The sequence below is a fragment of the Micromonospora sp. NPDC049282 genome (genome assembly GCF_043197045.1).
Classification (GTDB): Bacteria; Actinomycetota; Actinomycetes; order Mycobacteriales; family Micromonosporaceae; genus Micromonospora.
In genome coordinates, this window is the sequence record NZ_JBICSL010000013.1 from 95,202 (window position 1) to 151,356 (window position 56,155).

The 56,155-nt window shown below is 74.6% G+C and carries 50 protein-coding genes and 2 pseudogenes (1 of these 52 running past the window's edge); 27 read left to right on the forward strand and 25 right to left on the reverse strand.

Annotated elements, in window-relative coordinates; genetic code table 11:
- Positions 1–130 precede the first annotated feature (130 nt).
- Both ACGFI2_RS21055 and ACGFI2_RS21060 read right to left on the reverse strand, forming a co-directional pair.
- Positions 131–1,450, reverse strand: coding sequence for an ABC transporter substrate-binding protein (locus tag ACGFI2_RS21055; RefSeq protein WP_393519550.1), 1,320 nt, complete (start codon positions 1,448–1,450; stop codon positions 131–133).
- A gap of 207 nt (positions 1,451–1,657) precedes the next feature.
- On the reverse strand, positions 1,658–2,203 hold the full coding sequence (locus ACGFI2_RS21060) for a plasmid pRiA4b ORF-3 family protein (protein WP_393519863.1): 546 nt from the start codon (positions 2,201–2,203) through the stop codon (positions 1,658–1,660).
- A gap of 150 nt (positions 2,204–2,353) precedes the next feature.
- Between ACGFI2_RS21060 and ACGFI2_RS21065 the strand changes: the two genes are divergently transcribed.
- A complete protein-coding gene (locus ACGFI2_RS21065; protein ID WP_393519553.1) occupies positions 2,354–3,139 on the forward strand; it encodes a pyrimidine reductase family protein in 786 nt (261 codons plus the stop codon).
- Positions 3,140–3,452: 313 nt separating this feature from the next.
- Positions 3,453–3,854, forward strand: coding sequence for a hypothetical protein (locus ACGFI2_RS21070; protein WP_393519556.1), 402 nt, complete (start codon positions 3,453–3,455; stop codon positions 3,852–3,854).
- On the opposite strand, the gene ACGFI2_RS21075 is transcribed toward ACGFI2_RS21070, so the two are convergent.
- Positions 3,855–5,489, reverse strand: coding sequence for an alpha/beta hydrolase (locus ACGFI2_RS21075; protein WP_393519559.1), 1,635 nt, complete (start codon positions 5,487–5,489; stop codon positions 3,855–3,857). It lies immediately after the preceding gene.
- A gap of 220 nt (positions 5,490–5,709) precedes the next feature.
- On the opposite strand from ACGFI2_RS21075, the gene ACGFI2_RS21080 reads away from it, so the two are divergent.
- The 10 genes and pseudogenes from ACGFI2_RS21080 to ACGFI2_RS21125 form a co-directional block, all read left to right on the forward strand.
- Positions 5,710–7,458: an ATP-binding protein gene (locus ACGFI2_RS21080; protein WP_393519562.1), complete on the forward strand. Its 1,749-nt coding sequence runs from the start codon at positions 5,710–5,712 to the stop codon at positions 7,456–7,458.
- 12 nt (positions 7,459–7,470) lie between these two features.
- Positions 7,471–8,619 carry an exonuclease SbcCD subunit D gene (locus ACGFI2_RS21085; protein ID WP_393519564.1) on the forward strand — a complete coding sequence of 383 codons (1,149 nt, stop codon included), beginning with the start codon at positions 7,471–7,473 and terminating at the stop codon, positions 8,617–8,619.
- Entirely contained in the window at positions 8,619–11,093 is a 2,475-nt protein-coding gene (locus ACGFI2_RS21090; protein WP_393519567.1) for an AAA family ATPase, read from the forward strand. Before ACGFI2_RS21085 ends, ACGFI2_RS21090 begins: the two co-directional genes overlap by 1 nt.
- A 134-nt stretch (positions 11,094–11,227) precedes the next feature.
- Complete coding sequence (locus tag ACGFI2_RS21095) at positions 11,228–12,199, forward strand: hypothetical protein (RefSeq protein WP_393519570.1); 972 nt, start codon at positions 11,228–11,230, stop codon at positions 12,197–12,199.
- Entirely contained in the window at positions 12,199–13,056 is an 858-nt protein-coding gene (locus ACGFI2_RS21100) for a spermidine synthase (RefSeq protein WP_393519573.1), read from the forward strand. Before ACGFI2_RS21095 ends, ACGFI2_RS21100 begins: the two co-directional genes overlap by 1 nt.
- An 82-nt stretch (positions 13,057–13,138) precedes the next feature.
- Positions 13,139–13,837, forward strand: a complete 699-nt coding sequence (locus ACGFI2_RS21105; protein WP_393519576.1) for a sigma-70 family RNA polymerase sigma factor — start codon at positions 13,139–13,141, stop codon at positions 13,835–13,837.
- Positions 13,834–14,616, forward strand: coding sequence for an anti-sigma factor family protein (locus ACGFI2_RS21110; RefSeq protein ID WP_393519579.1), 783 nt, complete (start codon positions 13,834–13,836; stop codon positions 14,614–14,616). The genes ACGFI2_RS21105 and ACGFI2_RS21110 overlap by 4 nt, the downstream gene beginning before the upstream one ends.
- Before the next feature lie 201 nt (positions 14,617–14,817).
- Positions 14,818–15,474 (forward strand): hypothetical protein, encoded by a 657-nt coding sequence (locus ACGFI2_RS21115; RefSeq protein WP_393519582.1) that lies wholly within the window; start codon positions 14,818–14,820, stop codon positions 15,472–15,474.
- Positions 15,475–15,648: 174 nt separating this feature from the next.
- Positions 15,649–16,563 carry a DNA-3-methyladenine glycosylase family protein gene (locus ACGFI2_RS21120; protein WP_393519585.1) on the forward strand — a complete coding sequence of 305 codons (915 nt, stop codon included), beginning with the start codon at positions 15,649–15,651 and terminating at the stop codon, positions 16,561–16,563.
- A 131-nt stretch (positions 16,564–16,694) separates the two neighbouring features.
- Positions 16,695–16,947, forward strand: a pseudogene (locus tag ACGFI2_RS21125) (GNAT family N-acetyltransferase); the annotation flags it as partial.
- On the opposite strand, the gene ACGFI2_RS21130 reads toward ACGFI2_RS21125, so the two are convergent.
- Together ACGFI2_RS21130 and ACGFI2_RS21135 are read right to left on the reverse strand one after the other, a co-directional pair.
- On the reverse strand, positions 16,922–17,344 hold the full coding sequence (locus ACGFI2_RS21130) for an SRPBCC family protein (protein WP_393519588.1): 423 nt from the start codon (positions 17,342–17,344) through the stop codon (positions 16,922–16,924). The pseudogene ACGFI2_RS21125 and the gene ACGFI2_RS21130 overlap by 26 nt on opposite strands.
- Before the next feature lie 67 nt (positions 17,345–17,411).
- The gene (locus tag ACGFI2_RS21135; protein ID WP_393519591.1) at positions 17,412–17,624 is read right to left on the reverse strand and encodes a hypothetical protein; all 213 of its coding nucleotides are present in this window, start codon (positions 17,622–17,624) and stop codon (positions 17,412–17,414) included.
- 135 nt (positions 17,625–17,759) lie between these two features.
- Between ACGFI2_RS21135 and ACGFI2_RS21140 the strand changes: the two genes are divergently transcribed.
- Together ACGFI2_RS21140 and ACGFI2_RS21145 are read left to right on the forward strand one after the other, a co-directional pair.
- Positions 17,760–18,872, forward strand: a complete 1,113-nt coding sequence (locus tag ACGFI2_RS21140; RefSeq protein ID WP_393519594.1) for an ATP-dependent DNA ligase — start codon at positions 17,760–17,762, stop codon at positions 18,870–18,872.
- A gap of 19 nt (positions 18,873–18,891) precedes the next feature.
- Complete coding sequence (locus tag ACGFI2_RS21145) at positions 18,892–20,496, forward strand: alpha/beta hydrolase (protein WP_393519597.1); 1,605 nt, start codon at positions 18,892–18,894, stop codon at positions 20,494–20,496.
- Positions 20,497–20,511: 15 nt separating this feature from the next.
- On the opposite strand, the gene ACGFI2_RS21150 is transcribed toward ACGFI2_RS21145, so the two are convergent.
- Positions 20,512–21,786 carry a YncE family protein gene (locus ACGFI2_RS21150; RefSeq protein WP_393519600.1) on the reverse strand — a complete coding sequence of 425 codons (1,275 nt, stop codon included), beginning with the start codon at positions 21,784–21,786 and terminating at the stop codon, positions 20,512–20,514.
- 171 nt (positions 21,787–21,957) lie between these two features.
- Here ACGFI2_RS21150 and ACGFI2_RS21155 point away from each other — a divergent pair, with 171 nt between their 5' ends.
- Positions 21,958–23,148 (forward strand): helix-turn-helix domain-containing protein, encoded by a 1,191-nt coding sequence (locus ACGFI2_RS21155; protein WP_393519603.1) that lies wholly within the window; start codon positions 21,958–21,960, stop codon positions 23,146–23,148.
- Here ACGFI2_RS21155 and ACGFI2_RS21160 read toward each other — a convergent pair.
- Entirely contained in the window at positions 23,117–23,284 is a 168-nt protein-coding gene (locus tag ACGFI2_RS21160; protein ID WP_393519606.1) for a hypothetical protein, read from the reverse strand. The two genes, ACGFI2_RS21155 and ACGFI2_RS21160, sit on opposite strands and share 32 nt — an antisense overlap.
- Before the next feature lie 70 nt (positions 23,285–23,354).
- Here ACGFI2_RS21160 and ACGFI2_RS21165 point away from each other — a divergent pair, with 70 nt between their 5' ends.
- Together ACGFI2_RS21165 and ACGFI2_RS21170 are read left to right on the forward strand one after the other, a co-directional pair.
- A complete protein-coding gene (locus ACGFI2_RS21165; protein ID WP_393519609.1) occupies positions 23,355–23,807 on the forward strand; it encodes a GNAT family N-acetyltransferase in 453 nt (150 codons plus the stop codon).
- A gap of 80 nt (positions 23,808–23,887) precedes the next feature.
- Positions 23,888–24,430, forward strand: a complete 543-nt coding sequence (locus ACGFI2_RS21170; RefSeq protein WP_393519612.1) for a hypothetical protein — start codon at positions 23,888–23,890, stop codon at positions 24,428–24,430.
- On the opposite strand, the gene ACGFI2_RS21175 is transcribed toward ACGFI2_RS21170, so the two are convergent.
- From ACGFI2_RS21175 to ligD, 8 genes and pseudogenes are all read right to left on the reverse strand, one after another.
- The gene (locus ACGFI2_RS21175) at positions 24,427–24,786 is read right to left on the reverse strand and encodes a hypothetical protein (RefSeq protein ID WP_393519614.1); all 360 of its coding nucleotides are present in this window, start codon (positions 24,784–24,786) and stop codon (positions 24,427–24,429) included. The two genes, ACGFI2_RS21170 and ACGFI2_RS21175, sit on opposite strands and share 4 nt — an antisense overlap.
- Entirely contained in the window at positions 24,783–25,253 is a 471-nt protein-coding gene (locus ACGFI2_RS21180; protein ID WP_393519617.1) for a hypothetical protein, read from the reverse strand. Before ACGFI2_RS21180 ends, ACGFI2_RS21175 begins: the two co-directional genes overlap by 4 nt.
- A gap of 50 nt (positions 25,254–25,303) precedes the next feature.
- Positions 25,304–26,017 carry an ABC transporter ATP-binding protein gene (locus tag ACGFI2_RS21185; RefSeq protein ID WP_393519620.1) on the reverse strand — a complete coding sequence of 238 codons (714 nt, stop codon included), beginning with the start codon at positions 26,015–26,017 and terminating at the stop codon, positions 25,304–25,306.
- Entirely contained in the window at positions 26,017–27,060 is a 1,044-nt protein-coding gene (locus ACGFI2_RS21190) for an ABC transporter ATP-binding protein (protein WP_393519623.1), read from the reverse strand. Before ACGFI2_RS21190 ends, ACGFI2_RS21185 begins: the two co-directional genes overlap by 1 nt.
- Positions 27,060–29,792: an FtsX-like permease family protein gene (locus ACGFI2_RS21195; protein WP_393519626.1), complete on the reverse strand. Its 2,733-nt coding sequence runs from the start codon at positions 29,790–29,792 to the stop codon at positions 27,060–27,062. Before ACGFI2_RS21195 ends, ACGFI2_RS21190 begins: the two co-directional genes overlap by 1 nt.
- Positions 29,793–29,907: 115 nt before the next feature.
- A complete protein-coding gene (locus ACGFI2_RS21200) occupies positions 29,908–33,093 on the reverse strand; it encodes an FtsX-like permease family protein (protein WP_393519629.1) in 3,186 nt (1,061 codons plus the stop codon).
- A gap of 488 nt (positions 33,094–33,581) precedes the next feature.
- A pseudogene (locus tag ACGFI2_RS21205) lies at positions 33,582–33,761 on the reverse strand (helix-turn-helix domain-containing protein); the annotation flags it as partial.
- Between the two features lie 78 nt (positions 33,762–33,839).
- Entirely contained in the window at positions 33,840–34,871 is a 1,032-nt protein-coding gene (gene ligD, locus ACGFI2_RS21210; protein WP_393519631.1) for a non-homologous end-joining DNA ligase, read from the reverse strand.
- Positions 34,872–34,918: 47 nt separating this feature from the next.
- On the opposite strand from ligD, the gene msrB reads away from it, so the two are divergent.
- Positions 34,919–35,326 carry a peptide-methionine (R)-S-oxide reductase MsrB gene (gene msrB / locus ACGFI2_RS21215; protein ID WP_393519634.1) on the forward strand — a complete coding sequence of 136 codons (408 nt, stop codon included), beginning with the start codon at positions 34,919–34,921 and terminating at the stop codon, positions 35,324–35,326.
- Here the strand turns inward: msrB and ACGFI2_RS21220 are convergent.
- The gene (locus tag ACGFI2_RS21220) at positions 35,323–35,598 is read right to left on the reverse strand and encodes an isoamylase early set domain-containing protein (RefSeq protein WP_393519637.1); all 276 of its coding nucleotides are present in this window, start codon (positions 35,596–35,598) and stop codon (positions 35,323–35,325) included. The genes msrB and ACGFI2_RS21220 overlap by 4 nt on opposite strands.
- 160 nt (positions 35,599–35,758) lie before the next feature.
- On the opposite strand from ACGFI2_RS21220, the gene ACGFI2_RS21225 reads away from it, so the two are divergent.
- The 4 genes from ACGFI2_RS21225 (at position 35,759) to ACGFI2_RS21240 (ending at position 38,619) form a co-directional block, all read left to right on the forward strand.
- On the forward strand, positions 35,759–36,019 hold the full coding sequence (locus ACGFI2_RS21225) for a Prokaryotic metallothionein (RefSeq protein ID WP_393519640.1): 261 nt from the start codon (positions 35,759–35,761) through the stop codon (positions 36,017–36,019).
- A 185-nt stretch (positions 36,020–36,204) separates the two neighbouring features.
- Positions 36,205–36,891, forward strand: coding sequence for a hypothetical protein (locus ACGFI2_RS21230; protein WP_393519643.1), 687 nt, complete (start codon positions 36,205–36,207; stop codon positions 36,889–36,891).
- Between the two features lie 47 nt (positions 36,892–36,938).
- Positions 36,939–37,379: a GNAT family N-acetyltransferase gene (locus ACGFI2_RS21235; protein WP_393519645.1), complete on the forward strand. Its 441-nt coding sequence runs from the start codon at positions 36,939–36,941 to the stop codon at positions 37,377–37,379.
- A 109-nt stretch (positions 37,380–37,488) separates the two neighbouring features.
- On the forward strand, positions 37,489–38,619 hold the full coding sequence (locus ACGFI2_RS21240) for a lytic polysaccharide monooxygenase (RefSeq protein ID WP_393519648.1): 1,131 nt from the start codon (positions 37,489–37,491) through the stop codon (positions 38,617–38,619).
- A 91-nt stretch (positions 38,620–38,710) separates the two neighbouring features.
- Here ACGFI2_RS21240 and hemQ read toward each other — a convergent pair whose 3' ends face one another.
- The 3 genes from hemQ to hemE are packed head-to-tail and all read right to left on the reverse strand — an operon-like array spanning position 38,711 to position 41,918.
- Positions 38,711–39,412: a hydrogen peroxide-dependent heme synthase gene (gene hemQ, locus ACGFI2_RS21245; protein WP_393519651.1), complete on the reverse strand. Its 702-nt coding sequence runs from the start codon at positions 39,410–39,412 to the stop codon at positions 38,711–38,713.
- Positions 39,409–40,818: a protoporphyrinogen oxidase gene (gene hemG / locus ACGFI2_RS21250; RefSeq protein WP_393519654.1), complete on the reverse strand. Its 1,410-nt coding sequence runs from the start codon at positions 40,816–40,818 to the stop codon at positions 39,409–39,411. The genes hemQ and hemG overlap by 4 nt, the downstream gene beginning before the upstream one ends.
- Before the next feature lie 8 nt (positions 40,819–40,826).
- Entirely contained in the window at positions 40,827–41,918 is a 1,092-nt protein-coding gene (hemE, locus tag ACGFI2_RS21255) for a uroporphyrinogen decarboxylase (RefSeq protein WP_393519657.1), read from the reverse strand.
- A 174-nt stretch (positions 41,919–42,092) separates the two neighbouring features.
- On the opposite strand from hemE, the gene ACGFI2_RS21260 reads away from it, so the two are divergent.
- On the forward strand, positions 42,093–42,665 hold the full coding sequence (locus ACGFI2_RS21260; protein WP_091070596.1) for a DUF3000 domain-containing protein: 573 nt from the start codon (positions 42,093–42,095) through the stop codon (positions 42,663–42,665).
- 105 nt (positions 42,666–42,770) lie between these two features.
- Here the strand turns inward: ACGFI2_RS21260 and ACGFI2_RS21265 are convergent, their stop codons facing one another.
- Together ACGFI2_RS21265 and ACGFI2_RS21270 are read right to left on the reverse strand one after the other, a co-directional pair.
- Entirely contained in the window at positions 42,771–43,589 is an 819-nt protein-coding gene (locus ACGFI2_RS21265) for a hypothetical protein (RefSeq protein WP_393519660.1), read from the reverse strand.
- A 131-nt stretch (positions 43,590–43,720) separates the two neighbouring features.
- Positions 43,721–45,127, reverse strand: a complete 1,407-nt coding sequence (locus tag ACGFI2_RS21270; RefSeq protein ID WP_393519663.1) for a trypsin-like peptidase domain-containing protein — start codon at positions 45,125–45,127, stop codon at positions 43,721–43,723.
- 232 nt (positions 45,128–45,359) lie between these two features.
- Here ACGFI2_RS21270 and ACGFI2_RS21275 point away from each other — a divergent pair, with 232 nt between their 5' ends.
- The 4 genes from ACGFI2_RS21275 (at position 45,360) to ACGFI2_RS21290 (ending at position 51,013) form a co-directional block, all read left to right on the forward strand.
- Positions 45,360–46,682, forward strand: a complete 1,323-nt coding sequence (locus tag ACGFI2_RS21275) for a ribonuclease D (RefSeq protein ID WP_393519666.1) — start codon at positions 45,360–45,362, stop codon at positions 46,680–46,682.
- 108 nt (positions 46,683–46,790) lie between these two features.
- Entirely contained in the window at positions 46,791–47,987 is a 1,197-nt protein-coding gene (locus ACGFI2_RS21280) for a thiolase family protein (protein ID WP_393519669.1), read from the forward strand.
- Positions 47,984–50,047: a 3-hydroxyacyl-CoA dehydrogenase NAD-binding domain-containing protein gene (locus ACGFI2_RS21285; protein ID WP_393519672.1), complete on the forward strand. Its 2,064-nt coding sequence runs from the start codon at positions 47,984–47,986 to the stop codon at positions 50,045–50,047. The genes ACGFI2_RS21280 and ACGFI2_RS21285 overlap by 4 nt, the downstream gene beginning before the upstream one ends.
- A gap of 183 nt (positions 50,048–50,230) precedes the next feature.
- Positions 50,231–51,013, forward strand: a complete 783-nt coding sequence (locus ACGFI2_RS21290) for a hypothetical protein (RefSeq protein ID WP_393519675.1) — start codon at positions 50,231–50,233, stop codon at positions 51,011–51,013.
- Between the two features lie 56 nt (positions 51,014–51,069).
- Here ACGFI2_RS21290 and ACGFI2_RS21295 read toward each other — a convergent pair whose 3' ends face one another.
- The 4 genes from ACGFI2_RS21295 to ACGFI2_RS21310 form a co-directional block, all read right to left on the reverse strand.
- Positions 51,070–51,456 (reverse strand): VOC family protein, encoded by a 387-nt coding sequence (locus ACGFI2_RS21295; protein ID WP_393519678.1) that lies wholly within the window; start codon positions 51,454–51,456, stop codon positions 51,070–51,072.
- 205 nt (positions 51,457–51,661) lie between these two features.
- Complete coding sequence (locus ACGFI2_RS21300; protein ID WP_393519681.1) at positions 51,662–54,202, reverse strand: malectin domain-containing carbohydrate-binding protein; 2,541 nt, start codon at positions 54,200–54,202, stop codon at positions 51,662–51,664.
- Between the two features lie 204 nt (positions 54,203–54,406).
- Positions 54,407–55,564, reverse strand: coding sequence for a sensor histidine kinase (locus ACGFI2_RS21305; protein ID WP_393519684.1), 1,158 nt, complete (start codon positions 55,562–55,564; stop codon positions 54,407–54,409).
- On the reverse strand, positions 55,564–56,155 hold the 3' portion of the coding sequence (locus ACGFI2_RS21310; RefSeq protein WP_393519687.1) for a response regulator transcription factor. It continues 74 nt past the right edge of the window; the window shows 592 of its 666 coding nt (coding positions 75–666); its start codon lies beyond the right edge, outside the window; it ends in the stop codon at positions 55,564–55,566. Before ACGFI2_RS21310 ends, ACGFI2_RS21305 begins: the two co-directional genes overlap by 1 nt.

Genomic DNA, 56,155 nt, shown 5'->3' on the forward strand with positions numbered 1-56,155 from the left:
TGGCCCGTCCGGCGCCCCGCGCGCCCTGCCGCCCCCCCCCCCCCCCGGGGGCCCCCGGGGGGGGGGGGCCCGGGGGGGGGGGGCGGCCCCCCGGGGGCCCCCCCCGCCACCCGCGGGCGGCTCAGCCGGGTCACTTACCGGCGGCCGCACCGTTCTTCAAGGCCGCCTGCCACTGCTCGTCGGCCGACTTGCCCTGCTCCACGGCGCGCAGCGTGTTCTCCACGGCGGTGCGGACCGCGTTGTTCTTCGGGCCGAGGTAGACCGGCTTCAGGTCGGTGGCGCCGGCGGCGAAGATCTTGCCGACCGGGGCCTTGCTGAAGTAGTCGTTGGTCGAGTCGGCCACGGCCGGGTCGGTGAGCGCCTGCGGGTTGGACGGCAGGTTGCCGACCGCCTTGAACGCGCCGATCTGGCCCTGCGCGCTGGTCAGGAACTTGGCCAGCTCGATGGCCTCCTTCTGGTGCTTGCTCGACTTCGGCACGCCGAGGAAGGAGCCGCCCCAGTTGCCGCCGTTGCCGGGGGCCTTGGCGACGTCCCACTTGCCGGCCGCCGCGTCACCGGCCTGGCCCTTGATCACACCGGTCATCCACGCCGGGCAGGCGATGGTGGCGAAGCTGCCGTTCTTGAACCCGGCGTTCCACTCGTTGGAGAAGGACTGCAGGTTGTTCGACAGCCCGGCGCCGATCATCTTGGTGGTGAGCTGGTACGCGGCCTGCACGTCCGGGTTCTGGTCGATGACCAGCTTGTTGCTCTTGTCGTAGTACGTGTAGCCGGTGCCCTGGCCCGCGATCTGCATCAGCACCACGTTGAAGAAGTTGGTCGCCGAGTCGACGAACTTGTGCTTCTTGTCGGCGCCGGCGAACTTCTGGCCGGCCTCGATGAACTTGTCCCAGGTGGGCCAGAGCGCACCGACCTGCTCGCGGTCGGTGGGCAGGCCGGCGGCCTTGAACAGGTCGCTGCGGTAGCACAGCGCCATGCCGCCGACGTCGGTGCCGAGGCCCAGCACCTTGCCGTCGGGGGTGCTGCCCTGCTCCCACTTCCACGGCAGGAAGTTGCCCTTGAGGTCGTTCGCGCCGTGGTCGGCGAGGTTCACGAACTTGTCGGCCTGCGCGTAGAACTGGACGATGGTGCCCTCTTCCAGGGCCACCACGTCGCCGGCGCCCGACCCGGCGGTGATCTGCTGGGTCAGCCGGGTGTTGTAGTCACCGAGGCCGAGGCCCTTGCCGCGCTCCTGGATCTTGACGTTCTTGTGCTCGGCTTCGTACTGCTTGTACAGGTCCTGGTAACCGAAGCCCTGGTCGCCGAAGACGTCGACGACCAGGGTGACCGGACCGTCGCTCTCGCTGTCGCCGCCGCCCGACGAGTCGTCGCTGCAGGCGTTGGCGGTGGCGAGCACCATGGCAGACGCGAGCGCGATGGCCGCGAGCTGCCGACGACGGATTGGGAAACTCATCCGAGACCCCTCTTTCGGTGGTGAGGCGAGTTATTTCGTGTGGTGGGGGGTGCGTTTCGCGCCGGGCCGGAGCGGGCAGAAAAGAGATTCACACCACTCCCGGGAGCGCTCCCATGAGATTGCCGGGAGGTAACAGGGGTGTCAATAGGCCGCTGGGAGCGTTCCCATTTCGTTACCGCCTGATCCGGGGCCCTCCTGCGGGCCCGCTCAGCAGCAGCGCCGCAGCAGGGTGGTGGCGCGGTCGGCGGCGAACGCGGCCGGGTCGAACGCCGGGCCGGCCCAGTCCCGCATGGTCGCGTGCTCCGGATGCGCCGGATCGGCGAGCGCGGCCAGCAGCACGGCGTAGCCCTCCGGGCCGCCCACGCCCTCCGGCGGAGCGGCCCGCTCCCCGTCCACGCAGACCGGGTAGCGCTCGTCCGGGTCGGCGGCGCAGACGTCCTCCACCACCAGGTCGTGCTCCCACCAGTCGCCGAAGTCGTAGGTGTAGCGGAACCGGTCGCCCTTGCCCACCACCGCGTCCAACCGGACGTCCAGCTCGTCGCGGAGCGCCAACTCGCCGTCCGGATCGGGCTCGCCGTACTGCCGCCCGTCGATCTCGAACGAGTGCAGGTGGCAGTCACGCCAACCGATCGCGTGCTGGAGCACCCGGTGCAGCCGGTCCAGGGTGTAACCACCGGGCACCAGCACCCGCCGCCAGACCGGCGGCCGGACCCCCGCCAGCGACACCATCAGCTGGAAGACCTGACGCGGCACGTGCTCCCATCCTTCCTCGGCATAGGCTGCCCGCATGATCTGCCGAGCCTGCCGGGAGCGGCGGCACGACGACTGTCCTGGCCGGAAGTGGTGCGACTGCCAGCACCGTACCGCCGAACCCACCCCACCGGTCACCGGTCCGGCCGGCGAATGAGCGTCGGAACCCCGATCGAACGGATCTGGCCCGCACCCGTCACCGGTCCGCTCACCGACCCGCAGCTCACCGCGCTCTACGGCCGCGCGCCGCGACCGCACCTGCGGGTCAACTTCGTCGCCAGCGCGGACGGCGCGGTCACCCTGGACGGCTACTCCGCCGGCCTCTCCGGCGAGCCGGACAAGCGCGTCTTCGGGATGCTGCGGATGCTCTGCGACGGCCTGCTGGTGGCCGCCGGCACGCTGCGCCACGAGGGCTACCGCGCGGTGCGGCTGGACGCCGGACGCCGCGCCTGGCGACGCGACCGGGGCCTGGCCGAGTGCCCGACGCTGGTGGTGGTCTCCGGATCGCTCGACCTCGACCCCGCCCAGGCCTGCTTCGCCGACGCCCCGGTCCGGCCGCTGGTGCTCACCCGGGACGACGCCGAACCGCCGGCCGGGCTCGCCGAGGTGGCCGACCTGATTCGCTGCGGCGCCGGCCGCGTCGACCTGACCGCCGGCCTGGCCGAGCTGCGCCGGCGCGGGCTGGACCAGGTGCTCTGCGAGGGCGGGCCGCACCTGTTCGGCGCGCTCACCGCCGCCGACCTGGTCGACGAGCTCTGCCTGACCGTGGCGCCGCTGCTCGCCGGCGCCGGGCCCGGCCGGATCACCGCCGGCGCCGGCAGCGCCCCACGGCAGCTGCCGCTGCGCCACGTGCTGGCCGCCGCCGACGGGGTGCTGATGCTGCGCTACGCCCGCGACCCGGGCGACCCGCCGCCCGCCGGAGCCGCGCCCGCCGCCTGACCCGTTCCCGCCGCCCGATGTCGCGGCACCGGCTGACGGCGCCCGGATGCACCGCCGTGCCGAAGCCGACCGACGCCCTGCCGGCGAGTCGCGGCATCGGCGAGTCGTATGCCGGACGACAGGTCACTCCGCAGCGACATACCTGAGAGTCGAAAGTATGCCTCTCAGGTATGTCGCTCCCGACCACGTCCTTGCCGCTTCCCGACACGCCGACAGGCGACACACCGGTGCGCCCTGACTGCTCCCGAGAGCCGATCCCGCAGCCGGCTCGGCACGGCACCCCAAACCGGGAAAGGGGCCTTAGCCTGGGGAAATGGACGTGACGGAGCGGTCCCTGGCGGGCCCGGCCCGGCGGCCGCTGCTCGCCGCCGCGCTGCTCACCGTCGCCGGACTGGTCGACGCGGTGTCGGCCTGGACGCACACCCGGCACGGGCGGTTCGCGGTGGCCACCGCCGACGGGGTCTACCAGGTCGACCTCGGCGCCTGGGCGTGGGCGCACCTCGCGGTCGGCGGCGCGGTCGTCGTCGCCGGCCTGGCCGTGTTCACCGGCCGGCGCTGGGCGGTGCCGCTGGCCTTCTGCTGCGTCCTGCCCGCGATCGTGGTCGACCTGCTCCTCTTCCCGTACGCCCCGGTGCGGACGGTCGTCGTGGTCGCGCTCGACGGGGCCGCGCTACGGCTGCTGGTGCGGCACCGCCGGACGACCCGGGCCGGCTGATCACCGCGCCTGGCAGACCTTGCCGGTACGCGCCGGGTCACCCTCCCGAGTCGCCGACCAGACCGGGTTCCGCGACAACAGCAGCGACGGCGCCTGCCAGGCCGAGCCGAGCCGCTGGAGCAGGCCGTACTCCCCGCGGGGCTGGTCGACCGGCGCGCCCTCCAGGAACCGGATCACCTGGTCCTGGACGGCCCGGTTGCCGATCAGCCCGCCGTGGAACGCGGGCATCTGGTAGACCGGCACGTGGCTGAACTCGCCCGGCGGGGCCTCGGCGGCGCTCACCGTCGGCAGGAAGGCGATGATCCGGACGCCGGGCACCGGGCAGAGCGTGCGGTTGCGATAGAACGGGGCGTCCACAAGCATCGACCGGACGAACTCCTCGTCCGGCGTGTCCTTCACCGGACGAGGCAGGTTGGCCAGCCAGAACAGTGCCCGCAACTGCCAGCCGGTGGCCACGCCCCACCCCTCGTACCCCGGGGGTGGGTAGTAGGTGCGACCGGCCTGCACCAGCGGGCTGAACAGCACCACCGCGGTCACCGGCCCGCGCGGCAGCTTCTCCAGGAAGGCCCGGGCCACCATCGCGCCCTCGCTCTGCCCGATCAGCGCGATCGGCCGTCCCGTCCGCCGGTGCAGCGCCTCGACCTGCGCGGCGAGCAACGTGGCGCTGGCGTCCAGCGACTGGTGGGTCGCCTCCGGCTCGTACGGCAGCGGACGGCCCCCGCGGTCCAGCCCGCGATAGGAGAACCGCTCCACCCGGGGATCGGCGGGCGGTGTGCCCCGCCAGCGCGAATCGTGCCCGCCGAGCACGATCACCGCCTCACGCACCCCGTCCGGCAGGCGCTGGGTCAGGACCGGCGGACGCCACGACCTGACCTGCCCGCCGGCCGCCACCCCGATGAACGACTCGGCCCAGATCGCGCCGACCACGGTCAGGACGATCACGATCGGCGCGGCCGGGACGCGGGGCAGCCGGACCCGGACGGGCAGCACCGCGGCGGCCACGGTACGCAGCCAGAGCGCGCCGTTCACCGCCCCGGCGAGCGCGGCGACCGGCACCCCCCACCAACCGGGGACGCTGGAGATCAGCGCGCCGGCCAGGGTGAGCACCACGAAGTTCAGCGTCGACCAGCCGAACAGCTCGATCGTGGGCAGCCCGCGCCACCACCGGTCCACCACCCCGGCGCGGGCCAGGAACGGCGCGGTCACCAGCAGCGGAGCCAGCGAGGCGAACAGGTACCAGGACAGCGCCACCGCGGAGAAGGCGACGGAGAGCGCGGCCCACGGCGAGACCACAAGCGCGGCCACCACCGCGACCTCCAGGTTGCGCCGCAGCAGCCACCGCCGCGTCGGCCGGCTCTTCCCGACCGGCCAGGCCAGCCAGGTCAGCAGCGCGGAGAGCAGCGCCCGGATCACGACCAGCGCGAGCAGGCCGAGCCCGTAGCTCACCCACGAGTCGTGGTAGACCAGCAGCCACCGCATGTCGTGGTACGAATCGTACGGCCAGACCGCGGTGACCTGCGGCGCGAGCCCTCGCGCGGCGTGGAACCGGGCGGCCACCAGCACCGCCTCCTCGACCGCCGGCAGGGCCGCGGCGAGGGCGAGCAGCCCGCCGAGCCGGCCCCGCCTCGACGCCACGTCCCTCTCCCCCGCTCTGTCCGGCCTCCCTGCAGGATCTCGCGCCGGGCGGCGCTCCGAGGCGGAATCGCACGTACTGTGGCCGACCGGATCCGCCCGGCGACCGGCCGGGACGCGCCGACGTGGCGTCCGACGCGTCGCGTGGCAACCTGTCGCATCTCTCGGGCAGGATGCAGGACGTGCGCCGTGACCGGAACGACCAGCCGACCGAAGACCGCCGATGACCGACGACCAGCTCGACGGGCCCGGCGAGGGTGTCGGCCGGGTGCTCGGCACCGCCGACGCCACCCCGCTCTCCTTCTGGACCGCCGTCGCCCCGGGGAGTTACCTGCAACTCGACGACGTGGTGGTGACCCGGCGCGAGCTGCCCGACCGCGAGCCGGTGACCATCGCCGGCGTGGTGACCCAGGTGCGCGCCCGGCACGAGGGGGCACAGTTCGACTCCGACGTCTTCGCCATCGCGGACGGCACCCTGCCGGCTCAGGTGCAGGAGGCCGCGGAGGTCACCACGACCCGGGTCGACCCGGAGTTCTACGTCCCACCCACGCCCGGCGCCGTGGTGCACCGGGCCGAGGGCGACGCCCGGGCCCGGGCCCTGCACTTCGACCGGATGGAACGGCGGATCCCGATGGGGATGGGCCGCGACGGCGTGCCGGTCTACCTCAACGCCGACTTCCTCGACGGCACCCGGGGCGCGCACGTCTCCATCTCCGGCATCTCCGGCGTCGCCACCAAGACCAGCTTCGCCACCTTCCTGCTCTACTCGGTGTTCCGCTCCGGGGTGCTCGGCGGCGACGCGGTAAACGCCAAGGCGCTGATCTTCAACGTCAAGGGCGAGGACCTGCTCTTCCTCGACCACCCCAACAGCCGGCTCGACGACCCGACCCGGGCGGCGTACGCGAAGCTCGGTCTCGACGCCGGCGCGTTCCCCGACGTGCGGGTGTACGCCCCGCCCCGGGTCGGTGACTCCTCCGGCACGCCGGACGTGAGCAGCCGGCTCACCGGCGTGGACAGCTTCTACTGGACGCTGAGCGAGTTCTGCGCCGACCGGCTGCTGCCCTACGTGTTCGCCGACGCCGACGACGAGCGCCAGCAATACACCATGGTGGTCCACTCGGTCGCCGCCCACCTGGCCCGCCACGCCCAGCCCGCCGACGGCGGGGTGAGCATCGACGGGGTCCGCCTCGGCTCCTACGCCGACCTGGTCGACCACGTCGTCGAGCAGCTCAACGACGACGAGACCCGGGGCGACTGGGCCGGCAGCGCGGTCGGCCTGGGCACGGTCAACGCGTTCGCCCGTCGGCTCATCGGCAGCAAGAAGGACCTGGGCCGGCTCATCCGCGGTGACCTGGCCACCCGCCGCCCGCACTCGATCAACACCGCGGAGAGCGCCCAGGTCACCGTGGTCGACCTGCACAACCTGCCGGACCGCGCGCAGCGTTTCGTGGTCGGTGTGACGCTGAAGAGCGAGTTCGAGCGCAAGGAGAAGGCCGGCACCGCCAAGCCGTTGCTCTTCGTCGTGCTCGACGAGCTCAACAAATACGCGCCCCGTGAGGGCTCCTCCCCGATCAAGGAGGTGCTGCTCGACATCGCCGAGCGGGGCCGCTCGTTGGGGGTGATCCTGGTCGGCGCGCAGCAGACCGCGAGCGAGGTGGAACGGCGGATCGTCACCAACTCGGCGATCCGGGTGGTGGGCCGGCTCGACCCGGCCGAGGCGTCCCGCCCGGAATACGGCTTCCTCCCGCCCGCCCAGCGGCAGCGCGCGTTGCTGGCGAAGCCGGGCACCATGTTCGTCAACCAGCCCGACATCCCGGTGCCGCTCTGCCTGGAGTTCCCGTTCCCGGCGTGGGCCACCCGCGTCTCCGAGGCCGGCCGCCCGCCGTCGGAGACGCTACGGTCGATCACCCAGGCCGCCGACCCGTTCGCGGTGGTCGGCTCCGGCTCCTCCGACGACGACATCCCGTTCTAGGCGGCACCCACCATGAAGATCCTGCACACCTCCGACTGGCACGTCGGCAAGGTCCTCAAGGGGCAGTCCCGGGCCGAGGAGCACACGCAGGTCCTCGCCCAGGTGATCGACATCGCCCGGGAGGAACGGCCCGACCTGGTGATCGTCGCGGGCGACCTGTACGACACCGCCGCGCCCACGCCGGAGGCCACCCGGCTGGTCACCCGGGCGCTGACCGCGCTGCGCCGCACCGGCGCCGACGTGGTGGCGATCGGCGGCAACCACGACAACGGGGCCGCGCTCGACGCGCTGCGCCCCTGGGCCGACGCCGCCGGCATCACGTTGCGCGGCAGCGTGCGGGAGAGTCCGGCCGAGCACGTCGTCGACGGGGTGACCCGCGACGGCGAGCGCTGGCAGGTGGCCGCGCTGCCGTTCCTGTCCCAGCGCTACGCCGTCCGCGCGGTGGAGATGTACACCTTGACCCCGGCCGAGGCCAACCAGACCTACGCCGACCACCTCGGCCGGGTGCTCGACAAGCTGGCCGAGGGGTTCACCGAGCCGGACCGGGTGCACCTGGTCACCGCCCACCTCACCGTGGTCGGGGCGAGCACCGGCGGCGGCGAACGGGAGGCGCACACCGTGCTCGGCTACGCGGTGCCGGCCACCGTCTTCCCGGGCAACGCGCACTACGTGGCGCTGGGCCACCTGCACCGTTCCCAACGGGTGATCGGCCCCTGCCCGATCCGCTACAGCGGCAGCCCGCTCGCGGTCGACTTCGGCGAGCAGGAGAACATCGGCTCGGTGACGATCGTGGAGGTGACCGCGACGACCGCCGCGCGGGTCCGGGAGGTGCCGGTGCCCGGCGCGGTGCCGTTGCGCACGGTACGGGGCACGCTCGCCCAGCTCGCCGAGATCGAGCCGCCCGACGGCTGGCTGCGGGTCTTCGTCCGGGAGCAGCCCCGGGCCGGGCTGCGCGAGGAGGTGCAGGAGTTGCTCCCCCGGGCGTTGGAGATCCGGATCGACCCGGAGCTGATGCCGGTGCCGGGCAGCGGCACCCGCACCGCCCAGCGGGCCGGTCGTTCCCCACGCGAGTTGTTCGCCGACTACCTGGGCAGCCGAGGGCACGCCGACGAGGGCGTCCGGGAACTCTTCGACGAGCTGCTCGAGGAGGTGGAGCACTGATGCGCCCGATGCGGCTGGACATGGCCGGCTTCACCGTCTTCCGCGAGGAGACCACCGTCGACTTCACCGACGCCGACTTCTTCGCGCTGGTCGGGCCGACCGGCTCGGGCAAGTCGACGGTGCTCGACGCGATCTGCTTCGCGCTCTACGGCACGGTGCCGCGCTGGGGCGGCACGCGGGGCCTGGCCAACGCGCTGGCGCCGTCGGCCACCGAGGCCCGGGTCCGGCTGGTCTTCGAGTCCGCCGGCGACCGGTACGTCGCCACCCGGGTGGTGCGCCGCGACGGCCGGGGCACGGTGAAGACGGCCAACGCCGGGCTCCAGCTCATGCCGCCCGGGTTCGACGTCACCAAGCTCGACACCGGGCTCAGCCCGGACGACCTGGGCGACGTGGTGGCCGGCACCCCGGCCGAGATGGAACAGGCGGTGCTCGACGCGGTCGGGCTGCCCTACGAGCAGTTCACCTCCTGCGTGGTGCTGCCGCAGGGGCAGTTCGCCGACTTCCTGCACGCCAAGCCGGCGACCCGCCAGCAGATCCTGGTCAACCTGCTCGGTCTGGGCGTCTACGAGGGCGTGCAGAAGAAGGCGGTCGAGCGCGCCGGGCAGGCCGAGGCGAAACTGGAGACAGTCGACAAGATGCTCGGCGGCCTCGCCGACGTCGACGACGCCAGCCTGACCGACGCCCAGGGCCGGGTCGACGCGGTGCGGGAGCTGGCCGGGGCGGTCGCGTCCGCCGTACCGGAGTTGGAGCGGGCCCGGTCCACGGCGGGCGAGCGGGCCACGGCCCTGGCCGCCCTCGACGCCGAGCTGGAGGTGCTGGCCGGGGTCCGGCCGCCGGACGGCACGGCGGAGCTGGCCCGGGCGGTGACCGCCGCCCGGGTGGCCGCCGACGAGGCGACCGCGGCGGTGGGGCTGGCCGAGGAGCGCGAGGAGAAGCTCCGCGGTGAGCTGGCCGCGGCCGGCGACGAGAGCGCGCTGCGGGTGCAGCTGCGGGCGTACGCCGACCGGGAGCGGTTGACCGGCGAGGCGGCCACGGTCCGCGCGGCGGTCGACGCGGCCGGCGCCGAACACGACGCGGCGGTCGCGGCGCTGGCCGCCGCCCGGGCCGCCGCGGAGCGGGCCGAGGTCGAGCTGGAGGCGGCGTTCCGGGCCCACGAGGAGGCCAAGGCGGCCGACCAGGCGGTGGCGCTGCGGGCGCACCTGGTCGACGGCGCGCCCTGCCCGGTGTGCGAGCAGGTGGTCACCGCCGTGCCGGCGATGCCGAAGGGCTCGGCGGTGAGCCGGGCGATCGCCGCCGGCAAGGCGGCCCGCGTCGCCAGCGAGGCCGCCAAGCGGGTGGTGCAGGAGCGCGACGTTGCCGCCCGCGACCTGGACCGGGCGCTGCTGCGGGTGCGGGCCGAGCACGACGGGCTCGGCGCGCGGCTGGCCGAGCTGGACGGGCAGCTCGCCGACGCCCCGGCGGCGGACGCGCTGCGCCTGTCGCTGGCCGAACACGCCCGGCTCCGGGCGGCGCTGGACGAGGCGGCCGGCGCGGTCCGGGCCGGGCGGGAGGCCGCCCGGCGGGCCCGGGGCACGCTCGACGGCGCGCAGGACCGGCTGCGCCGCGCCTGGCGCGAGTTCGACGCGGTCCGCGACGGGCTGGCCCGGTTCGGCCCGCCGGCCGCCGACCGCGACGACGTGGCCGCGGCCTGGGCCGCGCTGGCCGGGTGGGCGGGCGGGCAGGCCGACCGGCGGCGGGCCGACCGGGGCGGGCTGGCCGAGTCGGTCGACGCCGCCCAGCGGGCGGCGGCCGAGGTGGCCGACCGGATCGCCGGGTCGTTCACCGCCGCCGGGCTGGACGCGCCGGCCGACCCGCTGCGCGACGTGGCGGTGGCGGTCGAGCGGGCCGAGGCGGAGCTGCGCCGGCTCACCGAGCGCCGCGAGCAGGCGGTCGAGCTGCGCGAGCAGCGGGCCGGCCACGAACGCGAGGCGCGGGTGGCCCGCGCCCTCGCCGGGCACCTGCGGGCCAACAACTTCGAGCGTTGGCTGCTCACCGAGGCGCTGGACCTGCTTGTCGACGGCGCGTCGCGGATCCTGCGGGAGCTGTCCGGCGGGCAGTACGACCTGATCCACGACAAGGGTGAGTTCTTCGTAATCGACCACCACGACGCGGGGCTGCGGCGCGGGGTGCGGACGCTGTCCGGCGGGGAGACGTTCCAGGCGTCGCTGGCGCTGGCGCTGGCGCTGTCGGAGCAGCTGGCGGGCATGTCCACGAGCGCGGCCAGCCTGGAGTCGATCGTGTTGGACGAGGGCTTCGGCACGCTGGACGCGGCGACGCTGGACACGGTCGCGGCGACGCTGGAGAACCTGGCCGCCCGGGGCGACCGGATGGTCGGCGTGGTCACCCACGTCCCGGCGCTGGCCGAGCGGATCCCGGTCCGCTTCGAGGTCCGCAAGGACGCCCGCACGGCCCGCATCGAGCGGACCGGCCTGTGAGCGCGAGGAGTGCAGCGCAGCGGAGCCCCGCAGTCGCGAACGGAAGGCCAGCACTGTGAGCGCGAGGAGTGCAGCGCAGCGGAGCCCCGCAGTCGCGAACGGAAGGCCAGCCCTGTGAGCGCGAGGGACGCCGCGTGACGTCGCCGGCGGGTGCCCGGTTCTTCGTCGATTCGTGGGATCCGGCCTACGGGGCGTCGTTCGAGGCCGCGGGCGGGGCCGGGCCGGCGGCGCCGAGCAGCGCCCAGGTGGAGGCCGACGTCGAGCTGCCGGTCACCGACTGGCGGGCGATCGACGTCCGGCCGGGGGTGCGGGCGCCGGACGTGGTGCTGCTGGTCGACGGCGTACGCCGGATCGACGCCAGCGTCTGGACGGCCGAGGACGGCGGCTCGTTCCCCGGCATCGCCGCCTCGTACGCGGCCGGGGTGGTCCGCTGCGACCTGGACCGGGGCGCCGCCGAGCTGGCCGGGTCCCGGGTGGGCCGGGGGTTGTTCACGGCCAGCCCGTCGGCGCAGGACGTGGTGGCCGGCGCGATCCGCTACCCGGTGCACCGGGTCGGCGGCACCGGCGAGCTGAGCAAGTTGCCGGCCGCGGTGCAGGGCCCGCTCACCGCGCTGGAGGTGGCCGTCTCCGACGCGGTACGCGCCGACGGCGACCTGCTGGTGGTGGACGGTCCGCTGCGCAGCCGGCGGAACCTGCCGCGCACCCTCGGCTACATCAAGACCCAGCACAGCCAGTACCTGGACGCCCGGCTCACCTCGGTGGTGACCGGGCTGGCCCCGGGTCAGCGCTGCCCGGTGTTCCGGTTGGGCACGGCGTGGGGCGGCTGGTCCTGGTATCTGCGCCTGCCGGTGGCCGCCGGGGCGCCCTGGGCGGGCATCGTGCGGATGGAGTGCTCGGCCGAGCTGACCGTGCCGGAGGCGATCGCGCTGGCCGACCTGTCGCTGGTCACGCTGCCCCGGTTCGCGTCCACGCCGTACAAGGACCCGCGGGCCCCGCAGAACCTGGTGCCGATCGCCGGGCTGGAGCGCCGGCTGCGCGGGATGCTCGGCGACGCGCGGCTGCTGCACCGGGTGCTCACCTCGGCGGCGCGCGGAATCCGGCGCTGATGGGCCGGCGGCGCGACGAGGACCGGGTGGTGGCGGACGTGGACACCGGCCGGGCCGAGCTGGTGCCGGACCGGGACCGGCCCGGTTCCTGGACGCTGCTGCTGGACGGGGCGCCGCAGTCGCACGTGGACCTCGCCGACCCGACCCACCTGGAGTTCGAGTACGTCCGGCGGCTGGCCGCCGCGATCGACCTGGTGGCGCCCGCCGGCGCGCCGCTGCGGGTGTTGCACCTGGGCGGCGGCGCGCTCACCCTGCCCCGGTACGTCCAGGCCAGCCGGCCCGGTTCGACGCAGCGGGTGTCCGAGGTGGACGGCGCGCTGGTGGAGCTGGTCCGGCGGGAGCTGCCCTGGCCGTCCGATCCCCGGCTGCGGGTCCGGGTGGCCGACGCCCGGGCCACGCTGTCGTCCAGCCGCGACGGCGGGTACGACGTGATCGTGGCGGACGTCTTCGCCGGCGCCCGCACCCCGGCCCACCTGACCTCGGTGGAGTACGCCGCCGAGGTGGCCCGGGTGCTGGCGCCGGGCGGCTGCTACCTGGCGAACGTCGCCGACGGCCCGCCGCTGCGGCACGCCCGCGGGCAGGTCGCCACCGTGCGTACCGTCCTGCCCCGGGCCTGCCTGGTGGGCGACGCGGCGGTGCTGCGCGGCCGGCGGTACGGCAATCTGGTGCTGGTGGCGTCCCGGGTGGAGCCGCCGGTGCCGGAGCTGGCCCGGCGCGCGGCCGGCGACTGGTTCCCGGGCCGGGTGGTGGCCGGCGCGGAACTGGACCGGTTCGCCGGCGGGGTTCCGGTGGTGCACGACGCGGACGCCGTCGACTCCACCCCACCTCCGCCAGGAATTTTTTCGGTCAAACGTTGATCCGATCGACCGGACGGTGCGTATCCCCGGGCGGCCATGCCCGTGGGGGGCCGGCTGATGTCATCGGACAGCGGAGGTCTGCATGCATGCGGTGGCGGCCGGCTGGCACGGCGAGATGGCGAGGCCCGAGTGGATGTTCGCCCGGGCACAGCCGCACTCGCGCGCGTCGCGTTCGACCCGGGGGGTCGACGCACGTCCCGCCGATCGCCAGAATGACCCGGTGCCGCCCCGACCCGCCCCCGGACGCCATCAGGCGACCTCCACCGAGGCCAGTCACTCGGACCAACTGATCCGCCTGCTCTACGCCGAGCACGCCGGCCCGCTGCTGATGTTCGTGATGCGGTTGACCGGCGGGGACCGGCAACGCGCCGAGGACATCGTGCAGGAGACGCTGCTGCGGGCCTGGCGCAACGCGCATCGTCTCGGCGGGCCGGGGCAGGGCTCGCTGCGACCGTGGCTGGTCACGGTGGCCCGGCGGATCGCCATCGACGAGCACCGCAGCGAACAGGCCCGCCCGGCGGAGACGTACGACCGGGACCTGACCGCGTTCGCCGAGTCGGACAGCACCGACCGGGTGCTGCGCACGATGACCGTGGCGGACGCGCTGCGTACGCTGAGTCAGTCCCATCGGGAGATCCTGGTGGCGACGTACTTCCGGGGTCGGACCGTGCCCGAGGCGGCGGAGGAGCTGGGTCTTCCGCTCGGCACCGCCAAGTCGCGGGTCTACTACGCGCTGCGCGCGCTGCGCACCGCTCTGCAGGAGAGGGGGGTGACGGAATGAGCCGGGCCGACCACATGGACGTCGCCGCGTATGCGCTCGGCGTGCTGGACGCCCAGGACGCCGAGCGGTTCGAGGAGCACCTGGCCACCTGCTGGGCGTGTGCGGCGGAGCTGGAGACGATGGTGCCGGTGGTGGGGATGCTCGCCGGCATCGACGGCGAGGCGATGGCCGCGCTGGAGCAGACCCACACGGATCCGGCGCTGCTGGACCGGACGCTGATGTCGGTGCGGCGGGACCGGCGGCGTACCCGGGTGCGGCAGTTGCTGGCCACCGCGGCGGCCGTGGTGGTGTTCGGCGGCCTGAGCGGGGTGGCGGCCGGTTTCCTCGGCGACGACCCGCCGTCGACGCCGCAGGCCGGCCCGACGACGAACGTGCCCACCGCGGCGCCGAGCAGCGCACCTGTCGACCCGAACCGGCCGAACGTGGGCGGCGAGAAGGAGATCGAGGGCGACGAGCACAACGCCACCGACCCGGGCACCGGCGTGAAGACCACGATGTGGCTGGCGAAGAAGGAGTACGGCACCCAGATCAGCCTGCTGCTCAGCCGGCTGCCGGGGCCGCGCACCTGCCGGCTGCTGGTGGTGCGCAAGAACGCCACCAGCGAGGTGGTCGGCACGTGGTCGGTGCCGGGCAGCGGCTACGGCACCAACCAGAACCAGTTGTCGTTGCAGCTGAGCGCGTCCACCTCGGCGCCGCTCGGCGACATCCAGAAGGTCCAGGTGCAGTCGGTGGACGTCAACGGGGTGGCCAGCCCGCTGGTGACCGTCGCCGACCTCTGATCCACCGCGCCGACGGCGCCGGGCGGCTCGACCGCCCGGCGCCGTCGTGTCGTTTCCGGGCCTCCCCCTCGTGGTGCCGCACGCGCGGCGGCCCGGAACGGTTCAACCAGTCCACTGTGAAATGGACCACCCTTTTCGATTCAACCTTGACAGCATTGCCGCCCGTACTACTCGGCGAACTGCCAAGAACGAGGAGGGCACGTGGCACACCACATGCGGACGACCGTCATCGTCGCTAGCGCGATGGTCGCACTTACGGCCTGCGCCCCCGCGGGCTACAACGGGGCGAACTCGGGCGCGGCGGAGCCGGTCGCCGTCGCCGCGGCCGAGCCCACCGCGGCCGCCGAACCGGAGGCGTCGGCCTCGCCGGAGCAGCCGGCCGCCGACAAGGCGCCCCCGTCGGACGTGAAACTCACCGACGAACTGGTCGGCAAGAAGCTGCCCCGGATGGGCAAGGTCGTCACCGACCAGGACGGCTGGGTGCTGTACCGGTTCGACAAGGACTCGTCGAACCCGGCGCAGTCCAACTGCGTGGACAAGTGCGCCGAGGTCTGGCCGCCGGCGCTGACCGACGGCAACCCGCAGTTGCAGGGCGTCTCCGACGACAAGGTCGGCACGGTCACCCGCCAGGACGGCACCCGCCAGATCACCATCGGCGACTGGCCGGTCTACCGCTACATCGGCGACAAGAAGCCGGGCCAGTGGAAGGGCCAGGGCGTCGGCGGCACCTGGTTCGTCGTCGACCCGAACGGCAAGAAGAACCTGACCTGTCTGCCGAAGGGCACCCCGAAGGCGGTCGCCCCGCCCGCGTCGGGTGACTCGGGCAGCTCGGGTGGCGGCTCGGACTACTCGTACTGACCGCACCGGACACGGTGACCGGCCGCCGCCGGGGAGGGCGCGGCCGGTCACCGTCGTGGACCCGGGAGGCGGGGCGTACCGGCATCGCCCCGCCTCCCGGCCCGAACACCGTCGCGCGCTCCGGCGTGCGGCGGTGTTCGCCGTCACGGCCGCCCCGCGTGGCAGAGTGGCGGGGTGACCTCGCCCGCCGCCCGCCGGACGCTGCGCCCGCCGGCCGGCTACCGCCTCGCCGCCTCGGTGCGGGCGTTGACCTTCAGCCCGTACGACCCGTGCGCGCGGATCGCCGCCGGCAGCTTCTGGTGGGCCACCCGCACCCCGGACGGCCCGGCCACGCTGGCGCTGCGTCCGGAGGCCGGCGAGCTGGTCGCCGAGGGGTACGGGCCGGGGGCGGCGTGGGTGGTCGACCGCGCCGACGGCGTGGCCGGGCTGCGCGACGACCTGACCGGGTTCGCCGCGCTGGCCGCCACGCACCCGCTGGTGGCCCGGCTGGCCCACCAGCACCACGGGCTGCGGATGCCCGCCACCGGCCAGGTCTTCCCCCGGCTGCTGCGGGCCGTCTTCGAGCAGAAGGTCACCGGCAAGGAGGCCTACCGGGCGTACGCGGCGACCGTGCGGCACTTCCGCGAGCCGGCGCCGGGCCCGCTGCAACCGCTGCTGCTGCCACCGCGGCCGGCCGCGGTGGCGGCCACGCCGTACTGGGTGTTCCACCCGTTCGGGGTGGAACAGCGCCGGGCGGACACGCTGCGCCGCGCGGCCGCCGTCGCGGACCGGCTGGAACGCTGCGCGGACGCGGCCGAGGCCACCCGCCGGCTGACCGCGATCCCCGGCATCGGGCCGTGGACCGCCGCCGAGGTGGTCCGGATCGCGTACGGGGACCCGGACGCGGTGAGCGTCGGCGACTACCACGTGCCGAACACGGTGGCCTGGGCGCTGGCCGGGGAGCCGCGCGGTGACGACGCCCGGATGCTGGCGCTGCTGGAGCCGTTCCGGGGCCACCGGGGGCGGGTGTGCGTGCTGCTGGAGGCGGCCGGCGTGCAGGCGCCGAAGTACGGGCCGCGCGCCCCGATCCGCTCCTTCGCCCGCTACTGAGCGGTCACCGGCCGGCGCAGCGGCGCGCACGTACCGGCCACCTCCTCGCGCCGGGACACCCGCCAGGGTACGGCCGCCCGGGGCGGATGTGGTGAGCTGATCCGGCGACCGACGACGTGATCATCGCCCCCGCCCACGTGGGCCGGCTCTCGGTCGCCCCGGACCAGCAGGGGCGCGGCGTCGGCCGGGCGGCTGCTGACCGCGGTGGAGCAGGCCTGCGCCGGCCGGGTGCGGCGGTTCGCGCTGTTCACCGGCGCGCAGAGCGCCGACAACCTGAGCCTGTACGCCCGGCGCGGCTACCGGGTGGTGGCGCACCGGGCGGACGAGAACGGCAACCGGCTGGCGGTGCTGGAGAAGGTCAGCCCTGCTCGCAGCGGCGCCTGAGCCCGTCCGCCTCCTGCCGCAGGTAACGGCGCATGGTCGAGCCGCCGAACAGCCCGACCAGGCCGGCCAGCGGGCCGGTCTGCGTCAGCACCAGCTCGGCCCGGGTCCGGCCGTCGCCCAGCGGCGTCAACCGGTGCTCGCCCCGGCTGCGCACGCCGGGGCTCGCGGACTCCCAGACGAAGGCGTGGGGCGGGTCGATCTCGGTGACCCGCCAGACCGCGGGGCGCAGCCGGGGCTGCGTGAGCCGGGCGGTCGAGCCGAGGGCCAGCGGCCCGGGCTCCAGCCGGCGGGCGGCGGTGACCGAGGGCGTCCACTCGGGCCAGCGGTCCACGTCGGTCTGCACCGCCCAGACCTCATCGACGTCGGCGGCGATCTCGACGGACTCGACGAAGCGCATGCTGGTTCCTCCCCGGAGCCGGTCCGCCTCAGGCTACGCCGGGCGTCGACCGGGCGTGGTCCCGTGCTCAGGCGGCCTCGCGGAGGTCGGCCAGGCCGACCGGGGCGTACCGCCGGAGCAGCCGCTCCAGCTCGGCCACGGAGCCCGCCTCGCCGACCACGTTCGCGCCCCCGCCGTGCTCGGCCGGGTAGCGGTGCGCCAGCCGGTAGCGGTATCGCCCGCGAACCAGCTCCACGCTGACCCGCCAGCGCCCGCAGCATCCGCAGCTCCACTCCGGCACCCCGCGACGGTAGCTCTGACCTGCGCTTCCACCATCCGGTCGCGGGTGACGAAGCGGCCCGGGCCGGGACACGCCACCCGGCGTCGGCGGTGATCTGCCTCACGGGTGTCGGTGGGGTCTGGTTGACTGGTCGCCGTGGACCTGCCGATCAACCCGCCGGTCGAGCCGATGCTGGCCAAGAGCGTGGCCGAGCTGCCCACCGACCCCGGCCTGACCTACGAGCCGAAGTGGGACGGCTTCCGCTGCATCGTCTTCCGCGACGGCGACGAGGTCGAGCTGGCCAGCCGGGGCGGCAAGTCGATGACCCGCTATTTCCCCGAGGTGGTGGAGCAGGCGCGCCGCCAGCTCCCGCCCCGGTGCGCGGTCGACGGCGAGCTGATCGTGATCCGCCGCGACGGCCCGGGCGGGCAGCCGCGGCTCGACTTCGAGCTGCTGGCGCAGCGGATCCATCCGGCCGCCTCCCGGGTGAAGCTGCTGGCCGAGACCACACCTGCCGACTTCGTCGCGTTCGACCTGCTCGCCCTCGACGACGAGCTGCTCACCGACCGGCCCTACCCGCAGCGCCGGGAGCGGCTGGAGCGCGCCCTGGCCGGGGTCCGGCCACCGGTGCACGTGACCCAGGTGACCACCGACCCGGCGACGGCCCGGCGCTGGTTCGAGGTGTTCGAGGGCGCCGGCCTGGACGGGCTCATCGTCAAGCCGGCCGACCTGCCCTACGAGCCGGGCAAGCGACTGATGTTCAAGGTCAAGCACGCCCGCACGGCGGACGCGGTGGTGGCCGGCTTCCGCTGGCACAAGTCCGGCCCGGTGGTCGGCTCGCTGCTGCTCGGCCTCTACGGCGACGACGGGCTCCTGCACCACATCGGCGTCAGCTCCTCGTTCACCATGGCCCGCCGCAGGGAGCTGCTCGACGAGCTGGAGCCCTACCGCGACGTCGGCGGCGACCACCCGTGGGCGCACGGCGACCACGAGCGGGGCCAGCGCATCCCGGGCGGGGTGAGCCGGTGGACCGGCGGCAAGAACCTGGAGTGGGAGCCGCTGCGCCCCGAGCTGGTGGTCGAGGTGGCCTACGACGCGATGGAGGGCGACCGGCTGCGGCACACCGCCCGGTTCGTCCGCTGGCGCCCCGACCGCGACCCCCGCTCGTGCGACTACGGCCAGCTCGACCGCCCGACCCGCTTCGACGTCGACGAGGTGCTGCGCGGGGATCCGGCGGCGACGGTGAGCGACGCCGGCCGCCGGGCGTAGCCTGACGGTCCACCCGATCATGGAAGGCGCCCACGTGACCCGCTTCCCCGACCGGCCCCGCCGGGTCCGGCCCGTGCTGGCCGCGTTCGTCGCGGCGGTGGTGCTTACCGCCGGCTGCACGCTGCCGGCGTTCGCCCCGCGCGCCGAGAGCGAGGGCGAGGCGGCCCCGCCGGGCAGCGCGCCCACCTGGCGGTCCTGCCCGGAGGTGCCCGACGAGCTGGTCGGCCGGGGCGCGGCCGACATGCGTTACGAGTGCGCCCGGATCGCCGTGCCGCGCAACTGGGGCACCGGGGCGGCCACCGGCGCGACCGCCGGGCCGGGCACCGGCGAGACGTTCGAGATCGCGCTGATCCGGGCCCGCTCCACCAAGCAGCGCGACCGGATCGGATCGCTGGTGGTCAACCCGGGCGGCCCGGGGGCGTCCGGTGTGGACACCGCCGTCTACCTCTCCTTCGGCCCGGCCTTCGGCGGCCTGCCGACGGCGATCACCGACCGGTTCGACATCGTCGGCTTCGACCCGCGCGGGGTGGCCCGGTCCAGCCCGTTCAAGTGCATCCCCGACGCCGACCTGGACGCCAGCTTCGGCTACGACCCCGACCCGGAGAGCCAGGCCGCCTTCGACGGCTTCGTCGACCTCAACCGGCGCATCGGCGCGCGGTGCGGCGGGAAGTACGGCGACCAGCTCCCGCTCTACGGCACCGAGCAGGCCGCCCGGGACATGGACGCGGTGCGCGCGGCGGTCGGCGACGAGAAGCTGAGCTACCTCGGCTACTCCTACGGCACCCTGCTCGGGGCCACCTACGCCCAGCTCTACCCGCAGCGGGTGCGTGCGCTGGTGCTCGACGGCGCGGTCGACCCGAGGCAGCAGCTGATCGCCGGTTCGGAGAGCCAGGCGAAGGGCTTCGAGCGGGCGTTCGACAACTTCTCCCGGTGGTGCGCGGCGAACGCCGGGCGCTGCCCGATCGCGCCGGACGCCCGCGGGGCGGTGACCGCCGCGATCGACAAGGCCAACGCCTCGCCGGTGCGCGGCGCGGGCGGCCGGGAGGCCACCGCCGGCTGGGTCTTCTACGCGGTGATCTCCTCGCTCTACACCGAACAGGGTTGGCAGGAGCTGGCCCGGGCGATCGACGAGTTGCAGGGCGGCGACCCGGCGGGCGTGTTCAAGCTCGCCGACGCGTACGCGGGCCGCGAGGACGACGGGCACTACTCCAACCTGTTCGACGCCAACATGGCGGTCAACTGCGCCGACGAGACCGAGAAGCCGACCCGGGAGCAGGTCCGGTCGTTGCAGTCGCAGTGGCGGCAGAAATATCCGCTGTTCGGTCCGGCGCTGGCGGTGGGGATGCTCGGCTGCGTCGAGTGGCCGGGTGGGCGTGACCCGTACCCGACCGGGCGGGCGGCGGGCGCGCCACCGATCCTGGTGGTCGGCACCACCGGCGACCCGGCCACGCCCTACGAGCAGACCGCCGCGCTGGCCTCGATGCTGGGTGTCGGCCGGGTGCTCACCTGGGAGGGCGAGGGGCACACCGCCTACCCGCAGACCCGGTGCGTGACAAGCGCCGTCGACGCGTACCTGATCTCGCTCACCGTCCCCCGGGAAGGGCTGCGCTGCCCCGCCCGGTGACGGTGCGGCGGCCGGTCAGCCGGCGGTCGGCGGGGTCCAGCCCTCGGGCAGGTGCCCGACGCGGACCCGCTGCGGGTGGTCGCCGACCGGGATGCTTGCCACCTTCTGGCCGGTCGCGAAGTTGATCGCGGTGACCTGGTCGGCACCGGATTCGGAGATGACGCAGTCCCGGCCGTCTCCGCTGACCGTGGCCCAGTACGGCTTGCTTGCCGGCACCAGCGGGCCCTCGCGCAGCGTGGCCCGGTCCACCACGGTCGCGTAGTCGTCCATGGTGCCGGCGACGCAGAGCCGCGAGCCGTCCGGGCTGACCGACAGGCCGTGGTGCCGCGAGTCGTTCACCCAGGTGGTGCGGTCCTCGCTGGTGGCCGGGTTCTTCGGCAGCGTGGCGACCCGGGTGATCCGGTCGGCGGCCACGTCGTACTCGACCAGGCCGTTGAAGAACGACACCTGGAAGTAGAGCCGGCTGCCGTCCGGGGTGAACACCGCCGGGCGGACCGCGTCGGAGAGGTCGCGGCGACCGGCGGCGTCCAGCCGGTCCCGCATGTCAATCACCTTGACCACACCGAACGTGCTGGTGTCGGCGACGGTGATCTTCCGGTCTCCCTTGGTCCAGTCGAGCCAGGGCGCGTCCAGGTCGGTGTTGACCTCGCCGATGGACATGTTCCACAGTCGACGGCCGCCGTCGGTGAAGATGTTCTCGTGCGGCTTGTCGCCGGCGCCGAACGAGCCGAGCTGCGCTCCGGTGCGGATGTCCAGCAGGTGCACGTTGTTCGAGGTGGAGGCGGAGACCGCCACCCGGGTGCCGTCCGGCGACACGGCCATGTGGTCGGCACGGTAACCGGAGACCGGGAAGCGCCAGCGGATCCCGCCGGTGGCCAGGTCGATCGAGACCACGTCGGCGAAGCTGGGCCGGGACACGACCAGGGCGCTTCCGTCAGGCGTGGTGTACATGTCGTCGACGAGTTGGTCGTGGCCCTCCCCCGGGCCCTGCCGGATGCCGAGGAAGTAGGCCAGCTTGATCGGGTTCAGATAGATCTCGCGCAGCCGCGCGGTCCGGTCCGGGATCACGTTGATCCGACCGAGCCTGGCGTAGTCGCCGCGGGAGCGGATGACGTCGGCGGTGCCGTCCCAGTTGTTGCCGACGAACATCACCTCCTGGAGGGCGGCGGCGGCCGCGGCGGGCGCGGGCGCCGCCGCCAGCGGGGTCGGCACGGCGAGCGCGAGGGCGGCCAGCGCGGCGAGTCCGGCGCGGCGGCGGGATCGGGACGGGCGGGGTGGCACGGGGGTCATGGACGCCTCCTGACAGCCAGTGGGACATCGACGTTTCTCGGTGGCTCAATCGGTGTTACCTTGCGGTAACAACCAGGAGAGCAACCGGCCGGCCGCCCGTACTAGGGGCCGGACGCCAACGCCCGACCGGCCCGGTTGTGCCGCGACGACAACGGGAGGCGGCGGGCGCCGATGACCCGAACTCCGAACGCCCCCACGTTCGGCGCGCTGCTGCGCGACCTGGCCGCCGACGCGGTCGCCGTGGACGAGGTGGCGCGGGCCGCCCGCACCGCCTCGCCGGAGGTGGCCCGCCTCCCGGCCGCGGAGGTCCGCCGCCAGGTCGTCCTGCTGCTCACCAGTGGCCTGGGCGCGCTGGAGCGCCACGAGGATCCCGCCGGGCGTGACTTCACCGAGGCCCGCCGGCTGGGCGCCGACCGGGCGGCGCAGGGCATCTCCGTCGCCGGCCTGCTGCGCGGCGTGCAGGCCGGCCGGGACCGGGCGGTGGAGTTGGTGGTCCGGCACGGCCGGGCCGCCGGCATCGCGGACGAGGTGCTGCTGGAAGGGCTGCTCGTCATCGGCCGGTACGCCGCCGCGGTGGAGCGGGCGGTGGTGGACGGGCACCGGGCGGCCGAGCGTGAGCTGGCCGGCGGCGGCGCGGCGGACCGGGCCCGCCTGCTGCGCCGGCTGCTGCTCGACGGGCCGGCCGGCACGCCTTCGGCGGAGCTGCCCCGGTTCGGGTTACGGCCGGAGGGCCGCTACCACTGCCTGGTCGCCACCCGTGCGGATCCGGTGCGGTCGTACGCCCTGCACCGGCAGCTCACCCGGCACGGCGGCCTGCTCGGCACCGTCGAGGACCGGCTCGCCGGCCTGCTCCCCCGGTTGCCGGTCGCCGCCCCGCCCGACCTGCTGGCGCTGGTGGCGCCGGCGCAACCGTTGGAGCGGGCCCCGGCGATGTACGCGCTCTGCCTGGCGGCGCTGCGCACCGCCACGCACCGGCGGCTGAACGGGTTGCGTCGGGTGACCGACCTGGCCGGGGAGACCGCGCTGGCCGCCCAGCCGGCCCTGGCCGAGTTGCTGCGGGGCGCGCTGCTCGGCGCGCTCGACCCGGCCGACGAGTTCCACCGGGAACTGGCCGCCACGGCGCTCGCGTGGCTGGACCACGGCCAGCGGCTGGACCAGACCGCCGCCGCGCTGCACGTGCACCCGAACACGGTGCGCTACCGGCTACGCCGACTGCGGGAGGTGACCGGCGGGCCGCCCGTCGAGGACGGGGCGCGGTGCACGGTGCCGGAGACCGTCCACTGGTGGTGGGCGCTGCGGAGCTGGCTGGACGGCTGTGCCGCGCCCGACCTCACCGGCGGCGCCGCCGGTCACCGGGCCTGACCTGGAGCGTCGGGCGGGCCGGCTCGGGCAGCACGACACCCTGCCGGGCGGCCATCTCCTCCAGGGTCCGGGGCGAGTTGGCGAACCAGACCAGGCCCCGGTAGATCAGGCGGAACGGCAGCAGCAGGAGTTCCATGGCGTCATGCTGCCCGGCGACGACAAGTGGCGCGGCCCATCGTCACGGGTCGCTGTGCCAGGCTGGCCGGATGACCGACGTGATCTTCCGGGAGGCGGTCCGGGCCGACCTGCCCGCCGTGCTCGCCCTGCTCGCCGACGACGTGCTGGGCCGGGCCCGCGACCTGCCCGAGGTCGACGAGGCGTACGAACGGGCGTTCGCCGACCTGGACGCCGACCCGCGCAACCACCTGATCGTCGCCGACGACGGCGGGGAGACGGTCGGCTGCTTCCAGATCACCTACATTCCCGGTCTGGGCCGGCACGGCGCCGAGCGTTCGCTGATCGAGTCGGTGCGGGTCCGCTCCGACCGGCGCGGTCGCGGGCTGGGCCGGGCGATGATGCGCTGGGCGATCGACCAGGCGCGCGAGCGCGGCTGCACGCTGGTGCAGCTCACCACCGACAAGCGGCGCGCCGACGCGCACCGTTTCTACCGCGACCTGGGCTTCGTGGCCAGCCACGAGGGGATGAAGCTGGCCCTGTAGGGGGTACCGGATCCCTCCGGCGGGGGAGGGCGCACGGACCGCCGCCGAGCAGGCTGAGGGGCACCCACCGAGGAGGCCCGATGACCGCCGAACCGCTCTCCCCGCCGACCGCGCACCCGCACGACGGCCGCCCGCCGCAACCGTGGGCGGTCCGGGCCGCCCACCTGATTCCGCTGGTCGTGCTCCCCTCCGGGCTGTGGCGGATCGCCCTGGTCGCCGGCGTGCCGATCGGCGCGGTGGTGGCCGGCGGCCGGATCCGGCCCGGGCTCGGCGAGAGCGTCTACATCGTCGCGCTCAGCCTGGTCTCGGAAGGGCTGGCGTTGCTCGCCCTGGGCCTGGTCCGCCCGTGGGGCGAGGTGTTCTCCCGCCGCCTCCCGGTGGTCGGCGGCCGGCGGGTACCGCCGGCGTTCGCGGTCACCGCCGCCACCGCCGGCGCCGCCGCGCTCACCCTGATCTGGGGGTACGCGACGTGGGGCGTGCTGGTCGACGGCAACGACCTGGGCCTGCCGGCCGGCGGCTTCGCTCTGCTGGTGGCCTGCTACGCCCCGCTGCTGCTCTGGGGCCCGCTGCTGCTCGCGGTCACCTGGGCCTACCACCGCCGCCGCTCGGGCAGCGCCCGCTAGTCGGTGATTCGGGGATGCCCGGTGCCGGCGTGCCTGATCCAGCAGGTGCGCCTTTCGTGGTCGACCAGGTACCAGACGCGGCCTCCGGCGGTGACCTCGTACTGCCACTGCCACTGCGGCAGCGGTTCGCGGTTGTGCACGCCGACGGCGAGGGAACCCTTGAGGGGATGCTGGCGGCTGGTCGGCGGGGCGGGGCAGGGGTCGGCCTCGATGGCGTCGAACGCGGCGCGGGTGTTGGCCGTCGCTTGGTGGCACAGCTCCTCCCAGCCCTTGGCCGCGTCGTTGGTGGCGAACCGCAGGGCGTAGCCGCCGCGGCGGCGCGGCGGGGCGGCCCGGTCGCCGCGCTTCGCGCTCACGCCGTGCTGGCCGGGCGCGTGACCGGCCCGAAGTCGTCGTCGCTGGGCGCGACCAGGATGCGGCGCAGGTCGGGGTCGGCGTGGACCTCGGCGGTGTGCCGCCACTCGGCGAGCAGTTGCGACAGCGCGGCCGTGTTGCCCACCGCGGCGGCCGCCTCCGCCGTGGCGATGAACTCGTCGGCCATCTGCTCGGCATCCCTCGGCGGCAGGAACCGCACCCAGGGCAGCACGGTGGGCAGCGCCTCGCGTACCAGGTCGGGGTCCCGGCGGACCAGGGACGCCAACAGCCGGGCGGTCAGGTCCACCACCTCGCCCTCGGCGGCCGCGCGGTCGGCGGACATCAGCACCAGGTCGGCGGCGTCCCGGCGGCGCAACCGCAGCGCGCGGGCCCGGGACAGCCGCTCGGTGGTTTCGGCCGGCTGACGCAGCAACTCGGAGAACGGCACGGACTCCAACGGCATGGACATGACATCAACACTACTTCAGAAGTAGTGCGACGTGCGACGAACACGCTGGGTCAGTCGGTCACCAACTGCCCGTCGCGCAGCACCAGGGTCCGGTCGGCCAGCTCGATCAGCGCCGGGTCGTGCGTCGCGACCAGGGCGGTCATCCCCCGGGCGTGCACCACCGCGCGCAGCAGGTCCATGATCGAGCGACCGGTCTCGGAGTCGAGCTGCCCGGTCGGCTCGTCGGCGATGAGCAGGTCCGGCTCGTTCGCCAGCGCCCGGGCCACCGCCACCCGCTGCTGCTGCCCGCCGGACAACTCGTACGGGCGCTGCGCGGCGTGCGCGCCCAGCCCGACCAGCTCCAGCAGCACCGCCACCCGCTGCTCCCGCTCCGCCGCCGGCACCTTGGCCAGCCGCAGTGGCACCCCCACGTTCTCCGCCGCGGACAGGATCGGCACCAGGCCGAAGGTCTGGAAGACGAAGCCGACGGCGCCCCGGCGCAACGCCAGCAGCTCCCGCTCACCGGCCGAGGTCACGTCGTGCCCGGCCACCCGGATCCGCCCGGCGTCCGGCCGGTCCAGGCCGCCGACCAGGTTCAGCAGCGTGGTCTTGCCGGCGCCGGAACGGCCGCGGACCGCGACCAGCTCGCCGCGCCCGGCGGTGAAGGAGACGTCCCGCACGGCGTGCACGGCGTGCTCGCCCTTGCCGAAGGTGCGGCTCACCCCCTCGACCCGCACCACGTCCTCGACGATCGTCGCCGGCAGCACCGCGGCCCGCTCGGTCATCACTCACTCTCCTCGGCGTGCGCCCGGTCGCCGGGGCGCACCTCGACGTGGTCGGGTTCCAGGTTGAGCCGGACCCGGTCGCGCAGGGACAGCGCCTCCACGAACGGCGCCGGCAACTGCATCCGACCGGTGCGGTCGAGCACCGCGTACTCCTCGCTGACCAGCTCGGTGCCGCCGTCGGCGGTGGCCCGCGCGGTCCGACGTACCTCGGAGGCGGTCCGGCCGTCGCGGATGGCGACGGTCCGGCGGACCTGACCGGCCACGGCGTGGTCGTGGGTGACCACCACGATGGTCACGCCCAGCTCGGCGTTGATGGTGCGTAGCGCGGCGAAGACCTCCGCGCCGGTCGCCTCGTCCAGCTCACCGGTCGGCTCGTCGGCGAAGAGGATCTCCGGGTCGTTGGCCACCGCCACGGCCACCGCGCACCGCTGCTGCTCGCCGCCGCTCATCTGGCCCGGCCGCCGGTCCGCGCAGTAGCCGACCCCGACCAGGTCGAGCAGGCGCCGGGCCCGCTCCCGCCGGTCCCGCCGGCCGCCGTGCCGGCCGGCCAGCTTCATCGGCAGCTCGACGTTCTCCACCGCGGTCAGGTACGGCAGCAGGTTGCGGCCGGTCTGCTGCCAGATGAACCCGACCATCTCCCGCCGGTACGCCAGCCGTTTCCGGTTCGACAGGGCGAGCAGGTCGTACTCGGCGACCCGGGCGATGCCGGCCGTCGGGGTGTCCAGCCCGGACAGGATGTTGAGCAGGGTGGACTTGCCGGAGCCGGAGGCGCCTACGATCGCGACCAACTCGCCCCGGTCGATCACCAGGTCGAGGCCCTGGAGGGCGACCACCTCGACGCCCTCGGTCTTGAAGATGCGCACCAGGCCGTCGCAGACGATGTGCCCGCGCAGCCGGTCCCGCCCGCCGGCCCGTTCGGCGGCGCGCTCGGCCGCGCGCCGTTGCAGGGCGGCCAGGTCCGGCACGGCGGGCAGCGGCTGTCCGGGGTCGTGGCGCGGCGTCAGACGCGCCGAGCCCGGATGGCCGGAAGCGGTCGCGGTCATCAGCTCTCCTCTCCGAGCCGCAGCACCTCACCGAGGCGCATCCGGCGGTTGTTCACGGCCTCCACGGTGATCGCGAAGCCGAGGGCCAGCAGGGCCAGGACCGACACCCCGGCCACCAGACCGGGTTCGAACCGGGGACGTACGGTCACCCCGCCGGTGAACGCGGGCAGGCCGAGCACCGGGGTGAGCAGCAGCGGCAGCAGCGCGCCGACCACCGCGCCGGTGAACACCGACACCAGCACCAACGGGGTCAACTCGACCAGTAGCAAGCCGCGCCACTGCCGGCGGGACAGACCCATGGTGCGCAGCCGGGACAGCACCTGCCCGCGGGAGCGGGCCCCGGCGAGCACCGCGAACGCGAGCCCGAGCAGGCCCAGCACCGCACCGCCACCGGCGCCGAGCGCGAACCCGAACACCAGCAGCCCGTTCACGCCGCTGCCGCCCAGCTCGGCACGGACCTCGGCCCGGCTGGTCACCTCCGGCGCACGCGCCTTGTCCGCGGTGTCGACCGTGCCGATCCGCAGGTAGCGGCGCTGTCCCTCGATCGCCACCCGGTTCACCTCGGCCCGGTCCACCCCGGGCCCGGCCAGCACGAAGCCGGTGGGGGCGAGCGGGTGCGTGGCGTCGGCCGGCAGCGCCGGCCAGGGCAGCACCACGAACCGGCTGGCGTCACGGTCGACAAGCGCGAACCCGTCGACGGTGGCGGCGGCCCGCACCGGCAGCCGGTTGCCCTGCACGTCCAACCAGGCGGGGCGGCGCCCCTGCGCGTCGGCGAGCCCGGCCTCGGCCAACTCGCCGGCGACCGCCGGGGACACCAGCGCCGGCAGCGGGGTGCTGCCGTCGCCGCCGGCCAGCAGCGAGTCGGGCACACTGGCCGGCACGCCGGCGCGGCGGGCCACCTCGGCGAAGCGGGCGGCGTCGACCAGCAGCACCCGCACCTCCCGGATCGGGGTCGGCCGGCCGGCCGAGTCGGCCAGCGGGCGCTCGGCCGGCACGGACAGCAGCGGGGCCACCGCGCGGACGCCGGGCAGCGCGGCCAACTGGGTGGCGGTGTCCGGCGCGAAGCGTTCGCCGGCGACCAGGACGTCCCCGGGCACCGCGCGGGCCGCGGCGGTGTCCCGGCCGGCCTCGATGCCGGTCGCCACCACCCCGCAGAACGCGGCGGTGGCGACGGCCAGCACCACCACGACCAGCGGTCCGGTGCTGGCGGCCCGGCCGGCGCGGGCGGCGCCGAGGAACGCGACGCTGCCGCGCGCCCGGGCCGTGACGCGGCTGAGCAGCCGCAACGGCCACGGGTACGCGCGCAGCGCCAGCAACGCCGCGGCCACCGCCAGCAGCACCGGCACCGACACCAGCAGCGGATCCACCGACCCGGCGGTGAGCCCGCGCCGGCGCAGCAGGAACGCCCCGAGCACGGCCACCGCGAGCACCACCACCTCGACGGTGAGCCGGACGGCCGGCGACCGGCCGCCGAGGTCGGACCGGCCGGCGACGCCACGGCCGACGGCGAGCGCCGCCAGCGGCGGGAGCGCGGTGACCAGCAGCGCGGCCAGCAGCACCCACCGCGCCGACGTCCCGGTGCCGGGCAGCAGACCGCCGAGCAGCCAGCCGATCCCGGCCGCGGCCGGCAGCACCAACGCCGACTCGGCCAGGCCACGGCGCAGCACGTCGGCCGTCGAGGCGCCCCGCGCCCGGATCAGGTGGAACTCGGTGCGGCGGCGACGCGCGGCCAGCCGGGCGGCCAGCAGGGACAGCCCGGCCAGCGTGGCGAGCAGCCCGGCGGCGATGACCGCGAGCAGCGTGCGGGCGGCGACCAGCGCCTCGGCGAACCGGCGCAACGCGATGTCGACGCCCTGGGTCAGCCGGACCGAGGCGGGACGGACCCGTTCCAGCCCGTCGACGCCCGCGATCAACGCGTCGAGTTGCCCGGGGCGCAGCCGGTCCGGGGCGATCCGGTAGCGCCAGCCGAAACTCACCGGCCAGCCGGCCGCGACAGCGGCGTCCACCCCGGCGTCGGCGGTGTAGGCGACCGCCACGTACGGCTTGCCGTCGCCCTCCGGCGGGGTGAGCCGCAGCATCGACGGCAGGCTGTCCCAGACCCCGTCGCGCGGGTCGTTCGGACGCCACACCCCGACCAGCTCGACGGGGCGGGACTTCAGCGGCCGGCCGGTCGGATCGGCCGGATCGAGCATCGACAGGCTGAACCGGTCGCCGGGGGCGACGCCCAGCCGCTCCGCGATGCCGGCGGCGAGCGCCACCTCGACCGCGCCGGCGGCGGTGACGCCGTTCTCCGGCCACCGCCCGCCGGTCAGGGTGGCCGCCTCACGCAGGCCGTTACCGGTACGCAGGACCAGGTCGATCAGCCCTTTGTCGCTGGAGAGCGTCGGGCCGCGCAGCCGACCCGGCACGGTGTTCGCGACGTACCAGCGCTGCCCGATGACCTCCCGCACCACGCCGGGCATCCGGCCCTCGATCGTGTCGAGCTGGCCCGCCTGGGCGGCGACGACCGGCTGCAGGGTCGACGAGAACGTGGACGGCGCCGTGTCGTACGTGAGGTCGCGCAGTGCCACCGGCTGGTTCGCGACGTCCTCGCGCAGCCCCTGACCGGTGAGTCGGTCGGCGACCCGCGGCACGCCGGTGATCAGCAGGGCGGTCACCACGGTCAGGACGGCGAGCAGCAGGAACTGCCCCCCGTACGCCCGGACCCGGCCCGCGGCACCTGGCAGCCTCATCGGTGCTGACCTTTCGTTCGCGACTGCGGGGCTCCGCTGCGCTGCACTCCTCGCGCTCACAGTGCTCGCCTTTCGTTCGCGACTGCGGGGCTCCGCTGCGCTGCACTCCTCGCGCTCACAGTGCTCCCCCGATCCGGAGCTGCACGGCGGCGACCCGCTGACGGATCCCGGTGGTGATGACGGCGGCGAAGGCGAGCGCGGCGAGCAGCAGCCCGACGGCGGTCAGCCCGACCGGTGACCAGGGCACGACGAAGACCGCCTCGGGCACCGGCCGGCCGGCGGCCGGGGTGAGGATCACCAGCGGCACCATGGTCGCCGCGACCAGGGCGCCGACGAGCAGCCCGACACCTACTCCGATGGCGGCCAGGAACGTCTGCTCGGCGAGGTAGGCGCGGCCCAGCAGTCGGGTGCCCGCGCCCAGCGTGTGGAACACGGCGAACTCGGAGAGCCGACGCCGGGTGGTGGCCCAGACGTCCACCGCCAGGCCGACCAGGGCGAGCAGCACGGACCCGAGCGCGGCGGCGAGCAGCCCGGTGCGGGCGCCCCGCCAGTACGGGTCCCGGGCGGCCTCCTCGGCCACCTGCCGCCGGTCGTGCAGGACGGTGCCGTCCAGCGTGGACAACGCCTGCGCCGCGGCGGCGTGCCCACCGGGCCCGGTCCGCAGCCACCACTCGGCCAGCGGCCGGACGCCGCCGCGTTGCTGGAGCATCTGGTTCGTGGCGGCGGGCAGGTCGACGAGCACGCCGTCGCCCTCGGTGCCGGGGACGGCGGCGACCCGACCGACCACCTTCACCTCCAGCGTCACCTCGGCCAGCGACAGCTTGAAGGTGTCGCCGGTGCCCACGCTCAGCGCGGCCGCCACCCCCGGCGTGATCAGCACCGGCACCGGTGGGGCGTCCCCACGCGGCACCACGGCGAACCGGGACGGCGGCGTGCTCGCGTACTGCAGCATCCCCTCCGGCACGTCGAACGTCCGCACCACGTCCACCCCGGTCGGGGTGACCCGCGCGGCGCCGCGCGGCCCGTTCGCCGGGTCGATCATCCGCCAGGCGCCGTCGATCGGCAGCGGCAGCGCGGCGCCGCCGGCGTCGGTGATCCGCAGCCCGGCCAGGATCAGCCGGTAGGAGGAGCCGACGATGTCGCCGCCGTCGGCCTCGAAGCCGGCCAGCCGCAGCGGCGCCCCGCCGCTGTCGGGCAGCACGACGGAGAAGCGCACCTGCCGGCCGTCCCCGCTGGCCTCGGCCAGCCGTAGCCGCCAGGCGGCGCCGGCATCGGTGGTGAAGAGCGCGCTCACGGTCACCTTCGGCGGCGTGAGCGTGGTGTCGACCGGGGTGCGGACGGTGCCGGCCAGCGTCCGCGCCCCGGCCGGCAGGACGCCACCGGCGGGCGCGCTCCGCCCGCCGACCAACCGGTCCAGCAGGCCGGCGGTGGACGCCCCGCCGTCGGCGTCGTCGAGTCTGATCATCCCGCGGGCGGCGGCGGCGTCCAGCGCCACCGCGGTGGCCGGCCGCGACTCCCGGCCCAGGCGAAGCTCGTCGCGCCAGGCCGGCAGCACCCGGTCCAGCCCGGGAGTGGCGGCCAGCCCGGCGGCCCGGTCGTCCGGGGCGGTGCCGTCGCGCTCGGTCAGCCGCAGGTCGGTCCCGACCGTGTGCCATGCCTGGTCGTGCTGCGACCGCTCCCAGGAGGCCACCAGCGACCAGGCCAGCGTGCTGCCGCCGACGGCGAGCGCGAGCAGCAGCACCGGGCCGGCGTGCGGACGGCGGCCGGCCTGCCACATGCCGAACATGGTGGCGTTCCACGGCCGCCGGTCGACGAAGCGTTCCGCGAGCCGGGTGGCCGGCGGCAGCAGCCGCAACGCGATCACGGCGCCGGCCAGTACGCCGATGGTGGGCGCGGCGGCGAGCAACGGGTCGATGCCGAGGCTGCCGTTCGCGCCGGCCAGCGGGGATGAGTACTGCCGCAACTGGGTCCAGGCGAGCACGGCCAGCGCCACCAGGGCCAGGTCGACGCTGGCGCGTTGCACCGCCGCGCCCCGGGTGGGGCGGGAGCGGGCCGCCATGTCCGCGACGTAGGTGCCGGCCCGGCGCAGGGCCGGCAGCACCATGGCGAGCAGGCAGCCGACCGCCGCGCCGACCGCGACCAGCCAGACCCGGGCGACACCGCCGTCGGTGAGCCCCAGGTCCGCGCCGAGGTGCCGGACCGCCTGCCCGGTCAGCGCCGGGGCCAGCAGCACGGCCGGCGCCACCACCAGCGTCGCCTCGCGTACGGCGAGCCCGGCGAGCTGGCCGCGGGCGGCGCCCCGGGCTCGCAGCAGCGCGGTCTGCGCCCGCCGGTCCTCGTTGAGCAACGCGGCGACCAGCACCAGCGCGTACCCGCCGAGCACCACGATCAGCAGCAACGGGGTGAGCAGGGCCGAGCGGCCCACCAGGTCGGCCCGCCCGAGCCGGTCGACCAGCCGGTCCAGGTGGCTGACCTGCTGCGCGGAGGAGCCCAGGCCGGTGGCCTCGGGCAGCCGGTCGGTGACGTCGGCAAGCGCGGCGGTGACGGCGGGCAGCCGGCTCGGCTCGACTCCCACCAGGTCCGGATCGACCAGCCAGGCCGCCGAGACGGACCCCGGGAAGGTACGCGCGAAGTCCACCGGGTCCAGCGCGAACGGCCCGTACGAGGTGCTCGCCGCGTCGCCCTGGCTGTCGCCGACGCCCGGGGCGAGCCGCCAGTACGCGTCCGAGGCGTCCCGGGGCCGCCAGGTGCCGACGATCGTCACCTGGCCGCCCCGCTCGGCGGCCCGGTCGAAGAGCGGCACCCGCTCCCCGACCTCCAGGCCGAGCCGCGCGGCGACCTTCTCCGGCACGGTCACCTGCAACGGGTCGGCGCCGGCCGCCGGCCACGTGCCGGCGGTCAGCTCGGCGCGCGCCGGCAGGTCGTCCAGGGTGGCCAGGTTGGCGAACATCGGGTCGTCGTCGGTGCGGGCGGCGCCCACGTCGCCGGTCAACTCCCGCCCGGTGCCGTAGCGGACGGCGGTCACGGCGACCGGCGCGCCGCCCAGGCCGCCGGCGAACTGCGCCCGGACCGCCCGGTCCCGCTCGGCGAACGCCTTCGCGTCGGCGCCGCCGGAGCCGCTGACCAGCAGGCTGCGCTCCTCCGCCGGGGCGGCGTCGAGCACCGCGCGGGCGCCCGCCTCGACCGCCCGCCGGTTGTAGTCGGAGAGCCCGGTGACCAGCCCGACCGCGACGAGCGCCGCGACCGCTGCGGCGAGCAGCAGCCCACGGGCCTCGACCGCCCGCCTCCACACCAGCTTCATCCGACGTCCTCTCCTGGCCCGGGTGAGCCGATGACCAGGAAGACCCACCAGGCCCAGGAAAAGGTTCGCGCCCGTTACATGATCGTTACCCCACCGACCCGGCCCGATCCCGCGATCTTGGAGTTGTGGCGCCTGGTAGATCCCCTTCACGCCTTTCGCGTGGTGCCACAACTCCAAGGTCGGCGGATGGGAGCGGGTCCGGGGCGGGGTCTGTGGATCCAAGGGTGTTTCCGGCCTGACCTGCCGGCGTTGTGCCTGGTGAGGAGGGTGCGGTGAGGACCGCGACGCTGGTACGACCAGACCGGACGCAAGAAGCGGCCCGAGCCGTCGGCGGAGGAAGGGCGCCGCCGAGCTGGTCCGGGCGGCCAAGGAGCAGGGCCTGTCGTTGCCGGGCCCTGACGGGCTGCTGAAGCAGTTGACCAAGACGGTCCTGGAGGAACACCGCCCAGGGGAGCCGGCACGGGCGCCCCGGCGAGGAACCGGTCCCGTTCCGGCCCGTGCAGCGCGAACGCGTCGGCCAGCAGCAGCATCGTCGCGGGTCGCGGCCGCGCGATCCGGCCCGCCTCCAGGTCCCCGAGGTGCCGGACCGACAGCCCGGTCCGAGCGGCCGGATCCTCCTGCGTCAGCGCGCCGCGCCGGCGAAGCTCCCGTACCGCGTCGGAGGACACGCGGATGACGGTATCGACGATGATCGGTGCGGGCAGTCGGACATGCGACGCCGGGCCGCACCTGGCGTCGGCGGTCGGTCAGGCGTCCTTCGGCCGGTCGCGGTCCTTGGACGGCTGGACGCGTTTCGGCTCGCCGGGCATCTTCGGGTATTCCGGCGGGTAGGGCAGGTCGCCGAGGCCGTCGGCGGCGTCCCGCTCGGCCCACTCCAGCAGCGGCGTGAGGTCCCACGGGGCGTCGTCGATGCCGGCGTGCGGGTCGCCCCGCTCGGCGAACCGGGCCGGCACCGTGCCGAGGTGGAAGTCGTCCGGGTCGACCTCGGTCAACTCCTCCCAGTCGACAGGCGTGGAGACGGTGGCGCGGGCGTTGGCCCGCAGCGAGTACGCGCAGGCGATGGTGCGGTCCCGGGCGGTCTGGTTGAAGTCGACGAAGACCCGGCGGCCCCGCTCCTCCTTCCACCAGGCGGTGGTGACCAGCTCGGGCCGGCGCCGCTCCAGCTCCCGGGCCAGCGCGATGGTGGCCCGACGCACCTCGACGAACGTCCAGCGCGGCTGGATGCGCAGGTAGACGTGCACGCCCCGGCCGCCGGAAGTCTTCGGCCAGCCGGTCACCCCCAGCTCGTCGAGCAGGCCGCGCAGCTCGCCGGCGGCGGTCACCGCGTCGCCGAAGTCGGTGCCGGGCTGCGGGTCGAGGTCGACGCGCAGCTCGTCCGGGCGGTCGGTGTCGGCGGCGCGCACCGGCCAGGGGTGGAAGACCACGGTGCCCATCTGCGCCGCCCAGGCCACGTGGGCCAGGTCGGCGGGGCAGAGCTCGTCGGCCTTCCGCCCGCTGGGGAAGCTGATCTCCGCCGTGCGGATCCACGGGGGTACGCCGCGCGTCGGCACCCGCTTCTGGAAGAACATCTCCCCCTCGACGCCCTCGGGGAAGCGTTGCAGGGTGGTGGGCCGGTCGCGCAGCGCCCGGGTGATGCCCTCGCCCACGGCGAGGTAGTAGTGGAAGACGTCCGCCTTGGTGAAGCCGCGCTGCGGGAAGATCACCCGGTCCGGGCTGCTGAGCCGCACGGCCCGCCCGGCGACCTCGATCTCCTCGACGGCGCTTCTGCTGCCCGCCATCACGCGACCATATGCGATGGCACCGACAGCCGACGTACCGTGGAGCGGTGAGTCTTTCCGACAACGAACTGCCCCGCACCGAGGACGAGTGGCGGGTCCGGCTGAGCCCGGCGGAGTTCCGGGTGCTGCGTGAGGCCGGCACCGAGGCGCCCTGGACCGGCGAGTACGTCGACACCAAGACCTCCGGCGTCTACCACTGCCGGGCCTGCGGGTTGGAACTGTTCCGCAGCGACGACAAGTTCGACTCGCACTGCGGCTGGCCGAGCTTCGACGACGCCATCCCGGGTGCGGTCAAGGAGATCCCCGACAACACGCTCGGCATGCGGCGGGTGGAGATCCGCTGCGCGCGGTGCGACAGCCACCTGGGGCACGTCTTCGAGGGTGAGGGTTTCACCCCGAAGGACACCCGGCACTGCGTCAACTCGATCTCGGTGCGGCTGGAGCCGAGCGCCTAGAGGCGCAGCAGGCCGCCGGTCTCGTCGACGTGGTCGGCGGCCTCGTCGTCCAGCCAGACACCGCCGGTGGCGAGGTAACGGAAGCGATGGTCGCCCGGGCCGAGCCGGACGGTCACGGTCCGGGTGCCGTCGCGACGCGGCACCAGCTCGTGCCGGCCGGGCTCCCAACCGTTGAAGCAGCCGACCACGCTGACCGTGCCGGCCGGGACGTCCCGGGGCAGGCAGAAGGTCACCCGGGTCTGGGTGCCGAAGAGCTTGTTGCGCTTGATCACGGATCCTCCGGGGGTTGCTCGGCGGGTCGTCACCGGGGTCAACGCGCGACACGCCGGGAGCGACACGCCGTCGGGCCGGACCAGGTTCGCCGGTTCCGGTTGCTCGCGCGTGTCCGCTGCACGACCCTGGGATGACAGGTCCGTTTTCGGGGGGTTTCGTATGGCTACCTGTGAGGTCTGCGGCAACGACTACTGGATGGCGTTCGAGGTGCGCACGGTCGACGGGGCCCGGCACACGTTCGACTGCTTCGAGTGCGCGGTGCACAAGATGGCGCCGATCTGCGAGCACTGCCAGATCAAGATCGTCGGGCACGGCGTCGAGGTCTCCGGCCGCTTCTTCTGCTGCGCCCACTGCGCCCGCGCGGTCGAGGGCGACCAGGGCGCCGAGATCCGCGACGCGGTCGGCGCCCGCCCCGCCTGATCAACGCCACTCCGCCGAAGTGGTGGTTTCCGCCTACTTGATCCACTCCACTTCGCCGAGGTGGTGGCATCCCATCACCTTCGATGCAGCCATCTCGGCGAACTGGTGTGGATCAAGCGGGGCGGGCGGCCGGGCCCACCCGACCGGGGCCGCCACCGGAGTCGATCTCCGGCTACCATCCCCCGGTGATCCGACGGCCGAACGTTGCGGCGACCCTGCTCATCACGCTCGTCGCCGTCGGCGGCTGCGCACCGGCGCCCGATCCGGACCAGCCACCGGCGACCGCCGCGCCGGCCCTCGTGGCGCCCTCGCCCACCGACGGCGGGGCCGCCGTCGCGTTGCGGGATCGGCATGCCGCCACCGGCAGCCTCGCCGGCCTGGCCGAGAAGCCCGACCACGCCAGCGAGCAGCTCGACTCGGACGGGGTCGCCTGCGGCCGCCCACTGCCCCTGCTCGACCGGCGGACGGTGGCCACGACCCGCGTCTTCGGCACGCCGAAGGGCACTCCGGCCGAGGAGTTCGTCGAGCTGGCCCAGGAGACGGTGGTCTACCCGGACGACGCCACGGCCGCCGACGCCGTACGCCGGATCTTCGATCTGCTGGAAGCCTGCGACCGCGACGAGGAGGACGGGCAGGTGACCGCCGGTCACTCGGCCGTCGACCTGCCCACCGGGGTGGGCGTGCCGGGTCGCGTGGTCGCCGCCACCATGACGCTGCCCGACGGCACCCGCTTCCCGCACCGCTACGGCTGCGTGCACCGGGGCCGGGTGACCCAGTGCGTGGGGGTCTGGACCCGGTCGGCCGCCGCCACCGCGACCTGGTTCGACCGGGCCGCTGTCGCCACCGGCGCCGGCCTGCGCGCGGCGCGCTGACCAGGCCCGGGCCGAAGCCGTCGGCGGTCACGGCCTAGCCTGGCGGGGTGCCCGTCGCGTCCCACCTGGCCGGCTTCGCCGAGCTGGACACCCGCACGTTCCACGACCTGCTCCGGCTGCGCATCGACGTGTTCGTGGTCGAGCAGTCCTGCCCGTACCCGGAACTCGACGGCCGGGACGTCGAGCCCGGCACCCGCCACCTCTGGCTGACGCGCGACGGCGAAGTCGTGGCGTACCTGCGGATCCTGGCCGACCCCGGCGGCGTGGCACGGATCGGCCGGGTGGTGGTGGCGCCGGCGGCCCGCGGCGCGGGCCTGGCCGGCGCGCTGATGGCCGAGGCGCTCGCGGCGGTGGGTGACCGGCCGTGCGTGCTGGAGGCGCAGACGCACCTGGTCGCCTTCTACGCCGGGCACGGCTTCACGGTCAGCGGGCCCGGCTACCTGGAGGACGGCATCCCGCACACGCCGATGCGCCGGATTCCAAACTAATTGACGTCTGTCGCTTTCTGTGGCAGCGTGCGGACGGAGCCGCCACGCGGGAGAGGGCAACTCCCGACAGTCCGGGCATCGTGCACCGATCCCCACCCGGAGGCTTCACATGTCCACTCCGTACCGCCGACGCGTACCGCTCGCGGCGGCGATCCTCGGCGTCTGCGCGGTCGTCGCGGCGCTGCTCACCACCGCGTTCTCCGGCCCGGCCTCGGCGCACGGGTCCGTGGTCGACCCGGCATCCCGCAACTACAGCTGCTGGCAGCGCTGGGGCAGCGACTTCCAGAACCCGGCGATGGCCACCCAGGACCCGATGTGCTGGCAGGCCTGGCAGTCCGACCCGGCCGCCATGTGGAACTGGAACGGGCTGTTCCGCGAGGGTGTGGCCGGCAACCACCAGGGCGCCATCCCGGACGGCCAGCTGTGCAGCGGCGGACGCACCTCCAACGGCCGCTACAACTCGCTCGACACGGTCGGCGCCTGGAAGACGTCGCCGATCTCCAACAACTTCCGGATCAAGCTGTACGACCAGGCCAGCCACGGCGCCGACTACATCCGGGTGTACGTGACCAAGCAGGGCTTCAACGCGCTGACCACGCCGCTGCGCTGGAGCGACCTGGAGCAGGTCGGCCAGATCGGCAACACCCCGGCCAGCCAGTGGACGCCGGAGACGTCGGGCGTGTCGATCCAGGTGCCGGCGAACGCGCCGGGCCGCACCGGCCGGCACATCGTCTACACCATCTGGCAGGCCAGCCACCTGGACCAGTCCTACTACCTGTGCAGCGACGTCGACTTCGGCGGCGCCGGCCCGACCCCGACGGCGTCCCCGACCGCATCGCCGACCGCGTCGCCGACGGCCAGCCCGACGCCGACCCGGACGCCCACCGCCAACCCGACCCCGACGTCCACCCCGCCGTCGACGCCGAACCCGGCCGGGGGCTGCACCGCGACCTACCAGATCACCGGTCAGTGGGGCGGCGGCTTCCAGGCCGAGGTGAAGGTGACCAACGGCGGTTCACCGATCCGAGGCTGGTCGGTGAGCTGGAACTACCAGAACGGCCAACAGGTCAGCTCGGCGTGGAACGCCACGGTGACCACGAGCGGAACGCTCGTCACCGCGCGCAACGTCGCCTACAACGGCACGCTGGCGGCGGGGGCGAGCACCTCGTTCGGCTTCACCGGCACGTCGACCGGGACCAACCCGGTGCCGGGGATCCTCTCCTGCACCACCACCGCCTGACCGCCCTGTGTAAGCAGGGGCCCCCTCTCAACGCGCGTTGTTGACAGGGGGCCCCTGCTCTACCGGAGGCGTCAACCGGGGGCCCCGCCTTTCACACCAGGCAGGTGACGATGTCGGCGATCGGGCGGCGGCGGCCGGTGTAGAACGGGATCTCCTCGCGGACGTGCCGGCGCGCCCCTGAGGCCCGCAGGTCGCGCATCAGGTCGACGATCCGGTGCAGCTCGTCGGCCTCGAACGCCAGCATCCACTCGTAGTCGCCGAGCGCGAACGAGGCGACCGTGTTGGCCCGCACGTCCGGGTAGCCCCGGGCCATCTTGCCGTGCTCGGCCAGCAGCTCCCGCCGCTCGGCGTCGGGCAGCAGGTACCACTCGTAGGAGCGGACGAACGGGTAGACGCAGAGGTAGGCGCGCGGCTCCTCGTCGGCCAGGAACGCCGGGATGTGGCTGCGGTTGAACTCCGCCGGGCGGTGCAGCGCCATCTGCGACCAGACCGGGGTGAGCGCCCGGCCCAGTGTGGTGCGGCGGAACCGCAGGTACGCGTCCTGCAGCGCGTCGCTGGTCGGGGCGTGCCACCAGATCATCAGGTCGGCGTCGGCGCGCAGCCCGGCCACGTCGTACGTGCCCCGGATGGTCACGTCCTTGCCGGCCAGCTCCGCGAAGAGCGACTCGACCTCGTCGACGACGTTCTCCCGCAGCGAGGGCAGCGGGCTGCTGGCCCGGTACACCGACCACATGGTGTAGCGGATGGTCTCGTTCAGCTCCCGCAGCCGCGCCGCGTTGGTCTGCTCGGTCATGTCGCCGATCCTCCCAGTGCCGTGATGATCTCTTCGGCCGCCGTCTCGCCGGAGCGGACGCAGACCGGAATGCCGACCCCGTCGTAGCCGGCCCCGGCCAGGGCCAGCGTCGGGTGGGCGCCGCGCAACGCCGTCCGGACCGCCGCCACCCGGGCCGCGTGCCCGGGCGTGTACTGCGGCAGCGCGCCACCCCACCGCTGCACCTGCCGGGCCGCCGGCTCGGGCAGCGCCGTGCCCAGCGCCGCCGACAACTCCCGGCGTACGGTGGCGGCCAGGTCGTCGTCGGTGAGCTGGAGCGACATCTCGTCGCCGTACCGGCCGACCGAGGCGCGGACCAGCGCCGACCCGTCGGGCCGGCGCAGGTGCCCCCACTTGGTGGTGAAGAACGTGGCCGCCTTGATCAGCAGGCCCTCGCCGGCCGGGACCAGGAAACCGGACAGCTCCGGCAGCTCCGGACCGGGCAGCGCGAGCGTGACCAGCGCGACGCTGGCGTAGTTCAGCGCGCCGACCGTGTCCGCCACCTCGGCGGCCTCGCCGGCGAGCAGCCGGGCGGCCGGCCGGGCCGGCACCGCCAGCAGCACCGCGTCGGCCTCCACGTGCTCGGCCGCGCGGGTCGGCCCGACGGTGAGCCGCCAGCCGGCCGGGGTGCGGCGCAGCTCCCGCACCGCCGCGTCCCGGCGGATCGTCGCCCCGCTCGCCCGCGCCGCCGCCTCGACCAGCGTGCTCAGCCCGCCGGCCAGGGTGCCGAAGACCGGCGCGCCGGGCGCGCGCGGCGCGGCGGCCTGCGCGGCGCGTACCGCACCGACGAGCGTGTGTTCCCGACGGGCCGCGCGGGCCAGCGCCGGCATGGTGGTGACCAGGGAGAGGTCGTCGGCCCGGCCGGCGTACACGCCGCCCAGCATCGGATCGACCAGACGGTCCACCACGGCGTCGCCGAGCCGCTCCCGGACCAGCCGGCCGACCGCCACGTCCTCCCCCGGGGCCAGCAGCGGGCGGCCCGCGTCCCGGTCGGCGTCCGCCGCCGGCCGGGCCACCGCCGCCACCTTCTCCAGATCCCCGGGTACGCCGACCAGCGTGCCGCCCGGCACCGGGCGCAGCCCGCCGTCGACCAGCAGGGCGGCCTGCCCGACGCTCGGGTGCACGATCGACGCGGCCAGGTCGAGCCGGCGGGCCAACGTCACCGCCGCCGACTCCCCGCCGGCCGGGTCGCGCATCAGGAACGACTCGGCCCCGAACTCGACCGGCCCGCCGGCCAGCTCGCCGGTGCGCAGCTTGCCGCCGAGGCGGCCGGACTGCTCGTACACGGTGATCTCGGTGCCCGCGGGGGCCCGGTCCCGCAACCGGACGGCGGCGGCCAGCCCGGTGATCCCGCCGCCGACGATCGCCACCCGCCACGGACCCGCCACGACGCCCCCTAGCGGGCCGGTCGCGCGGACAGCTCGTGCACCAGCGCGACCACCCGGGTCAGCACGTCGGGGTCGGTCTCCGGCAGGACGCCGTGACCGAGGTTGAACACGTGGCCCGGCGCGGCCCGGCCCTGCTCGACGATCCGCCGCACCTCGGCCTCCACCACCGGCCAGGGCGCGAACAGCACGGTCGGGTCGAGGTTGCCCTGCACCGCCCGGTCCGGCCCGATCCGGCCGGTGGCGACGTCCAGCGGCGTACGCCAGTCGACGCCGACCACGTCGGCGCCGGCCTCGCCCATCGCGGTGAGCAGTTCGCCGGTGCCGACCCCGAAGTGGATCCGCGGCACCCCCGCGTCCGCCAGCCCGCCCAGCACGTAAATCGAGTGGGGCAGCACGAAACGGCGGTAGTCGGCCTCGGAGAGCGCGCCGGCCCAGGAGTCGAAGAGCTGCACGGCGGAGACGCCCGCGTCGATCTGCACCCGCAGGAACGACAGTGTCACCTCGGCCAGCCGGGCGCAGAGGGCGTGCCAGAGGTCCGGGTCGCCGTACATCAGGGCCTTGGTCTTCGCGTGGGTGCGCGACGGCCCGCCCTCGACCAGATAGCTGGCCAGCGTGAACGGGGCGCCGGCGAAGCCGATCAGCGGGGTGTCGCCCAGCTCGGCGACGAGCAGCCGGACCGCCTCGTCCACGTAGCACACCTCGTCGCGGCCGATCGGGGCGATTCGCTCCACGTCGGCGGCGGTACGCACCGGTTCGGCCACCACCGGCCCGGTGCCGGGCACGATGTCCAGGTCGATCCCGGCCGCCGCCACCGGCACCACGATGTCGCTGAACAGGATCGCCGCGTCCACCCCGTGCCGGCGAACCGGCTGGAGGGTGATCTCGGTGACCAGCTCGGGCCGGCGGCAGGACTCCAGCATCGGCACGCTGGCCCGGATCTCGCGGTACTCCGGCAGCGACCGGCCGGCCTGGCGCATGAACCAGACCGGGGTGTGCGGGACCGGCTCACGCCGGCAGGCGCGCACGAACGGCGAGTCGGCCGGCCCGCCGCGGCGGGGTTCTCCGTCTCGGGCGGCAGTGCCCGTGGTGTCGGTGGTCATCGCGGCAATCGTGCCACGCCCCGCACCGCCCCCCGCGCTCACCGCCCGCATTTGTGACGTAGAAGGAGGGGCCCCCTGTTAACGCATCCGGTATAGAGGGGGCCCCGGCTAACACCGCGACGCGCCCGGCGCGCCGTCACCCACGGCGCGCCGCAGGCGGCATAGGCTGCCGGCATGGCCCCCCCGATCGCGCTCCCGGAAACGTTCGCTCGCGCGGTCGCGGGGCTGCGGTCGGCCACACCGCGCCCGGAGATCGTGCTGGAGGAGGTGGGCGCGCCGCAGCGGCTGGCCCCGTACGCGTTCGCCCTCTCCGCCGCCGTGCTGCGCGACGACGACGAGGTGGCCACCGGGCGGCTGATCCTGCTGCACGACCCGGCCGGGCACGAGGCCTGGCAGGGCACGCTGCGGCTGGTCACCTACGTCACCGCCGAGCTGGAGGTCGACCTGGCCAGCGACCCGCTGCTGCCCGGCGTGGGCTGGACCTGGCTGACCGACGCGCTGGACGCGCAGGGCGCCGGGCACCGGGCGATCGGCGGCACGGTCACCCAAACGCTCTCCACCCGGTTCGGCGAGCTGGCCGGCCCGCCCGCCGCCGGTGACATCGAGATCCGCGCCTCCTGGACGCCGCTCCGGGCGGACCTGGGCCCGCACCTGCTGGGCTGGTGCACGCTGCTGGCCTCGACGGCCGGCCTGCCGCCCCCCGGCGTCACCGCGCTGCCGACCCGCCGCTCCGCCGGCGCCGCCTGACCGCCCCACCCCTCCCCCGGGCGCAGATCCTCGTCGATCAGGAAGTTGGCGGCGTTTCTGGCTGTCCAGAACGCCGCCAACTTCGTGATCAACCGGGATGAGGGGTCAGAGGTAGTTCTCAGCCTCGTCGCAGACCTTGTCCAGGCCCTTGTTGGCCGCCTCGAAGGCTGCCTTGTCACCGCGCGACGCCGCCGCGATGGCGGTGGTCAGCTTGTCCAGGCAGCTCGCGATGACCTTCTTCTGCCGGGCCTGCTCGTCCCGGTCGTTCTTGGTGCCGGTCAGGTCCTGCTCGGTGTCGGCCAGCCGATCCTGGACCGTCTTCATCTCACCCTTGAGCTTCTCGATCTCCCGCTGGTTCGCCGAGATGGTGCCGTCGCGCTGACTGACCTGCCGCTCGGCCTTCTCCAGCTTGCCGTCGGTGGTGACGTAGAGGCCGGTCATCACGCCGCCGAGGACGAAGAGCAGCCCGGCGACGAGGGCGAGGATCAGCGTGGTCCGTCCTCGGCCACCGCCGGCCGGCGCGCCCGCCGGCCCGCCGTACCCGGCCGGCCCGTACGGCGGGCCGACGCCGGGCGGGCCGGACATCGGCTGCGGCCCGTAACCGGGGCCCGAGACGGGCGGGGCGGACATCGGCTGCGGCCCGTAACCGGGGCCCGAGACGGGCGGGGCCGACATCGGCTGCGGGTGACCGGCGCCGGCGGCCGGTGGTACGGAGACCGGTGGCGCCGACATCGGCTGCCCCGGCGCGGGGACCGGCGCATAAGGGGCGCCCGGCGCGTACTGGCCGGGCACGGGCGGCTGGGCTCGGGTGGGGTCGGGCTGGGCAGCCGGGCCGTACGACGGGGGCGTGGGTCGGCTGCCGTACACCGTGCCGCCCGGCGGCTGAGGCGGGTAGTCACCCGCTCCGCTCGGTGGCTGGGACATGTCGTTCCTCCAGATGTGCTGGTCCCCGCGGGGTGGCCCGATGGGCCGGGGTCGAGGCGGCGCGGCCGGGGCCGCACCCGGCGTGGCCAGTGCCACGACCGGCGCGGCGCGCTACGCGGGCGGGCCGCTGGTCAGCAGAGCTTGAACCGGTCGCAGGCGGTCTTGATCGGCACCGCCAGCCCGATGCCCTCGGCGTCGCGGGCCTTGGCCGTGGCGATGCCGACGACCTCCTTCGACCCGTTGATCACCGGACCGCCGGAGTTGCCGGGGTTGATCGGCGCGTCGAACTGGATGACCGGGCCGGAGCCCCCCTCGTCCTGGCGGAACGCGCTGACCACGCCGGTGGTGACGCTGTCCTGCAACCCGAGCGGGGCGCCGACCACCACGATCTGCTGGCCGGACTTGACCGGCGTACGCGCCGCGACCAGTCCGCCGAACTTCGCGGTGGTGCGCAGTTGCGCCAGGTCCTTGTCCTTGTCGGTGGCGACGATGGTCGCCTCGAACCGCTGGTCGGTGCGCTCCAGGAACACCTTGCGCTCGCCGGCGGTGAAGACCGACTCCACCACGTGGAAGTTGGTGAGCAGCGTGGTGCCGCCGCCGGACGGGGCCTTGCCGATCGCGAACGCCGTGCCGGTGAACTGGCCGGCCCGCACCCGGAAGACGCTGGGCAGCACCGCGCTCGCCACGGCCTCGGGGTTGAAGGCGGCGCCGGCCTGCTTCTCCAGGCTCCCGGCGCGCTGCTCCAGCCCGTCGAGCCGGCGGGCGTCCGCGCCCTGCGCCTCGACCGTCCGCCGGTCGGCGGCGGCGAGTCGGTCGTCGAGCCGGTGGATCTGGTATGCCTGCACGCCCGTGACCACGGCCAGCACGCCGGCCAGCGCCAGCGCCAGCATCGACAGCCGGCTGCGGCGGCCGGACGGGTCGGCCCGCACGCCGAGCGGCGGCGCGCCGAACCCCGGCTGTCCCGGGCCGGCGGCGGGGCGGCCCGGATAGGCCGGACCCGGGATCGGTGGACCCCCGAACGCGGGGCCGGACACCGGCTGCCCGGGGTACGGCGAGGCGGAAGCCGGGGTGGCCTGGTGGGACGCGCGCTGGGCCGGGTACGACGCTCCGGCGGCGGGCGGCGCCGGATAGGACGACCCCGGGGACGGCGGGTAGGACGAGCCGCCGGCGGGCGGCCCCGGGAAGGGCGAGCCCGAGCCGGGCTGACCCGGATAGGACGAGCCGGCCGACGACGGGCCGGCGTAGGCCGGGCCGGAGTTGGGCTGGGCCGGCACGACCGGCGACGCCGCGCGGGCGGTGGCGCCGTGCGACGGGCCGGCGGCGTCGGACCGGGCCGGGTACGTCGCGCCGAAGGCCGCCGGGGACGGTGGCGCGGTCGGGTGGTCGGCGCCGAACGTCGGGTACGTCGGGCGGGCCGCCGACGCCGGGTGGCTCGCCCCCGGCGGAGCGATGCGTGGCGGCAGCGGCCCCGGCCGGTCGGCCGTTCCGTCGCCGTCCTGCCCCGGCGCGCCGTCGCCGGTTCCGTAGCCGCCTGCCATGATCGTCCGTCCTCCCCGCCGGCTCCGCCGGCGCACCGACCGCTGCCCGGTCGCCCCCGCGCCGCTCACGGCTCGATGGACCGTACCGGCGGGAACGGGGTTTGTCTCCCCCGTTGTCCGACCCTTTCACCCTCGCGCAACCCGACCCGTTTCGGACACCCGGCGGACATCTCGTCAACACGCGCCGGACCGGCTGCGCGCACCGGATCGTCCCGCCCACTAGGGTTGTCAGGTGACCGACGAACCACCCCTGCGCCGTCGGGCCGCCGAAAGCCGTACGGGAGAGGTGTCCCCGCATCCGTCGTCGGCCGTGCCGGAGCCGGCGGACGCGGGGACCGAGACCGACACGGGCGCAGCCGTTCCGCTGACCGCCCCGCGCGATGGCACCCCCGCGCCGGTAGCCACCTCGACCGAGCTGGACGAGGTGGTGGCCCGCTTCGCGGCCGGCACCGGCCCGGTGGCCCTGGACGCCGAACGCGCCTCCGGATACCGCTACAGCCAGCGGGCCTACCTCGTACAGCTGCGCCGCGCCGGCGCCGGCACCGCGCTTGTCGACCCGCTGCCGCTACCCGACCTGTCCGCCCTCGACGCGGCGATCGCCGAGGCCGAGTGGGTGCTGCACGCCGCCAGCCAGGATCTCGCCTGCCTGGCCGAGCTGGGGCTGCACCCGCGCCGGCTGTTCGACACCGAGCTGGCCGCCCGGCTGGCCGGTTTCGAGCGGGTCGGCCTGGCCGCGCTGACCGAACAGGTGCTCGGCTTCAGCCTGGAGAAGCACCACTCGGCGGCGGACTGGTCCAGCCGGCCACTGCCGGAGTCCTGGCTGACGTACGCGGCGCTGGACGTGGAGCTGCTGGTGGACCTGCGCGACGCGCTCGACGAGGAGCTCGACCGGCAGGGCAAGTCCGGCTGGGCGGCGGAGGAGTTCGCCGCGCTGGTGCGCAACGGCGCCCGCCCGCCCCGGGTCCGGGCCGAACCGTGGCGACGGACGTCCGGGATCCACCGGGTCCGCGGCGCCCGCGCCCAGGCCCGGGTCCGGTCCCTCTGGTACGCCCGGGACCAGATCGCCGCGCGGCGGGACGCCGCACCGGGCCGGGTGCTGCCCGACTCGGCCATCGTGGCGGCCGCCGAGCTGGATCCGAAGGACGAGAAGACGCTGCTGACCCTCCCCGGGTTCGGGGGCCGCTCGGTGCGCCGGCTGGCGCGTACCTGGTTGGCGGCGTTGGACGACGCACGTCAACTGCCGGACGACGCGCTGCCGGTCAGCCCGGCGGTGGAGGGCCCGCCCCCGCCGCACCGGTGGGCCGAGCGCGACCCGGTCGCGGCGGGCCGGCTGGCCCGCTGCCGGGAGGTGGTGGTCGGCACCGCTGCGGCGCACCGGCTGCCGGCGGAGAACCTGATCACGCCGGACTCGATCCGCCGGTTGGCCTGGCAGCCGCCGGAGGAGATCACCGACGACACGGTCGCGGAGGCGCTGCGCACGCTCGGCGCCCGCGAGTGGCAGCTCGGCCTGCTCCTGCCCGCGCTCACCGGGGCCCTGCGCACGCCCACGCCCTGACCCCGGTCCGGGGGCGGGGTGTGGGGTGGGCCACACGGGGGTTGGTGACGCGGCTGGTTACTGGCGAGTAGCATCCGGAGAAATGGCCAGTGCCGAGGGAGGCTCCAAGTGCCCCGTGAAGTTCGAGATGTCGTCTTTGTCGACGGCGTCCGTACCCCGTTCGGCAAGGCGGGTGGGATGTACGGCAACACCCGCGCCGACGACCTGGTGATCCGCTGCATCCGCGAGCTGATGCGCCGCAACCCGCAGCTGCCGCCGGAGAAGGTGGAGGAGGTGGCGATCGCCGCCACCACCCAGATCGGTGACCAGGGCCTGACCATCGGCCGCACCGCCGCCCTGCTGTCCGGCCTGCCCAAGACCGTGCCCGGCTTCGCCATCGACCGGATGTGCGCCGGCGCGATGACCGCCGTCACGACCGTGGCCTCCGGCATCGCCGTGGGCGCCTACGACGTGGCCATCGCCGGCGGCGTCGAGCACATGGGCCGCCACCCGATGGGCGAGGGTGTCGACCCCAACCCGCGGATCGTCGCGGAGAAGCTGGTCGACCCGTCCGCCCTGGTGATGGGCGCCACCGCGGAGAACCTGCACGACCGCGTCCCGCACATCACCAAGGAGCGCACCGACGCGTTCGCGCTGGCCTCCCAGCAGAAGACCGCCAAGGCGTACGCCAACGGCAAGCTCCAGGGCGACCTGGTGCCGGTCGCGGTCCGCGACGACGAGGGCGGCTGGGGCCTGGCGACCGTCGACGAGGCGCCGCGGGACACCTCGATGGAGAAGCTGGCCGGGCTGAAGACCCCGTTCCGTCCGCACGGCAAGGTCACCGCGGGCAACGCGGCCGGCCTGAACGACGGCGCCACCGCCGCGCTGCTGGTCGCCGAGGAGACCGCCCGCGAGCTGGGCCTGCCGGTCGGCATGCGGCTGGTGTCGTACGGGTTCGTCGGCGTCGAGCCCGAGGTGATGGGCGTCGGCCCGATCCCGTCGACCGAGAAGGCGCTACGCATCGCCGGCCTGAGCATCGACGACATCGGCCTGTTCGAGCTGAACGAGGCGTTCGCGGTGCAGGTGCTCGCGTTCCTCGACCACTTCGGCATCGCCGACGACGACCCCCGGGTCAACGCCTGGGGCGGCGCGATCGCCATCGGGCACCCGCTCGCGTCCTCGGGCGTCCGGCTGATGACCCAGCTCGCCCGGCAGTTCGCGGAGCACCCCGAGGTGCGCTACGGCCTCACCGCCATGTGCATCGGCATCGGCATGGGCGGCACGGTCATCTGGGAGAACCCGAACTGGGAGGGTGGAGACAAATGAGTCTGGCCGCACCGAACGAGGTCGTCACCAAGGCGCTGCTGCGTCAGGTGAACGTACCGGGGCTGGACCGGCCGGCCGCGCTGATCACCCTGGACAACGGCTTCGACCACACCAAGCCGAACAGCTTCGGCCCGGGCGGCCTGACCAGCCTGGACGAGGCGATCACCGCCGCTCTCGCGGCGAACCCGGCGTTCGTCGCGGTCACCGGCAAGCCGTACATCTTCTGCGTGGGCGCGGACATCACCAGCCTGCCGGCGCTGGCGGACCGCGAGCAGGCGCTGGAGGTCGGCCGGCTCGGCCACCGGGTCTTCGCCCGGCTCAAGGACAGCGACGTCCCGACGTTCGCCTTCGTCAACGGCGCGGCGATGGGCGGCGGCCTGGAGCTGGCCCTGCACTGCCACTACCGGACGCTGTCGGCGGGCGCGGCGGCCCTCGCGCTGCCCGAGGTCTCGCTCGGCCTGGTGCCCGGCTGGGGCGGCACGCAGCTGCTGCCGAACCTGATCGGCATCCCGGCCGCCACCCAGGTGATCCTGCAGAACCCGCTGATGCAGAACAAGATGCTCAAGCCGAAGCAGGCGGCCGAGATGGGCGTCGCGGACGTGCTGCTGGAGCCCGCCGACTTCCTGGAGCGGTCGCTGGAGTGGGCCGCCGGCGTCGTCCGGGGCGAGGTCACCGTGACCCGTCCCGAGGTCGACAAGGACATGTGGGCGGGCGTGCTCTACTTCGCCCGGCAGACGCTGGACCAGCGGCTGCACGGCGCGGTCCCGGCCGCGTACAAGGCGTTGGACCTGCTGGAGACCGCCAAGGACGCGGACTTCGCCACCGGCACCGCCGCGGAGGACGAGGCGCTCGCCGATCTGGTCTTCTCCGAGGAGCTGCGCAGCGGCCTGTACGCGTTCGACCTGGTGCAGCGGCGGGCCAAGCGCCCTGCCGGCGCGCCGGACAAGGGCCTGGCCCGGCCGGTGACCAAGGTGGGCATCGTCGGCGCCGGCCTGATGGCCAGCCAGCTCGCGCTGCTGTTCGCCCGGCGGTTGCAGGTGCCGGTCGTGATGACCGACCTGGACCAGTCCCGGGTGGACAAGGGCGTCGGCTACGTGCACACCCAGATCGAGAAGGCCGTCAGCAAGGGCCGGATGGACAAGGGCACCGCGGCCAAGCTCTACGGTCTGGTGAGCGGCTCGGTGGACAAGTCCGTGTTCGCGGACGCCGACTTCGTCATCGAGGCCGTCTTCGAGGACCTGTCGGTGAAGAAGCAGGTCTGGGCCGAGCTGGAGAAGATCGTCAAGCCGGAGGCGGTGCTCGCCACCAACACCAGCTCGCTGTCGATCACCGAGATGGCGGCCGACCTGGAGCACCCGGAGCGGGTCGTCGGCTTCCACTTCTTCAACCCGGTCGCGGTGCTGCCGCTGCTGGAGATCGTCCGTGGCGAGCGGACCGACGACGCGGCCCTCGCGACCGCGTTCGCCGTCGGCAGGCAGCTCAAGAAGTCGTCGGTGCTGGTGAAGGACGCCCCGGCGTTCGTGGTCAACCGGCTGCTGACCCGCTTCCTGGGCACCGTCTTCGCCGCCGTCGACGCCGGCACGCCACTCGACGTGGCGAACAGCGCGCTGGACCCGCTGGGCCTGCCGATGCGCCCGCTCGCGCTGCTCCAACTGGTCGGCCCGGCCGTGGCCCACCACGTGGGCGGCACGCTGCACGCGGCGTTCCCGGACCGGTTCGGCGTCAGCGAGAACCTCAAGCGGATCGCCGACTCGGGCCAGCCGATCGTGGTCGACGACCAGATCAACGACGAGGTCGCGAAGCTGCTGGTGGTCGGCGACCAGCCGCTCACCGCCGAGCAGGTCCGGCAGAACGCGCTCGACGCGCTGGCCGAGGAGACCCGCCTCATGCTCGACGAGGGTGTCGTCGCCGAGGCGCAGGACATCGACCTGTGCATGATCCTCGGTGCCGGCTGGCCGTTCCACCTGGGCGGCGTCACGCCGTACCTGGACCGGACCGGAACCTCCGAGCGGGTGACCGGCCGGCGGTTCCTGCCGCGCGGCGTGGCCAGCCTGGGCTGACCGACCCGCCATCGATCGCGGTGGCCGGGCCGTCCGTTCCGGACGGTGCGGCCACCGCGTTCGGCGTTCCGGGCCCGATCACGGATGGGTCCCGGTTTCATCACACCGGTCCCGGGCGGACAGCGGAGCGTCGGCGGCCCTGGCTACCATCACGCGTCCAGAATTCTCACAGGAGCCGCCTTCATGTCCCAGCCGCCGTCCAACCCCTACCCCGGCAACAACCCCCCTCCCCCGCAGCAGCCCGGTGGCTACCAGCCGCCGCAGCAGCCGCAGCAGTACGACGGCGGCTACCCGCCGGCGCCGCAGCAGCCGCAGTACGGCGGTGACCACCCGCAGCAGCCGCAGTACGGCGGCGACCAGCTCGGCGCGCCGGTCCCGCCGAAGAAGAAGTTCGGGGTCGGCAAGATCCTGCTGATCGTCCTGGCCGTCGTCCTGGTGCTGTGCGTCGGTGGCGGCATCGCCATCTGGGCCGCCGCCGGCGACGACGTCAAGGACGTCGTCACCGCCACCAAGACCCGGGTGGTCGAGCCCGCGACGCTGGGCGGCCGGCCGAAGGTGACCGAGCCGACGCTGCAGAACGCGGCGGTGCAGATGAAGTCCGAGCTCGGCAAGGACGTGCCGAACGCGACCAGCACGGCGGGCGCCTTCTACGGCGACCCGGCGAAGAAGGACCTGGTCATGGTCGTCGGCGTCTCGGGCATCATCGCCGACCCGAAGAAGGAGATGGCGGACGCCATCACGGCGGTCACCCCGGAACTCGGCACCAAGGAGTTCAAGACGGTCGACGCCGGCCCGCTCGGTGGCGACGCCAAGTGCAGCGACGGCAAGGCGCAGGACGTCCCGGTGGGCGTCTGCGTCTGGGTCGACAAGGGCAGCCTCGGCATGATGGTGGTCTACTTCAAGAGCGCCGCCGAGTTCCAGTCGGAGTTCGTCACCCTGCGCGGTGAGGTCGAGAAGCAGGACTGATCCCGCTCGGAGCGCCGGGCCCCCGCCGTCGGCGGGGGCCCGGCGCCGTTTCCGGGTCAGCCGGACGCGGCGCGTTCCGCCTGACCGCGGCAGACGCAGAACTCGTTGCCCTCCGGGTCGGCGAGCACCACCCAGCCGGTGCCGTCCGGCCGGCGGCGGTCGGCGACCACCGTGGCGCCGAGGTCACGCAGCCGCACGACCTCGGTGTCCCGGGTGCCCTCGGACGGATGCAGGTCGAGGTGGAACGCGCCCTTGCCGTGCCGCTCGCCCACCTCGACGAAGAGCAGGTCGGGACCGTGCCCGTCGGGCGCGGCGAGGACCGCTTCCGGGTCGCCCGGGAAGTCGTCGTCGTTGAGCTTGCGGTCCAGCACCCGGGCCCACCAGGTGGCCAGGGTGTACGGGTCGTCGGACTCGACGGTCACGCAGTGGATCTGTGCACTCACGGTGCTTCCTCCGGTGGGGATGCGCCCCGGCGGAATGGGAAGGTCAGCGGGGAACGCGGGGCGCGGGATCGAACGGAACGGACATCACCACACCCCCTTCCACCTCTCGGCTGACCTCAGGATCCTTCCATCCCCCGCCGCCCGCGACAAGGAGGGGCCCCTTGTCAACACCGGGGTGTTGACAAGGGGCCCCTCCTTACACCGGTCACGGGCCGAGGAAGACCGCCTTCGCCCGCCAGTCGGTGCCGTCGAGCGCCGGGCCGCTGCGCACCGTGAACGTGGCGCCCGGCGCGCCGCCCGCCCAGTCGGTGGCGGACAGGTCACCGGTGGTCCGGTTGACCTTGTAGAGCGTGTTCCCGGCGACGAAGACCCCGCCCGCGTCGGCGAGACCGCCGGACCCGGCCACCGTGAACCGGTCCGCGCCGACCGTGCCGCTGTCCGGGGTGAACCAGCGCCAGAACAGGCCGTTCTGCCCGGACAGTGTGTAGTAGAGCCGCCCGCCGGAGTGGAACATGCCGGTCACGTTCGGGATCTCGGCGTAGAAGCCGGTGGTCACCCCGACGTACGTCTGGCCGGTCGGGCCGGAGTTCGTGATCACGGTGTCCCAGTAGGCGTCGTGGTACGGGTCGACAAGCGCCGGGGCGCCGAACGTGGTTCCGTCGAACGTCCGCCGCCAGAGCGCGCCGTTCATCCCGTAGAACAGCGTGCCACCGACCCAGAACGCGCCGCGCGCGGTGGACCAGGCGGTGCCGTCCGGGTTCGCCACCGGGCTCGCCGCGCCGACCGTGCTCGCCCCGTCGTACGAGCGGGCCTGCACCTCGTCGCCGGTGCCGGCGGGCGGTGGGCCGGTCTTGACGATCTCGACGGCGTCGACCAGCGGGTTCTCCACCACGTGCCGGAACTCGAGGTCGATGGCGCCGTCGCTGACCACGGTGAACTCCCGCATGGTGCCCACGTTGTGCCCGACGCTCGCGGACAGGTCGAGGTCGTCGAGGACGGTGGTGCCCTCCAGCGCCACGTCGAAGACCCGCGAGCCGGCGGCGGCGGTGCCGTCGTACCGGTTGGCCAGGTAGAGCCGCACCTGCACCTCGGTCCCGGCGGGCACCGGGAACTGCCAGGTCATCTCCGGCGCGCCGGCCGGGTCGTACCGTTCGTCGCTGTAGAGCGCGGCGGGCGTGCCGGCCGGCACGGTCGCGTCCAGCGAGCCGACCGCGGCGAAGCCGGCGGCGGAGCTGCCGCTGTTGTGGTACGGGCTGGGGTTGCCGCCGTCGTCGACCGCCCAGTCCGGCCCACCGTCGGTGGCGGCCACCGCCGGACCGCCGGCGTTCACCCGGTACAGCACGTTCGTCGGCTTGGGCACGCCGGTTTGGTAGACCGTGCCGGGCAGGGTGGCCGAGGTGGTCGGGTGCGGGGCCGTGCCGCCGGCCAGCGGGAAGAACGCGATCCGCTCGCGGCGGTACTGGAAGTTGCCGATCCACGAGGTGTCCCCGCCGACCCAGAGTCCGGCCGGGGTGACAAGCATCTCGGAGGCCCCGATGCCGCGCGGGTGCCGGCCCGGGTTCCAGGACAGCGGCAGGCCGGTACGCGGGTCGAGCGCCGCGATGCTGGCCCGGCCGACCGCGCCGGCCTGGGCGTTGTCGCCGCCGAAGCTGTTGTTCAGCCAGCGGAAGTGGCCGCCGACGTAGACCGCCTGCTCGCTCACGGCGACCGACAGGAACGTGTCGCCGCCGGTGTAGTCGATCCAGGTCGGTTGCGCCTCGGCGCCGGTCGTGCCGGCCTCCCAGCGGGCCGCGGCGTCGCAGAGCGTGCCGCCGTACGGCGAACCGGTGGTGACCACCACGAAGTAGCTGCCGTCCGGCGCGTACGCGATGTCCCGCATGTACGAGTCGAACGCCTGCCACTTGCAGCGGGGCGTGTAGCGGCTGGTGTTCCAGTCGGCCACGGTGGCGGCGGTCGCGCCGAGGTCCAGTTGGACGATCTGGTCGTGCAGCACCCCGTCGGCCTTCTTGAAGTTGCCGATCACCACGAGTCTCGTGCCGTCCGGTGAGACGGTCATCTTCTCCACCCCGACGCCGGCGTTGGATCCGCTGACGCCGTCGTAGTTGTGGTGCTCGGTCAGCGCGGCGGTCAGGTAGCTGTCCACCGCGCCGGTGGTGGCGTTGAGCGAGGCCAGCCCGCCGCGCGGGGTGGTGTTGCCGGCCGTGGTGAAGATGCCACCGACCAGCAGCCGGTTGCCGACCAGGGCGATGTCGTTGACCAGCCCGTTGAACGCCGGCGGGGCGAAGCCGGTGACCAGCGCCCCGGTGGCGACGTCGAGCAGCGCCACCTTGCGCCGGGTCACCCCGTTGACGGTGTTGAACTTGCCGGCGACGAAGACCGTGCCGGCGGTCGGGCCGGCCACCACCGCGTACACCTCGTTGTCGACGGTCGGCGCGAACGCGGTGTCGACGGCGCCGGTGGCCTTGTCGAAGGCGAGCAGGTAGTTGCGCGGGATGTCGGTGTCGGAGTTGCGGTTCTGCACGGTGGTGAACGAGCCGGCCACGATGATCTTCGTGCCGGCGTCGTGGATCGCGTCGACGATGCCGTCCATGATGTCCGGCGAGGCGGTGGTGGGGACGGCCTTGACCACGGTCGTGTGGTTGGGCGCGGCGCCGGCGGGGGCGGCCGGGGCCAGGCCGGCCGCGGTGAGCGCGACGGCGGCGAGGACCGCGAGGGCGCGGCGGCGCGGGGCCGAGGGGTGGGTCACGGGCAGCTCCGTAGGATCGGCGGGGAGGCGTGTCGCTCCGCTCACCCTGGGCCACGCCCGCACCGCCGTCCAGCGCCCGGCAAGCTTTCTGACCGACCACCGCGCCGCCGCGCCCGACCACCCGCCTCGCCGGCCGGGACAGCCGGGCCGGGCCGCACGATCAGGTGGCCCCGGGGGTACGCCCGGACGGGCGCGGATGGGCGGTCAGGTGGCCGTCGGCGCGTCGGCCGACGGCAGGGTGACCGTCACCTCCAGGCCGCCGCCGGGCTGGGCGACCGCCTTCACCGTGCCGCCGTGCGCGTCGCAGACCGCCCGCACGATCGACAGGCCGAGGCCGGAGCCGCGCGCCCCGGTGCGTTCCTGCCCGCCCCGCCGGAACGGCTCGAACAGCCCGGGCACCTCGGCCGGGGCGACCTCGAAGCCGGTGTTCCCCACCACCAGCCAGGACCGCTGCCCGTCGGTGCCGGTGCGTACCCACACCCGGCCGTGCAGGTGGTTGTAGCGGACCGCGTTCTCCACCAGGTTGCCGGCCAGCCGGTCGAGCAGCCCCGGGTCGCCGACCACCGGCGCCGGGCGCAGCGAGGTGTGCACCTTCAGGCCGATCCGCTCCACCTCGCGGGCCACCGCGGAGAGCGCGTTGGCGGTGCCGACGGCGAGGTCGCTCTCCGCGCGGCGGGCCAGCCGCCGACCGGTCTGCGCCTCGCTGCGGGCCAGCACCAGCAGCGCGTCGACCAGCCCGTTGGCCCGCTCGGACGCCTCCCGCACCACCCCGGCCATCCGGCGGTACTCACCGAGGTCCGCGTCGTCGTCGCTGAGCGTCACGTCGATCTCGGTACGCATCACCGCGAGCGGGGTCCGCAGCTCGTGCGAGGCGTTCGCGACGAACCGCTTCTGCGCCTCGAACGCGGCGGTGATCCGGTCCAGCATCGCGTCGAACGTCTCGGCCAGCTCGGCCACCTCGTCGTCCGCCCCGGACCAGCCGATCCGCTCGTCCAGCGTGGTCTCGCCGAGCCGGCGGGCGGTGGCGGTGACCTGGTGCAGCGGGCGCAGCGCCCGGCCGGCCACCAGGTACGCGCCGGCCACCCCGACGACGCTGATCGCCAGCAACGCCAGCAGCCCCTTGACCAGCAGCTCCTGCGACGCGGCGTCGACCAGTTGCCGCTGCCACTGCCCGGCGTCGAGGGTGCGACCGTCGGTGAGCACCACCGTGGTGCCGGGCAGCAGCTCGTCGGTGGGGCGCAGCGCGTCGCGGACCAGCAGCCAGGCCAGCAGCACCAGGATCGCCCCGGCGCCGACCAGGAGCACACCGTTGAGCAGGGTCAGCCGCAGCCGCAGCGTCGGCCGGACCCGCCGGGCGCCCATCAGGAGGGCTCTCCGACGCGGTAGCCCGCGCCGACCACGGTGTCGATCAGCGGCGGGTCGCCGAGCTTCTTGCGCAGGGTCATCACGGTGACCCGGACGATTGTGGTGAACGGGTCGGTGTTGGCGTCCCAGACCCGTTCCAGCAGCTCCTCGCTGGACACCACCGCGCCGCGCGCCTTGAGCAGCTCGGCGAGCACACCGAACTCCTTGTTCGTCAGGTCGAGCGGCACGCCGGCCCGGGTCACCACGCGCCGGGCCGGGTCGAGTTCCAGGTCGCCCGCGGCCAGTACCGGCGGCGCGGCCGGGGTGGCCCGCCGGCCGAGCGCCTGCACCCGGGCCACCAGCTCGTCGAAGGCGAACGGCTTGGCCAGGTAGTCGTCGGCGCCGAGCTGCAACCCCTCGACCCGGTCGGCGACGGTCCCGCTCGCGGTCAGCATGAGGACCCGGGTCAGCGCGCCGGAGGCGGCCAGGTCGGCGCAGATCCGGTCGCCGTGCACGCCGGGCAGGTCCCGGTCCAGGATCACCACGTCGTAGCGGGTGACGAACGCCGCCTCGTGCCCGGCGTCGCCGTCGTAGGCGACGTCGACCGCC

What these genes read in the sequence shown, in the direction of transcription:
- ACGFI2_RS21055 (WP_393519550.1), bottom strand. Translation starts at nt 1,450, where the DNA reads ATGAGTTTCCCAATCCGTCGTCGGCAGCTCGCGGCCATCGCGCTCGCG.
- ACGFI2_RS21065 (WP_393519553.1), top strand. Translation starts at nt 2,354, where the DNA reads ATGAGCGTCGGAACCCCGATCGAACGGATCTGGCCCGCACCCGTCACC.
- ACGFI2_RS21070 (WP_393519556.1), top strand. Translation starts at nt 3,453, where the DNA reads ATGGACGTGACGGAGCGGTCCCTGGCGGGCCCGGCCCGGCGGCCGCTG.
- ACGFI2_RS21080 (WP_393519562.1), top strand. Translation starts at nt 5,710, where the DNA reads ATGACCGACGACCAGCTCGACGGGCCCGGCGAGGGTGTCGGCCGGGTG.
- ACGFI2_RS21085 (WP_393519564.1), top strand. Translation starts at nt 7,471, where the DNA reads ATGAAGATCCTGCACACCTCCGACTGGCACGTCGGCAAGGTCCTCAAG.
- ACGFI2_RS21090 (WP_393519567.1), top strand. Translation starts at nt 8,619, where the DNA reads ATGCGCCCGATGCGGCTGGACATGGCCGGCTTCACCGTCTTCCGCGAG.
- ACGFI2_RS21100 (WP_393519573.1), top strand. Translation starts at nt 12,199, where the DNA reads ATGGGCCGGCGGCGCGACGAGGACCGGGTGGTGGCGGACGTGGACACC.
- ACGFI2_RS21105 (WP_393519576.1), top strand. Translation starts at nt 13,139, where the DNA reads ATGCATGCGGTGGCGGCCGGCTGGCACGGCGAGATGGCGAGGCCCGAG.
- ACGFI2_RS21110 (WP_393519579.1), top strand. Translation starts at nt 13,834, where the DNA reads ATGAGCCGGGCCGACCACATGGACGTCGCCGCGTATGCGCTCGGCGTG.
- ACGFI2_RS21130 (WP_393519588.1), bottom strand. Translation starts at nt 17,344, where the DNA reads ATGCGCTTCGTCGAGTCCGTCGAGATCGCCGCCGACGTCGATGAGGTC.
- ACGFI2_RS21145 (WP_393519597.1), top strand. Translation starts at nt 18,892, where the DNA reads ATGGAAGGCGCCCACGTGACCCGCTTCCCCGACCGGCCCCGCCGGGTC.
- ACGFI2_RS21150 (WP_393519600.1), bottom strand. Translation starts at nt 21,786, where the DNA reads ATGACCCCCGTGCCACCCCGCCCGTCCCGATCCCGCCGCCGCGCCGGA.
- ACGFI2_RS21155 (WP_393519603.1), top strand. Translation starts at nt 21,958, where the DNA reads ATGACCCGAACTCCGAACGCCCCCACGTTCGGCGCGCTGCTGCGCGAC.
- ACGFI2_RS21160 (WP_393519606.1), bottom strand. Translation starts at nt 23,284, where the DNA reads ATGGAACTCCTGCTGCTGCCGTTCCGCCTGATCTACCGGGGCCTGGTC.
- ACGFI2_RS21165 (WP_393519609.1), top strand. Translation starts at nt 23,355, where the DNA reads ATGACCGACGTGATCTTCCGGGAGGCGGTCCGGGCCGACCTGCCCGCC.
- ACGFI2_RS21170 (WP_393519612.1), top strand. Translation starts at nt 23,888, where the DNA reads ATGACCGCCGAACCGCTCTCCCCGCCGACCGCGCACCCGCACGACGGC.
- ACGFI2_RS21180 (WP_393519617.1), bottom strand. Translation starts at nt 25,253, where the DNA reads ATGTCCATGCCGTTGGAGTCCGTGCCGTTCTCCGAGTTGCTGCGTCAG.
- ACGFI2_RS21185 (WP_393519620.1), bottom strand. Translation starts at nt 26,017, where the DNA reads ATGACCGAGCGGGCCGCGGTGCTGCCGGCGACGATCGTCGAGGACGTG.
- ACGFI2_RS21190 (WP_393519623.1), bottom strand. Translation starts at nt 27,060, where the DNA reads ATGACCGCGACCGCTTCCGGCCATCCGGGCTCGGCGCGTCTGACGCCG.
- ACGFI2_RS21195 (WP_393519626.1), bottom strand. Translation starts at nt 29,792, where the DNA reads ATGAGGCTGCCAGGTGCCGCGGGCCGGGTCCGGGCGTACGGGGGGCAG.
- ACGFI2_RS21200 (WP_393519629.1), bottom strand. Translation starts at nt 33,093, where the DNA reads ATGAAGCTGGTGTGGAGGCGGGCGGTCGAGGCCCGTGGGCTGCTGCTC.
- ligD (WP_393519631.1), bottom strand. Translation starts at nt 34,871, where the DNA reads ATGGCGGGCAGCAGAAGCGCCGTCGAGGAGATCGAGGTCGCCGGGCGG.
- ACGFI2_RS21225 (WP_393519640.1), top strand. Translation starts at nt 35,759, where the DNA reads ATGGCTACCTGTGAGGTCTGCGGCAACGACTACTGGATGGCGTTCGAG.
- ACGFI2_RS21240 (WP_393519648.1), top strand. Translation starts at nt 37,489, where the DNA reads ATGTCCACTCCGTACCGCCGACGCGTACCGCTCGCGGCGGCGATCCTC.
- hemQ (WP_393519651.1), bottom strand. Translation starts at nt 39,412, where the DNA reads ATGACCGAGCAGACCAACGCGGCGCGGCTGCGGGAGCTGAACGAGACC.
- hemE (WP_393519657.1), bottom strand. Translation starts at nt 41,918, where the DNA reads ATGACCACCGACACCACGGGCACTGCCGCCCGAGACGGAGAACCCCGC.
- ACGFI2_RS21260 (WP_091070596.1), top strand. Translation starts at nt 42,093, where the DNA reads ATGGCCCCCCCGATCGCGCTCCCGGAAACGTTCGCTCGCGCGGTCGCG.
- ACGFI2_RS21265 (WP_393519660.1), bottom strand. Translation starts at nt 43,589, where the DNA reads ATGTCCCAGCCACCGAGCGGAGCGGGTGACTACCCGCCTCAGCCGCCG.
- ACGFI2_RS21270 (WP_393519663.1), bottom strand. Translation starts at nt 45,127, where the DNA reads ATGGCAGGCGGCTACGGAACCGGCGACGGCGCGCCGGGGCAGGACGGC.
- ACGFI2_RS21285 (WP_393519672.1), top strand. Translation starts at nt 47,984, where the DNA reads ATGAGTCTGGCCGCACCGAACGAGGTCGTCACCAAGGCGCTGCTGCGT.
- ACGFI2_RS21290 (WP_393519675.1), top strand. Translation starts at nt 50,231, where the DNA reads ATGTCCCAGCCGCCGTCCAACCCCTACCCCGGCAACAACCCCCCTCCC.
- ACGFI2_RS21305 (WP_393519684.1), bottom strand. Translation starts at nt 55,564, where the DNA reads ATGGGCGCCCGGCGGGTCCGGCCGACGCTGCGGCTGCGGCTGACCCTG.